This window comes from Streptomyces beijiangensis, from assembly GCF_017315755.1.
GTDB lineage: Bacteria > Actinomycetota > Actinomycetes > Streptomycetales > Streptomycetaceae > Streptomyces > Streptomyces beijiangensis.
In genome coordinates this window covers 1-53,502 of record NZ_JAFLRJ010000262.1, presented here as the reverse complement: position 1 = coordinate 53,502, position 53,502 = coordinate 1, and the positions used below count along the sequence as shown (strand labels likewise).

The window sequence follows — 53,502 nt, the reverse complement described above, 5'->3', positions numbered from 1 at the left end:
GGAGAGGAGGGGGCAGGCTCTGGGCACGACCGGCCGGGCACAGGCGAGCTGCGCATGGGGGGCGGGCCGCTGCGCTGCTGGGTGGTGACCGGTACGCCGGCGAGGGTGCTGCAGGGGTGGACGGCGCTCACGGGTGCGCCCGCGCTCCCGCCGTCCTGGGCGCTCGGGCCGCAGCACGCGCGGTGGGGATTCGGCAGCGAGCACGAGGTGCGGCGGATCGTCGCGGGCTACCGGGAGCGGGATCTGCCGCTGTCCGCGCTCCATCTGGACATCGACCACTACGAACGCCATCAGGTCTTCACCGTGGACCGCGAGCGCTTTCCCGATCTGCCGGGGCTCGCCAAGGATCTGCGTACGGACGGCGTGCGGCTCGTCTCGATCGTCGATCCGGCGGTGCGGGCCGATCCGGGGAACGCGGTGTACGCGAGTGGGGCGGCAGCCGACGCGTTCGTACGCGATGCGCGGGGGCGGCCGGTGCGCGGGGTCGTCTGGCCGGGCGAGTGCGTCTTCCCGGACTTCACGGCTCCTCGCGTACGGGAGTGGTGGGGCGCGCTGTACGAGGAGCGGCTTGCGCAGGGCTTCTCGGGGGTGTGGCACGACATGAACGAGCCCGCCTCCTTCGCGCCCTTCGGGGACCCGACGCTGCCCCGGTCCTCTCGGCACGATCTGGAGGGGCGGGGCGGAGACCACCGCGAGGCCCACAATGTGTACGCGCTGGCGATGGCCAGGGCCGGTTACGAGGGGCTGCGGAAGCTGCGTCCCGACGAGCGGCCCTTCCTTTTCTCCCGGTCCGGGTGGGCGGGGATGCAGAGGTACGGAGGGACCTGGTCGGGGGACGTCACCACGGGCTGGCCGGGGCTGCGTGCCTCGCTGTCGCTGGTGCTGGGTCTCGGTCTGTGCGGGGTGCCGTACTCGGGTCCCGATGTGGGCGGGTTCAACGGGCGGCCCTCACCTGAGCTGTATCTGCGCTGGTTCCAGCTGGGTGCGTATCTCCCTCTGTTCCGTACGCATTCGGCGATCTGGGCGGGGCGGCGGGAGCCCTGGGAGTTCGGGCCGCGGGTACTGGAGCATGCGCGCGCCGCGCTGGTGGAGAGGGAGCGGCTGCGGCCCTACTTCATGACGCTGGCGCAGCTGGCCCGGCTCACCGGGGCTCCCTATGTGCGGCCGCTGTGGTGGGGCTCGTCGGCGGACCGGGCACTGCGCGACTGCGAGGACGCCTTCCTGCTGGGGGACGCGCTGCTGGTGGCGCCGGTGTTCGAGCGCGGGGGCGACCGGCGGGCGGTGCGGCTGCCGCGCGGACGGTGGTACGACACGGCGACCGGGCAGACGCACGAGGGGCCCGGGCAGGTGCTGCTGGATGCGCCTCTCTCCCGTATCCCCGTACTGGCGAGGGCCGGTTCGGTGATACCGGTGCGGGGCGCGGACGGCGGGCTCGAACTGGAGGTGTGGGCTCCGGCGGCGGGACGCACCGGCGGTGGGGTGGTCGTGCGGGACGCGGGCGACGGGTGGGAGAAGGCGGAGGTCGAGCGGTTCACCACCAAGCTGGTGAAGGGACGGGTGGTGGTGGAGCAGGTAGTCGACGGGGACGCGGGACCGCCGCGGTATCCGGTACGGGTGCGGGGCATCGAGGGGGGCCGGCAGAGCTAGCCGTACGCGCCCGAGAACCAGGCCCGCAGCGCCGCCGCGTGGAGAGGGAAGGCAAGGTCCTGCGGGGTGTAGAGGACATGCCAGCCCGAGGTCTCGTCCGTGGGGACGGAGGCCGGCAGGTCCTGCAGCGGACGCTCGGGGAGCAGCCCGAAGACCAGCAGGAAGCCGTCCGGGGCGCTCATCACGTCGGCCAGGCGGACGTCCTCCTGGGCGGCCTCGATGCCGGTCTCCTCGCGCAGTTCCCGTACGACCGCATGGCGCCAGTCCTCCAGGTGGTCGATGTAGCCGCCGGGGAGCGCGACCGAGCCGATCCGGGGTTCGATGGTGCGCGTGATGACGGCGAGCCCCCTTCTGTCGTTGTCCCTGACGGGCTGGAGGGCGACGGCGACAGGCAGCGGATTGCGGTAGTTCATGGGCGCGGACTGTATCCGATCACCCTTTCCCCGAAGGCCGTTGACCTGATAGATGGAGTGCCCATGACACGAATCACCTTCACCGTACGCACCCTGGTGACCGCCGCGGCGACACTGCTGGCCGTCACCGCCCTCTCCCCCACCGCCCGGGCGGTGCCCGAGCCCAAGGCCCCGAAGGAGTTCGTCGCGCTGAGCACTGTGGACCCGACGATCATCCAGGAGATGCGTTACCCGTACGAGCACAACTTCGTGGCCGCGCCGGTGGACGGCTACCGGCAGCCGCTCTGCATCCTCACCAAGCCCGCGGCGCAGGCCCTGCACCGTGCGCAGACCAAGCTGCTGCGCACGGGCTACTCGCTGAAGGTGTACGACTGCTACCGGCCGCAGCGGGCCGTCGATCACTTCGTGCGGTGGGCCAAGGACCTGGCCGACGAGAAGACGAAGGCGGAATTTTATCCGCAGGTCGACAAGACCCGTCTGTTCGCGGACGGTTACATCGCTGAGAAGTCCGGGCACAGCCGCGGCTCCACCATGGACCTGACGCTGGTGAAGCTGCCGGCGCTGCCGACCCGCCCGTACCGGCCGGGGCAGAAGCTGGTGCCGTGCTACGCACCGAAGGCGCAGCGCTTCCCCGACAACTCGGTCGACATGGGTACCGGCTTTGACTGCTTCGACACCCTCGCGCACACGGACGATCCCCGGATCACGGGCATTCAGCGGACCAACCGGGACCTGTTGCGCAGTGCGCTCGGCGCCGAGGGCTTCGTGAACCTGCCGGAAGAGTGGTGGCACTTCACTTATTTTCCTTACCAGCCTGACCACTACTACAACTTCCCGGTCACCTGGCGATCGCTGGTCCACAACCAGTGAGCCCGGCCTGCAACAACGCACCGCGCACACGCCCGCCCCGGACGGAAGCCTGTTCACGTACGACAGTTGCGCATCGGGCGACGTGCTTGGCTACGCGCAGGGCGGCGGGCACGATACTGCCCTGATATCTTCCCATCGGGTGGGCAAACAGGGGAGCCAACGAGCGTGGACGCGTATGTGAATCCATATCGGGAGTTCATCGATGTGCTCGCTCATCGCCATGCTGGCGAACATCGCAAAGCGCTGACCGGAGAGTTGATCGCCGCCTATGCGGAAATGAACAACCTCCTGGCCTCCACCAAAGGGAAACTGACGGCCCCCGTGTGGTACGACTGCGCCGACGAACTTGAACGGTGCACGAGCATCTACACGACAGCGTGGCGGCGGTTCGCCTCGGAGATCAGCCAATTCCTTCTGGATGCCGATCTCGATGTCTCGCCGTCACTAGGGCCGGAGACGACACAGGCGTTTCAAGCATCTGTGGACGGGCTCCGGGCAGCGCTCGACGTCATGAGGAGAGCCTCTCGCCAAGTCGGGTGCGAGAGCTGGATTGCTTAACCTCGCCGTTCCCGCTGCTCGAGGCCACGGAACGGCGCCAGAGATCAGCTCAGGCCGCCAAAGTAGGTGGTGGCACTTCACCTTCAAGCCCGAGCTCTTCCCCGACACCTACTTCGACTTCCCCGTCGCACGGCGGTCGGTGGCCGGACACCACTGATCCGCACGCACCGAAGGAGCGGCCGAGACCACCCCCGTGGGTTCCGGCCACTCCTCCACTTCCTTTCGGACGCGGGTCGGGCACTTCCGGTTCTCCGCCGTGGCATGGCAGACTTCTGACGATCCGTCAGATTGCTGATGCCGGGAGGAATTTTGACGCGCACGCGCACACCCGTAGTGGCCGGATGGTTCACCGCCGACGAGGAGGGGACCGGCTTCCGTCTCCTCGGTACCCGCTGCTCGGCCTGCTCGGCGGTCTTCTTCCCGCGTGAGGACTCCTTCTGCCGCAACCCGGCCTGCACGGGCGGAGAGCTGGCCCCGGTGCCGCTCTCGCCGCGCGGCCGCGTCTGGTCGTACACCGACGGGCGGTACCGGCCGCCCGCCCCTTACGTCTCCGATCCCGGCGCCGAGTGGAAGCCGTACGTCCTGCTCGCGGTGGAGCTGGAGGCGGAGCGCATGGTGGTGCTCGGCCAGGCCGCCCCGGGCGTGGAGCTGGCGGATCTGACTGTGGGGATGGAGGTGGAGGTGGTCCCCGGCGTGCTCAACGAGGACGCCGGAACCACCTGGACCACCTGGCACTGGCAGCCGACGGGAGCGCGGTAATGACCGGCGACATAGCGGTACTCGGGGCCGGCATGCACCCCTGGGGCAAATGGGGCCGCAGTTTCGTCGAGTACGGAACGGTGGCCGCCCGCGCCGCCCTCTCCGACGCCGGAATCGGCTGGCAGGACGTGCAGTCGGTGGTCGGCGCGGACACCGTGCGCGGCGGATACCCGGGCTACGTCGCCGGGGCGACCTTCGCGCAGGCGCTCGGCTGGCAGGGCGCGCGGGTGACCAGTGTGTACGCCGCCTGCGCGTCCGGCGCCCAGGCCATCGGGACCGCCAGGGCCCAGATCCTCGCGGGTCTTGCGGACGTCGCGCTGGTGGTGGGCGCCGACTCCGCGCCCAAGGGATTCTTCGCCCCTGCCGGCGGCGAGCGCCCCGACGACCCTGACTGGCTGCGCTTCCGGCTGCTCGGGGCCACCAACCCCGCCTACTTCGCGCTCTACGCCCGGCGCAGGATGGCCCTGTACGGCGATACGGCCGAGGACTTCGCCCAAGTCAAGGTGAAGAACGCGGCGGCCGGAGCGCTCAACCCCAACGCCCGCTACCGCAAGGCCGTCACCCCCCAGGACGTCGCCGCGTCCGCGGTCGTCTGCGATCCGCTGCGGCTCCTCGACATCTGTGCGACCTCCGACGGAGCGGCCGCTCTGGTCCTGACCAGCATGGAGTTCGCGCGGAGGCACGGGGCTCCGGATCCCGTCCGTATCCGCGCCGTCGCGACCAACACCCCGGTCTACCCCAGGACCGTACTCGACCTGCCGGACATCGCGACCGACTCGGCCGCGGCCGTCGAGCCGTCCGGGGAATCCTTCCGCGCCTCGATCGCCCGGGCCGCGTACGAGGAGGCGGGCATCGGACCTGAGGAACTGTCGCTCGCCGAGGTCTACGACCTGTCCACCGCGCTGGAGCTCCAGTGGTACGAGGACATCGGGCTCTGCGGCGAGGGCGAAGGCGCGAAGCTTCTGCGCGAGGGGGCGACAGCGCTCGGCGGGCGCATCCCGGTCAATACCAGCGGCGGTCTGGCGTCGTTCGGGGAGGCCGTACCGGCCCAGGCGATCGCGCAGGTCTGCGAGTTGACCCTGCAGTTGCGCGGGCGGGCCGGAGAGCGGCAAGTGGCCGGAGCGCGTGCCGGGATCACTGCCAACCAGGGGCTCTTCGGGCACGGTTCGTCGGTGATCGCCGTTCGCTGAACAAGAGGATTTCCGGTCGCCGACCGCCCTTTCGTCCCACGACCTTGACGCTCCATCACCACCGGTGAACACTTCCCGTTGTCTGTCGGCGCCGCCGGACGCGGCGCGCCCCTCACGGAAACGGCACGCTCGTCACGGAGGCCAGGGCGGGGCGCGGGAACGCCCGCCACCGGCTCCGTAGCCATGGGAAACGCACCCTGCACGGAGGACCGGGGCCCACTTGTCCCGGGCTAGGGCCAAGGAGCCGCCATGAGCAATGGGGATATTTTCGTCGGCGAAATCATCGGTACAGCGGTCCTGATTCTGTTCGGCGCGGGTGTCTGCGCCGCCGTCACGCTCAACCACTCCAAGGCGAAGGCCGCCGGCTGGGTGGCCATCGCCTTCGGATGGGGTTTCGGCGTCCTTGCCGGGGCGTACACCGCTGCCCCGCTCTCGGGCGGGCACCTCAATCCGGCCGTGACCCTGGGGATCGCAGTCGACACCGGCAAGTGGGACAAGGTCTGGGTCTACGTGCTGGGGCAGATGGTGGGCGCGATGCTGGGCGCCGTCCTGTGCTGGCTCGCGTACTTCGCCCAGTTCCAGGCCAACCGCGACGAGGAGACCGCACTTCCGACGCTCGGCATCTTCTCCACCGCTCCCGAGATCCGGAACCCGGTGGCCAACCTGATGTCCGAGATCATCGCCACGATCGCTCTCGTCCTGCCCATCCTGGCCTTCGGCCTGACCAAGGGCCTCGGCGAGTCCGGTACGACGGCCCTGATCGTCGCCCTCCTCGTGGTCGGAATCGGCCTCTCTCTCGGCGGGCCCACGGGGTACGCCATCAACCCGGCCCGTGACCTGGGGCCGCGCATCGTCCACTCCCTGCTGCCGATCCCCAACAAGGGGACATCGGACTGGAGTTACGCCTGGGTGCCGGTCTCCGGGCCGCTCATCGGCGGGGCCCTCGCGGGGCTCATCTACAACGTCGCCTTCTGACCGCCTTCTGACCGCCTTCGGTCCGCCTTCAGACCGCCTCACGACCGCCTTCAGGCCGACAACCGACACGTCTTCCGACCAAGGGGAGAGCAATGACGGACAAGTTCGTCGCAGCGATCGATCAGGGCACCACCTCGAGCCGATGCATCATCTTCAACCACGACGGGGCGATCGTCGCCGTCGACCAGCGCGAGCACCGCCAGATCTTCCCCAAGCCCGGCTGGGTGGAGCACGACGCCACCGAGATCTGGTCGAAGGTCCAGGCGGTCGTCGCCGGTGCGCTCGCCAAGGCAGGCCTGCGCGCCGAGCAGCTCAGCGCACTGGGCATCACCAACCAGCGCGAGACGACGGTGCTCTGGGACCGGGCGACCGGAAAGCCCGTGCACAACGCCATCGTCTGGCAGGACACCCGTACCGCCTCGCTCTGCAACGAACTCGGCGCCACGGACGGCCAGGACCGGTTCCGCGACATCACCGGGCTGCCGCTCGCCAGCTACTTCTCCGGGCCCAAGGCGGCCTGGCTGCTGGACAACGTACCCGGGCTGCGCTCGCGCGCCGAGCGCGGCGAGATCGCCTTCGGCACCATCGACTCCTGGCTGATCTGGAACCTCACCGGTGGTACGGACGGCGGGGTGCACGTCACCGACGTCACCAACGCCTCGCGCACCATGCTGATGAACCTCGAGACGCTCCAGTGGGACACCTCCATCCTCTCCGCGATGAACGTCCCCGAGGCGGTCCTCCCGGAGATCAAGTCCTCGGCGGAGGTGTACGGGACGGCCGTCGGCCAGCTCGCCGGTGTCCCGGTGGCGTCCGCGCTGGGCGACCAGCAGGCCGCGATATTCGGGCAGGCCTGCTACGACACGGGCACGGCGAAGAACACGTACGGCACGGGAAGCTTCCTGCTGCTCAACACCGGCAACCGGCCCGTTCCCTCGAAGAGCGGGCTGATCACCACCATGGGGTACAAGATCGGCGGCGAGGCGCCGGTCTACTGCCTGGAGGGGTCGATCGCGATCACCGGGGCCCTGGTGCAGTGGTTCCGCGACCAGCTCGGCATCATCCGCAACGCCGACGAGATCGAGACCCTGGCGGCGAGCGTCGAGGACAACGGCGGTGCGTACATCGTGCCCGCCTTCTCCGGCCTCTTCGCGCCCTACTGGCGTTCGGACGCGCGCGGGGTCATCACCGGCCTCACCCGCTATGTGACCAAGGGGCATCTTGCGCGCGCGGTCCTGGAGGCCACGAGCTGGCAGACGCGCGAGGTCGTGGACGCGATGTACCAGGACTCGGGCGTGCAGATCACCTCGCTCAAGGTGGACGGCGGCATGACCGCGAACCATCTCCTGATGCAGCATCAGGCGGATGTCCTCGGCGTGCCGGTGATCCGTCCGAAGGTCGCGGAGACGACGTGCCTGGGCGCCGCGTACGCGGCCGGGCTCGCCACCGGTGTCTGGTCGGACCTCGATGAGCTCAAGGCGCACTGGCAGCGCGACGTCGAGTGGACGCCGCACATGGACGGCCAGGTCCGTGAGCGTGAGTACGCCAACTGGCGCAAGGCGGTGGAGCGTTCCTTCGGCTGGCTGGACGAGGACGCCCAGTAGGTACGCCCGAACGGCGCGCCCGGTCGGTACGTACGCGCAGTCGGTACGTACGCCCAGAGCTGCGGCCCGTACCCCGGTCGGCGGGGGTACGGGCCGCATTGGCGCGCGCTCAGGAGGTGTTCGGGTGGCACTCAGGTGATGGCGTGCTCGCGGGCCTTCCCCACCTGGGCCAGCGCATGCTCGACGACCGCGATCAGTACCGCCTTGGCGGACTCGCGGTCGCGCGCGTCGCACATCATCACCGGCACATCGGGGTCCAGGTCGAGCGCCGAGCGGATCGTGTCCCCCGGGTAACGCCCCGCCCCGTCGAAGCAGTTGACGGCGACGGTGAAGGGTATGGAGCGCCGCTCGAAGTAGTCGACCGCCGCGAAGCAGTCCTCCAGGCGGCGCGTGTCGGCGAGGACGACGGCGCCGAGCGAGCCCTGCGCCAGTTCGTCCCAGAGGAACCAGAAGCGGTCCTGCCCGGGCGTACCGAAGAGATAGAGCACCAGGTCCTCGCGGAGCGTGATGCGCCCGAAGTCCATGGCTACCGTGGTGGTGTTCTTCTGCTCCACCCCCTCGACCGAGTCGACCGGACGACCGGCCTCGCTCAGTGTCTCCTCGGTGCGCAGTGGCCTGATTTCGCTCACCGCGCCCACCAGGGTCGTCTTTCCGACCCCGAACCCACCCGCGACCAGGATCTTCAGGGTGACCGGCTCGACGAGCGGCTTCCTGCGGCTAGAGCGCCCGAAGGCCATTGATTACCTCACGGAGGATGCTGACGTCCGGCAGTTCGGCCGGCGGCACGGGCTGGGTGACATGGACCAATTTGTCGTCCACGAGATCGCCGACGAGGACTCGGACCACCCCGACGGGCAGATCGAGCCCCGCCGCGAGTTCGGCGATCGACTGCGGCACGTCGCTGCAGCGCTCGACGATGTCCACATGTTCGGGCGAGAGCCGCTGGTCCCGGCCCGGGTCGTCCGCCGCATACTCCGGGACGACCAGGGCGATCAGGTCGAGCCGGTGCCTGCTCGCGCTGCTGGTACGGCCGCGCGTCATCGCGTACGGACGGACTACAGGTCCCGCGTCGTCGTCGAACCAGTGGGCCGGCTCACTCATCGCATCCCACTCACCCTCCGGCGATCAGACCGGAACGGGGCGCGGTCGCGAGGTGGGCGCCGACGCGCTTGACCATCAGCGTCATCTCGTACGCGACCAGGCCCACGTCGGAGTCGGCGTCGGAGAGCACGGCGAGACAGCTGCCGTCGCCCGCCGCCGTGACGAAGAGGAAGGCCTCGTCGAGCTCCACGACGGTCTGGCGGACCCTGCCCGCCTCGAAGTGGCGGCCCACCCCCTTGGCGAGGCTGTGGAAGCCCGAGGCGACCGCGGCCAGGTGCTCCCCGTCCTCACGGGTCAGCTCCTTGGAGGTGCCTGTGGGCAGGCCGTCACCGGAGAGCACCAGCGCCTTGCGGATGGAGCCGACTCGCTGGACGAGTTCGTCGAGAAGCCAGTTGAGCTCACCGGAGCTCCCTGTGGCGTTCTGTGCTGCGGCGTTCGATGCGGTCATCGACCGCTCCCCTCAGATGTGGTTCCTGGTGCTGTTTCGGCCGGGCTTCCGGTGATGTGCTCACCGTTCTGCTCCCTGCCGCGCTGCCAGCCGCGCTGGAGCGAGGCCATCCGGCTTCGTACTTCGTCTGCGTCGCGCTCGATGTCGTCCGCGGCGGCAGCGGGCTGCTCGCTCGCGCTCGCGTCCCTCAGCTGCGGTGCCAGGTTCGCCTGGCGTACCCGGCGGGGCAGTCCGTCCGGCGCCGCCGCTGGCTTCGGTGCCGGTTTCACCAGCAGTTTCGACGCCGGTTCAGCGGCGCGTGGTGCGGGTACGTCCACCCGGCGGCCATGGTCGGAGACCAGCGTGGGCGGCTGCGGTTTGCGGCGCCGTGGCAGCAGCGGGACGGTGGCGTCGGGCCGTGCCGACTCGCTCGCCCGGGGCACCTGGTCGGGGGTCTGCTGATGCTGTTCGCGACCGCGGAAGATCCCGCCGGGCTCACTGTCCTCGTCCCCGAAGGCCATCTTCCCGTACGCCAACGTCTCGACGGGCGGCTCCAGTTCCACCGGGCCGTCGATGAGCGGCGGCAGATCCTCCAGGCCGGGCGGGACCGGGGTGAGCGCGGCGCGCACCCTCGGCTCGCCGGCCGGGCCCGAGGACTTGCGGTCGAGGCGGAAGCCCACACCGTTGGTGTCGATGTCCGAGGCGTCGGTGAGCAGTGCGACAGGGATGAACACCACGGCGGTCGTCCCGCCGTACGGCGACTGCTGCAGGGAGACCCGGACGTTCTGGCGCTGGGCGAGGCGGCTGACCACGAAGAGGCCGAGCCGGTCGGTGTCGGAGAGCTCGAACTCGGGGGTCTCGGCGAGGCGGAGGTTGGCGTCGAGGAGTGCCTCGGCCGTCATCCCGAGTCCGCGGTCGTGAATCTCGAGGGTGAAGCCGTTGGCGACACGCTCGCCGTGCACCTGGACGGCGGTGTGCGGGGGCGAGAACACCGTGGCGTTCTCGAGGAGTTCGGCGATCAGGTGGGTGAGGTCGGCGACGGCGGGGCCGCCGACGCCGATGCGCGGGAGTCTTCGTACCTCGATGCGCTCGTAGTCCTCGACCTCGGCGACCGCCGCACGTACGACGTCCATCAGCTGGACGGGCTTGCGCCACTGCCGGGAGGGGGACGCGCCGGAGAGGATCACCAGGCCTTCGGCGTGGCGGCGCATGCGGGTGGTGAGGTGGTCGAGGCGGAAGAGGTCCGCGAGCTCCTCGGTGTCCTCGGTGCGCCGCTCCATCGTGTCCAGGAGGGTCAGCTGGCGGTGCAGCAGGACCTGGTTGCGGCGGGCGAGGTTGACGAAGACCTCGGAGACGCCGCGGCGCATGTCGGCCTGGCGTACGGCTGCTTCCACCGCGGCGCGCTGGAGGGTGTTGAGGGCCTGGCCGACCTGGCCGACTTCATCCTTTTCGTACTTCCCGTACTCAAGGCGCGGGGCCTCGGTCTCCACGTCGACCAGTTCGCCGGAGGCGAGACGGCGCATCACGCTGGGCAGGCGCACACCGGAGACCTCGTGGGCCTCCTTGCGGAGCCTGCGCAGGTCGCGGACCAGTTCGCGGCCGATGCGTACGGAGACGATCAGGGAGACCAGCAGGCCGACGATGCCCAGGGCCGCGGCGACGGCCAGCTTGACGATGACGATGACGGCTGCGGGCTTCACCCGGTCCTTGAACGCTTCGCGCGCCTCGGTGCCCATCCGGTCGAGATCGCCGAGTGCGGTCGACGCGGCTTCTTTCCAGCGTTGCGCGGGAACGGAGTCCGCCGCGCCCGCCGGGCCCGCGGCGAGAGCATTGCTCTCAGCGCTGCGCAGGGAGACCGTCCGGGGGCCCTGCCAGTACGCGGTGAAGGCGTCGCGGTCGTGCCGGGGCAGCGCGGGCAGGCTGACGGTGTAGTACACCGTGCGCGAGGTGACCAGGTCGGCGATGTCGCGCAGATCCCTGGCGTCCATGCGCCGGGCCACCAGAGCCGAGCCGAAGAGGGCGTCCTCGCGGGAGAGCGTCTCGCGCGCCCGGCTGATGCCGATGAGTGCGCGCGCCTGCTTGTCGAGCTCGGAGTTGTTGAGCGTCGGCAGGGCGAGCAGGAAGTTGAGCACCGGGTCGACCAGCCGGTTGTACTGGTCGTAGGCCTCTCGGCGGGTGACCGAGTGGTCCCCGGCGTTCTGCCGGAGGGCTCCGAGTCCCGCGAACCCGTCCAGGATGGTGCGGAGTTGGTTCGAGGCGGAATTCGACAGGTCGGAACTGCCCTCGCTGTGCTCAGCGTTGTCGCGCACATGGGCGAGGACCGAGTCGGTGGAGAGGCGCTGCTGCCGCAGGGCGGCGAGGACGTCCGAGGCCCCCGGGTCCGCGAGGTAACGAAGCGTCAGTGCCCGTTCTTCCTGGATCTCCTGTACGGAGTCGACGAGCGGGTAGCCCACATCCTCAACGACACTTCCGGTGCGCATCAGTTGAAGGGCGTCACGCCCGGTGAGAAAAACGGCGAAGGCCCAGATTGCCGTCAAAGCGACAAGTGGGACCAGCAACAACGCCACGATCTTCCTGCGGATGGACTTCCCGCGAAAGCGCATGGCCTCCCCCAGCTCAGCCCCGCACTGCGGGGTGGTATTCCGGCAACAAACGGCGTGAGCCTACTACTGCCACAGACGTAACTCGAAGGCACGTCCGGACGATTTTCGGCCAATGGCAAGGGTGTTGACCATATGCCACCGGCTCGTCACCCCATTTGCCCGGATGGATGACCGGGATTGTCCCGACCGGGGAATCTTCGGGGCGGATCGTTCGTCTTTCTGTACGAGGCATGGGGACGGCGCGTAAAACGGCGCAAGCCGGGCAGCCACTGTGGTGTCGGACTGCGCCGGGGAGTGAGGGGTCCATGAGCATCCAAGAGAACGGTGAGAGTGACACGCTGCGCCCGCTGTGGGTCGAGGAGCCCGCTGTGCGGCCGCGGTTGCCCGATCCTGTGCGTACGGCCGCGGTGCGTGCCGTGCTCATCGTGTCGCTGACCACGATCCAGGCGATGGTGGCCTTCCTGTCCACCGTCACGGGATCCTGGCTGGCCTTCCCGATGGTGGTGAGCAGTGTGGCCAGCACGGTGGTCGCGACCTGGAGCGTGCTGGACGTCTGGGTGACGCGGCAGGTGTGGAACCAGCGCAACGGAGTGGTGTCCGTGCCGAGCAGCACGGCCCGGCGGCTGCGGCGCGAGCGCCGCCAGGCGCGGCGGACTGTCCGCCAGGAGGTACGGGACGCGGAGCGGATACGCCGGCGGGGCCGCCCCAACCGGCTGTCGCCTCAGCCCTGAACCGCCGGGGAGCGCTTGAACATCCGTGTCGCGGTGATCTCGCCGTGCACGACCTCACCCTCCGGATCCTGCTGCGGCAGCCCGGGCCGCAGGTGTTCCTCCACGCTGATGTACTTCAGTCCGGCCCTGAGGTCGGCGTCGTTGCGCAGCCGGATCACCAGGGGGAACTCCGCGAGCGCCGTGGTGTCGAAGAGCCCGGTCGTGTAGAGCAGCTGGACGCCGAGGGCGTCGGAGACGGCGCGCTGGAGCTCGAGGAGATAGGTGGCGTTGGCGCGGCCGATGGGGTTGTCGAGGAAGAGCGTTCCCGCGTGCCGGTGCTTGTCGCGGCCCCGGTCGTGGGAACGCAGGGCGGCCATCGTGCAGTAGAGCGCGATGGCGGCCGTGAGCAGCTGGCCGCCGGAGAAGACGTCGCCCATCTGCCCGACCGGGACCCGCTCGGCGCGCAGCACGGCGTCCGGCTTGAGGATCTCGACGGCGATGCCCTTGGGCTCCAGGGCAGCCTGGACGCCCCGCAGCAGCAAGGACATTCCGTCCCTGCGCCCCTCCGCGTGAGTCGCTGTCGCGTTCTTCTTGAGAGCGGCCCGGGTGGCTTCGTCGATCACCTCGCCCAGGCGTTCGGTGAGCGTCGCCTGGTCCGGCTCCTCGAAGCGGATCCGGAGGAACTCCTGACCTGACCATTCGCCGAGCCCCTCGGGCAGCTGGGAGAGCCGCTGGGCGGAGCGGAGCGTGGTCAGCGCGGACTCCACCAGACCGCGCAGCCGGTCGACGATGGAGCCGCGGTTGCGCTCCAGCTGCTCCAGTTCGTCGGTGAGGACGCGCAGCCGGGGTGCGAAGGCCGCGGCCCACTTCTCGGCGTGCTCGGGCAGTGCGGAGGCGGGGAGTTCACGGATCTGCTGGCGGGCCGGGGTGCGCACCTGCTCGTAGCGGGTGGAGTTGGCGTGCCGTACGAGAATGTCGCTCGCCTCGCGCACGGCGGTCTCGGCGGCGGAGAGGTCCGCTGAGCAGCCGCGCAGTGAGCGGCGGGCCTCGGTGGCGGACCCGCGCGCCTCCTCCAGGCTGCCGGGGTAAGCCTCGGGAGCCTCCGCCCCCGCCCCCTCGTCGTCCTGGTGGTCGCGGAGCAGATCGCGCAGCAGGGCCGCGGCCTCGTCGAAGCCGCCCGCCGCGTCCTCGGAAACCCGGTGCGCGTGGAGCAGCTCGGCGTGGGCGGCGCGGGCGGTCTCCAACGCGTCGCTGCAGGCGCCCAGTTCGGTGGTGGCGGTGCGCAGCAGGGCCTGGGCGGCGTCCGCATCGGCGGGCACCTGCGCGTCGGGCAGCTCGGTGTGCGTGCCCTCGCCGTCGGCGGGGGCGAGGCGCTCGGCCTCCCCGCGCAGCCGGCCGAGCTGCTCGCTCGCGGCCGACGCACGGGTCTCCAGCATCTGGACGAGCGACTCGGCACGGGCCGCTGCCGCCTGCCGTGAGGGACCGTCGGCGCCGTCGGTGGATTCGAGGAGCTGGGCGGCGCGGGTGCGGACCTTGTTGGACAGCCGGTCGAGCTCGGTGAGCGCGGAACTCTCGTCGCTCTCGGCCCTGGCCTGTTCGGCACGGAGGTCGGCGCCCACGCCGACCTTCTCGTACAGCTGGGACGCGGCGCGGTAGGCCTCGCGCAGTGTCGGCAGGGCCGTGCGCGGGGCGCCGGGCTCCAGGTCGGGGATGGTCTCGGGCGCACCGGCGATCTCGGCACGCTCCGCGCGCAGGGCGCGGGCCGTGCGGTGAGCGTCGTCGGCGGTGCGCTGGGCGGTCCTGCGGTCCTCGTCCGCGGCCCTGGCCCGGTCCAGGCAGGTGCTCGCGCGCGCCTCGGACTCGGCTGCCTCGTCGGCCAGTTCGCGGAGCTTCGCCTGCCAGCCGGCGCGCTCGCGCAGCCGGAAGGCGAGTCCTGCGAGGACATCGGCCACCCGCCGGGCGCGCTGTGCGGCGTCCTGGCGGTCGTCCCGTACACGCGCGGCGTCGGCGGCGGCCTCGTCGGCCTCTGCCCGTACCGTACGAGCCGCGGCGAGTGCCGCTTCGGCGGTCTCGGCCACCTCCCGTGCGGCCCTGGCCGCCCCCGCGAGCTCGGTGAGCATCCCGGGCGGGCAGTCCGCGCGCCAGGAACCGAGCCTGGCCGCGAGCGTGCGGTCCCCCGCGAGCCGGGCGGCGAGGCCGCGGATCTCCTCGTCGCGGCCGGCCGTACGGGTCCGGAGCGCCTGGCGCTCCTCGTCGGCGGCGTGTTCGTCGTGCATGGCCGGATTCGGCGGTACGAGGAAGACCTCGCCGTCGGAGCCGGTCCCCTGGCCGGGGACGGGTGCGAGCAGCGCGGCGGCCGTACCGACGGCGACGGCCGAACGGGGCAGCAGGGCAGCACCGGTGAGCGCTTCGCGTGCCCGGGCGTGGGCGGCGGGGTCGGTGATCACCACACCGTCGACCAGTTCGGGCCGGGCGGCGAGGACGGCGGCGTGGTCCGCCGGGTCGACGGCCTGGGCGAGGTAGCGCCACCCCGGCAGCGCGGGAATGCCGTGCTCGCCGAGGTACTCGACGGCGGCCAGCACATCGGGGCCTGCCGGCAGCAGCCCGCCGTCGCCGAGCGCGCCGAGGATCCGGGCGTCGTCGGCGGCGGCCGTCCGCAGTTCGAAGAGTTTCCGTTCGGCGGCGGCCACGCCCTGGTCGAGCAGTTCCCGCAGCTCGTCGGCGCTGCGGTCCAGCTCCTCCGCGGTGAACGGCCGGGAATCCTGGGCGGAGTCGACGGCCGCGCCCTGGCCGGGGGCGTGCCCGGCACCGGTCTCGCCGGAGTGGCGCGGCTGCGGCAGCCCGGCGGCGGCCTTCACGGCCGGAAGGCTGAGGAGTTCCGTCAGCCGGTCGTCCAGCGCGATGGACTCCGCCGTACGGCGCTCGGCCTCGTACGCGTGCTCCGCTGCCGACGCCGCGTCCGCGGCCCGGGCGGCCGCGAGCTCGGTGCGGCTCTCCTCGCCGGCCGCCTCCTTGGCCCGGTCGCCTGTCGTACGGGCTGCCTCGCGCGCCACGTCCCAAGCGGCGACCGCCGTCTTCTCGGCGTCGCTCGCCGCCAGTGCGGCCCGCGCGGGGTCGGCGTCGGGCGCGGTGTCGTCGAGCCATCCCGCCCGTACGGCCTCGGCGGTCTCCTGCTCGACCTCGGCGAGCCGCTCGCGCAGATGCCCGGCCTCGCTGCGGGCACGCTGCGCCTCGGTGGCCGCCGCGGTGGCGTCGCGGTGTGCGGCCTCGCCCGTCTCCTGGAGTACGGCGGAGCGCTCCTCCTGCTCGTTCGCGACACGTTCGCCGCCTTCGGCTGCCGTGTGCAGGGCCCGTACGAGCTCCGCGGCTGCCGTGGCACGTGCGGCCAGTGCCGGTGCCGCGTCACGCTCCGCCTCGCGGATCGCGACGGCGACCCTGGCCGAGCGGTCGGCTGCCGCGCGATGGCGCAATACGGCCTCGGCGGCCTGCCACGCGGAGTGCAGCGTGCGGGCGTCGGCCATCTCCTTGCGCTGTGCCGCCGCCGACTTCTCGGCGACGGTGAGCGCCAGCGAGGCATGCCGGTAGGCGAGTTCGGCGGCGATCAGTGAGCAGCGGCTGCGGACGGACTCGGCCTCGGTGACCGTGTGCGCGGCAGCGGTGACCTGCTGGGCGAGCTCGGCCGTACGCCCGCGCTCCTCGTCGGCGCGGGCCGAGAGCCTGCGTGCGAGGGTGCGCGTACGCCGCTCGGCGCCCGCGTGGATGTCGCGGTTCCGCGCGCGGGCCGCGGTGGCTTCGACGATCCGGCCGAGCAGGTCGGCCGAGCCCGCGGTGAAGTCGCGCTCCGCGGTGAGTTCGGCGCGGCGGCCGAGCTTGTTGCCGAAGCCTCCGACCAGGTCGGCGAGGCCGTCGGTGTCGCGGGTGTCGGTGACGGCGCGCAGCAGCAGGTCGGTGAAGTCGGAGTCCTTCTTGACCGCGAAGAGACCGGCGGCCTCGCCCTCGTCGGCGTTCATCTCCCGCTGGTAGCGGAAGAGTTCGGGGTCGAGGCCGAGATCGCCCAGGTGCTCGTTCCAGCGGTCGTGGATCTCTTCCCAGTGCACGTCGAGGTGCGGGTACGCCTTTCCGGACTCGGTGATCGCGTCGCGGAAGCCCTTCATGGTGCGGCGGCGACCGCGTGCGCCCGAGACGCCTTCCACCGGCGGCCGTACGGCGGTGGACTCCGCGACCGGCAGCGAGTCGAGGCTCAGCCCGGGGCCCGGCCGGAAGGAGTACCAGCCCTCGGCGAACTTCCGCGGGTCGTTGGAGACCTGACGCCCCCGCCACTCGCTCGCCTTGCCGACGACGACCGTCTCGCCGGTGAGCGTGTGCTGCCACTCCAGCGCGACGTGCCCGCAGTCGTCGGCGAGCAGGAACTTGCGCAGCACGCCGGAGCTGGCGCCGCCGAGCGTATTGCGGTGGCCGGGCAGCATCACCGAGAAGATCAGCTTCAGCAGTACGGACTTGCCGCCGCCGTTCTCCAGGAAGAGCACCCCGGCCGGGGCGGGCCGGCGCGGTGGCCCGACCGGTTCGTCGGCGAAGAACTCCGCCTGCGCCGGCGCCGGGTTGGGCACGGGCGCGCCGACTCCGCGCAGGTCGAGGACGGTGTCGGCGTAGCGCGCACCGGCAGGACCAATGGAGTAGAGACGGACCCGGGACAACTCGTACATGGCGGCGGACTCTCGTCGATCTCTGGAAGGGGAGGGGTCAGGAGTGGAAGGGGAGACCGGCGTCGGCGGCCAGTTCGAGGTCTTCTGGGTCGGACGGCATCACCAGCGTGGCGGTGCCGTCGGTCACCGGGACCACCCCCAGTTCGAGGAGTTCGGCCATGGCGGCGGTGCCTGCCATGTCGCGGACCTGGAGCTGGTAGCGGGCGGTGGTGCGGTACGCGCCTCCGGCGTCGTCGCCGGTGCGCTGCAGGAAGCCGGAGTCGGTGAGGAAGGCGACGGCCTTGCCGACGATGCCGGTGGTGGATCCGGCGAGGCGCCGCGCGTCCTTGGTGGCGCCGGTCGCGCTGCGCCGGGCGTAGATCCGCCAGGCGGCTTCGAGGCCGGGGGTCCCGGTGGCCGGGTCGGTGTTCTCGCCCAGTTCCTCGGCCCGCTCCTCAAGACGCCGGCAGGCCTCGCGCACGAAGGCGTCGACACCGTTGACGGTGATGCGGCCGATGTAGCCGTCGTCGGCGAGGTCCTCGGGGCGGGGGAAGGACATGGCAGCGACCGCCAGATGCGCGAGTCCGTGCAGGAAGCGGTCGGCGGAGTCCGCGGCCGTACGGCGGGCGTAGTCGCCCATCCGGACGGCGAACACCGAGTCCTCGCCCGCCGTCACGGCCATCCCGGCGCGGGTAGAGACCTCCAGGACGACCAGGCCCAGCCCGGTCGCGACCGCGTCGGCGAGGCGCGCGAAGGCGGTCTCCTCGCGGTATCTGCGCAGCAGCCCGGCGTACTCCGCGTCACGCGCGGGCAGCAGTTTGGGCTGCAGCCCGAAGGCGACGAGCCGTGCCGCGTCGGCGGCATCGGCCGGCGTCACGGCGGCGGGCGGCGCGGTGAACCGGTCGGCCTCGCCCGTGTCCGGGGTGGCCGACTCGCTCCACGCGGTGTGCTCGGCGTGGGTCTCGCTCACGGCTGCGGCTCCTCGGTCATGTCCGTACTGTCCGTACTGTCTGCACTATCTGCACTGTCCGTACCGGTGTCTGCGTGCTCAAGGCTCATACGGCCTCCGTCCGGCCCGCGGCCATGGAGACCGTGTCGAGGAGTGCCGTGCCCACGATCAGGTCGGCCCCGCCGAACTCGGGGTCGTCGAGCTCGGTCCCGTCGTCCACCGCGAACAACAGCCGCTGCTCGCCCTGCCGGTAGGCGGTGCCGACCGGCGGGCTGGCCGCATGGATCGACAGCAGGGCGACCAGATACGGCAGTTCGGGATCGCGTCGGCGCGCCTCGGCGAGCAGCCCGGAGAGTCTGCGCGGTGCGTCGTGCTCCAGGTCGAGCAGTTCCATGGCGCTCGCGAGCTGCTCCTCGCTGAACCGGCTGTCGTCGGGTGTGGCGATGAGATCGGGCTCGGGCATCTCGGCGCCCAGGTGCTCGCGCTCCGCAGGCGGGGTCAGCAAGATGTCCACCAGATCGCCCAGCCGTACGGATACGGGCGTGCGCAGTCCGGTGCCGTGCGCGAAGAACGCGTCCGTGACCCGGCGCGCCTTTTCCACGGGCAACGGCAGCACGGGCGCGACGAGCTGTCCGTAGAGGTCGAGACCGACGGTCGAGGTGGGTGCCGCGAAAGCCTGCCGGTCCTGCTCGGCGCGGAAGAGCGGTCCCGCTTCGAGGAGGCGGGACTGCAGCTGCGTATGCCTGCGGATGCAGTCCTTGACGATGTCGACGAGCTCGGCCGCCCGCCGTTTGTGCTCCGCCGTCTTCGGATCGAAGCCCGTCTCGGCCTCGTCCCTCGCCTTGCGGATGTTGGTCAGGATCGCGTTCTCGTGGCGGTAGCGGTCGGCGATGTGGTCGAGCGCCTCGTCGATCATGTCGGGCACGGCGTTGAGCCAGTCGACCGCGCGCACATTGCGCCGGGTCGCCTCCAGGGTCCTGCGGAGCGTCTCGGCGTACTGCACGGTGCGGTATCTGGCCTGCTCGGCGGCGAGCTGGGCATCGGCGAGACGCCCCCGGTTGATCAGCACTTCGAGCTTGACCTCGGCGGCGATCTGGGCGCTGGTCACATCGGTGTCGAGCGCGCCGACGAGCACATTGACAGCCTCGTCCGTGGTGCGCAGATAGACGGTGCCGCCGTGACCCGGTACCTCCTCGACGAGCTTGAAGTCGTAATCACGCCGGATGTACGCGCCGTCGGGCCCGAAGGTGCCGTAGACCGCGCGGAAGCCGCGGTCGACGCTCCCCACGTTGATCAGGTTCTCCAGCACCCAGCGGGCGACCCGCTCATGCTCGGCGGCCGGGCGCCGGGGGGCCTGGGCCGCGACGCGCGGCAGCAGCCTGGCGATTATCTGGTCGTGGTCGGCCCCGGTGTCGAAGTCCATGTTGAGCGTGACCAGGTCGATGGCGGCGAGCGCGACCTCCGCCATCGCGTAGACCGTGTACTCACCGGCCAGATTGGCCTTGCGTACGTCCAGGTCGTGCAGTGGCGCGGTGCACGCGAGCGCACGAAGGCGCCGCGCGAGCCCTTCGTCGGCGGCCGGGCCCAGTGCGGGCCGCGGCGCCGCGCTGAGCTGGGGCGGAACGAATTCCGTCGAGGCAGTCGAGGCAGGCGATGTCACGACGGACAGATTAGGTCCTCGCACTGACAACGGTCGAAACGGCGCGGATGGGGCAGCTCACTCGAAAGATTCAGCACGTGGCGGAGCGGGCCCGCCACGACCCGGCTAAGCTTTTGTTGAACAATCCCTCGGCGTCCCGGAGGCCTCATGGCGAGCACCGCGCAGCGCACTGCCGACCTCCTGCGCCGGCGCATCACGCAGGGCGCCCTGGCCCCGGGAACACGGCTCTCGGAAGAGGCACTGGGCGAGGCGATGGGCGTCTCGCGCAACACCCTGCGCGAGGCGTTCCGGCTGCTGGCCCACGACCGTCTCGTCGCCCATGAGCCGAATCGCGGCGTTTTCGTACGAAGGCTCGAAGTGGCCGACATCACCGACATCTACGCCGTACGGACCACCCTGGAGTCGGCGGGGGTACGGGCCTCGGCGACGGCCCCCGCCGGGCAGCTGCGCGCCGTGGCCGAGGCGGTGGAGGCCGGCGAGGCGGCCGCGGACGCCGCCGACTGGGGCCAAGTCGGCACCGCCGACCTCCGCTTCCACCAGGCGCTCGGCGCCCTGTCGTGCAGCTCGCGCATCGACACGTACCTGGCCGGGCTGCTCGCGGAACAGCGCCTCGCCTTCGCCACCATGCCGTCGCAACGCCTCTTTCACGAGCCGTTCCTGCGCCGCAACAGGACCATCGCCGACCTGCTGACCGCGGGCCGCACGACCGCTGCGGAGGACGCGCTGCACCGCTATCTCGAGGACGCCTGCCGGACGGTCCTCGACGCACTCCAGCTCCAGCTCCAACTCCAGGAGGGGCCCTGATGACCACAATTGACCTCAATGCCGACCTGGGCGAGGGATTCGGCCGCTGGACGCTCACCGACGACGAGGCGCTGCTCACGGTGGTGACCAGCGCCAACGTCGCCTGCGGCTTCCACGCGGGCGACCCGTCCACGATGCGCCGCGTCTGCGAGCTGGCCGCCGCGCGTGGCGTGCGGATCGGCGCGCAGGTGTCGTACCGGGACCTGGCGGGCTTCGGGCGGCGCGCCATGGACGTTCCGGCGGCCGAGCTGTCCGACGAAGTGGCTTACCAGATCGGCGCGTTGGAGGTCTTCGCGCGCGCCGCCGGATCGCGGGTCGCGTACGTCAAACCGCACGGCGCGCTCTACAACCGCACGGTCCACGACGCGGAGCAGGCGGGCGCCGTCGTCGAGGGCGTGCGGATCTCGGGCGGCGGGCTGCCGGTGCTCGGCCTGCCCGGATCGCACCTGCTGGACGCCGTCAGGAAGGCGGGACTTGAGCCCATCGAGGAAGCCTTCGCCGACCGGGCGTACACCGCCGTCGGAACCCTCGTACCGCGCGGCGAGCCGGGTGCGGTGGTCGACGACGGCGACGCGGTCGTCGCCCGCGCCCTGGCCATGGCATGCGACCGCTCGGTCGTCGCGATCACCGGCGAGCGGCTCCCCGTCCACGCGAAGTCCCTGTGCCTGCACGGCGACACTCCCGGAGCGGCCGCTCTCGCCCGGCGCGTACGCGATGAACTCATCGCCTCCGGCGTGAAGTTGGAACCCTTCGCATGAGCATCGGCATGAGGGCCCTGCCCATGGGCGAGCACGCCCTGCTGATCGAGCTCGGCTCCGCGCAGGACGTCGAGGCGCTCCACGCCGAGCTGCTGCGCCGCCGGGACGCCGGCACGCTCCCCGCCGTACGGGACATCGTCCCTGCGGCCAGGACCGTGCTCATCGACGGTCTCGACCGCCCACGCGACTTCGCCGAGCAGGTGATCCACTGGACCGTCCCGCCGCTCGCCGCCGAGGAGGGGCCCGAGATCACGGTCCCGGTCCGTTACGACGGCCCCGACCTGGCCGAGGTCGCCTCCCGCTGGCAGGTCGACCCCGCCGACGTCCCCCGTATCGTCGCCGACACCCCCTTCCGGGTCGCCTTCTGCGGATTCGCCCCGGGCTTCGGCTATCTGACGGGCCTCCCGGCCCGCTTCCAGCTGCCCCGCCGCGCCACCCCGCGCACCGCCGTCCCCGCCGGATCACTCGCCCTCGCAGGGGAGTTCGCGGGTGTCTACCCCCGGTCTTCGCCCGGCGGCTGGCAGTTGATCGGCTCCACGGACGCGGTGCTGTGGGACCCGGCCCGCGAGCCCGCGGCACTGTTCGAGCCCGGCACCCGCGTCCGCTTCACCCCTGTCGGGGCGGCGCGATGAGCCTCGATGTCGTACGCCCGGGGGCCCTGACCACCGTCCAGGACCTCGGCCGTCCCGGCCACGCCCACCTGGGCGTCCCGCGCTCCGGCGCCCTCGATCCGTACGCGCACCGCCTCGCCAATCTCCTCACCGGCAACCCTCCGGAGGCGGCGACGCTGGAGACCACTGTCGACGGCACCGCCCTGCGGGCCGTCACCGCTGTCACGGTCGCCGTCACCGGTGCTCCCTGCCCGGTGCGGATCGACGGCCGCCCGGCGGCCTGGGGCGCCGCCGTCCGTGTGCCCGCCGGTTCGGTGCTCGACGTGGGCCGTGCCGTCTCGGGGGTACGGAGTTATGTCGCCGTCCGCGGCGGCATCGACGCGGAGCCCGTCCTCGGCAGCCGCGCCACGGACCTGCTCTCCGGTCTCGGGCCCGCACCGCTCAGCGCCGGCCTGACGCTCCGCATCGGCGCACCGCGCGCGCACTCCACCGGAGCGGACGCGCTCCCGACCACCGCGCCCCCGGCCGAACTGGTGCTCCCGCTGCGTCTTGGCCCGCGCGACGGCTGGTTCTCCGCCGAGGCCGTGCAGGGCCTGGCCCGTGCCCGCTACCGGGTCTCCTCCGCGAGCAACCGCATCGGCCTGCGCACGGAAGGCCCACCCCTGCACCGCACAACGCATACCGAACTCCCCAGCGAGGGAATGGTGCTGGGCGCCGTCCAGGTCCCGCCCGACGGACTGCCCGTCGTCTTCCTCGCCGACCATCCGGTGACCGGGGGCTATCCCGTGCTCGGGGTGGTCCCCGAAGCGCACCTCGCAGCGGCGGCCCAGGCCGTGCCGGGCACCCCGGTGATCTTCCGCCCCCTGCACCAACGCACCTGATCAGACCGCCTTGGTCACCGGCAGCGCCGACAAGGCCGAGGCCACGGCATGCGCGGTGCCCAGGTCGAGCCCCAGGCTGGTGCCGCGCGCCCGGTGCCGTATCTCCTCCGCCGTCAGCCGCATCAGCTGCGGCAGCAGATCGGTGCAGCGGCGCGCCAGCCACCCCGTCCCCGCCGTGGCCAGCCACAGCAGGCTCGCGGACCTGGTGGGTTCCGGCCGCTCGGGTTCCGATGCCGGTACGTCCCCCAACTCCAGCCCCTTCTCGGCGAGTCGCGCATGGAACCGGACCGCCAGCATCCGGTGCCCGCGCTCCCCCGGGTGCAGCCGGTCCGCGCTCCACATCGTCCGGTCGCTCACCCACTCCCCGTCGGCGGCGTGCAGATGCACCGCGCCGTACCGCCGCGAGAGCTCGTGCACCACCGCGTTCACGGCGTGCTGCCGCCTGGCCAACGGCCGCCCCAGCACGCCCGGCAGGCCCAGCATGGTCCCCGGATCGGGCAGACAGGCGGTCATCACCAGGGCCCCGCGGGCGGCGAACTCCGCGCACACGAGGTCGATCCTGGCCGCCACCTCATGGATGTCGAAGGTGCACCGCAGGGTGTCGTTCACCCCCACCACCACGGCCACCAGATCGGGCCGGAACGCGAGTGCGGCAGGCAGCTGCTTCGTCACGACGTCGTCGCTCTGTGCCCCGCTCTTGGCGAAGTTACGGAATTCCACCGGGACTTCGCCCGGCGCGAGCCCGCCGGCGAGCAGCGCCGCCCAGCCGCGCCAGCCGCCCTCCACCGGGTCGCCGACCCCTTCGGTGAGCGAGTCGCCGAGCGCCGCGAACCGGAGCACCTTCATACCGCTTCCCCCGTACGGACCCGTACCGCCGCCTCGTGAGCCGCCAGGAAGGCGTCCACCGATCCCTGCCACCCGAAGAGCCCTGCCCGCGCCCGCGCCGCCCTGCGGCGCTCTCCCTCGTTCCTGCGCAGCAGTTCCTGTACCGCGTCGGCGAAGCCCCGTCCGGTGTCCGCGGCGGCCACGCCCGCGTCCCCCACCACCTCGGGAAGCGCCGACGACGCGCTGACGACGACAGGTGTCCCGCAGGCCAGCGCCTCCAGCGCGGAGAGCCCGAAGGTCTCGGCGGGCCCCGGCGCCAGGGCGATGTCCGCTGCGGCCTGCAGATCCGCCAGTTCCTCCCGGCCGGCCACATGCCCCAGGAACGACACGGGCAGCCGCTCTACGCGGGCCCTGCGCTCCAGGGACCGCCGCAGCGGGCCTTCCCCGGCCACCACGAGCGTGGCCCGCACACCGCGCCCGCGCAGCGCGGCCAGAGCGTCCAGTGCGGTGCCGGGACGCTTCTCGACCGAGAGCCGCGAGCAGAGGACGAGCAGCACCGCGCCGCCGCGCACATGCCGGGCCCGCAGCACCGTGCTGCGCCGCCCCGGCCGCCACTGCGCCAGGTCGACGCCAAGGGGCGCCCGCAGGACATTGCGCGCTCCGATCCGTACGAACTCGCGCTCCGCCCACTCCGTCGTACAGACGATGCGCGAATAGGCCCACGCACTGCGGCGGTTGAGCCGGTCGGCGGCTCCCGCCGCAAAGCCCGGCGGCACGCCCCAGGTCCGCAGCACTCCGTCGGCGGTCTCATGCGAGACCATCACCGAGGGCACGCGGTTGCGGCGCGCCCATTCGCCCGTCCAGCGCAGTGTCGTACGGTCCGAGACCTCGATCCGGTCGGGCGCGAGGCCTTCGAGCACTGCCCGCACCCGTTGCCGGTCGGCGAGCACCCGGTAGCCGCCGGTCCCTGGCAGTTCGGGCCCCGGCAGGGTGATCACCCGTCCCTGCGCGGTGAGCCGATCGCTTCCGTACGCACCCGGGATCACCAGCACCGGCTCGTGCCCCGCCGCCAGATACCCCTTGCCCAGCTCGGTCAGCGCGGTGCGCAGCCCTCCCGACGCGGGGGTGACGAAGTTCGCCAGCCGTACGATCCTCAGCGGCCCGCTCATGCCGCCACCGCCGAACGCGCGGCCAGCACTTCGGTGTAGTAGCCGAGCAGCGCGTCCCCGACGGCCGCCCAGCTCCGGCCCTCGACCGCCGCCCTGCCCGCCCTTCCGTACGCCTCCCGGAGCCCGGGGTCGCCGGAGAGCGCCCAGACAGCGGTCCGCAGGGCTTCGGCGTCCCGTGGCGGCACCAGCAGTCCGGTCCTGCCGTGCTCGACGAGGTCCATCGGCCCGCCTGCGGCCGGAGCGATGACGGGCACTCCGCTCGCCATCGCCTCCTGCACGGTCTGGCAGAAGGTCTCGTACGGTCCGGTGTGCGCGAAGACGTCCAGCGAGGCGAAGATCCGGGCGAGTTCGTCCCCCGTCCTGCGCCCGAGGAAGACGGCGCCCGGCAGCGCGGCCCGCAGCGACGGCTCGCTCGGTCCGTCGCCGACGACCACGAGCCGTACGTCCGCGAGTCCACAGACACCGCTCAGCAGTTCCACGTGCTTCTCGGGGGCCAGGCGCCCCACGTAGCCCACCAGGAGCTCCCCGCGCGGCGCGAGTTCCCGCCGCAGCGCCTCATCGCGCCGCCAGGGTCCGAAGCGCGTGGCGTCGACGCCACGGGGCCACAGCCGGACCCGTGGGATGCCGTGCGCCGCCAGGTCCCGCAGGGCTGCCGTCGAAGGGGCGAGGGTCAGGTCGGCGGCGCTGTGCACGGCACGCAGGCGCCGCCAGGCGGTGGTTTCCCCGGCGCCCATGTACGTACGGGCATAGCCGGCCAGGTCGGTCTGATAGACGGCGACGGCCGGGATCCGCAGCCGGGCCGCGGCGGCCATTCCGCGCACGCCCAGGACGAACGGACTCGCCAGGTGGACGACTTCGGCCCGGTGCGCGGCCAGTGCCGCGGTGAGCCGGCGGCTCGGCAGCGCGAGGCGCACCTGCGGGTATCCGGGGAGCGGCACGGACGGCACCCGTACGACAGGACAGGGGGCGTCGGCTTCAGCGTCTGCTTCAGCGGCGGCTTCCGCGGCCGGGGCCGCCGCCGGGGCTATGACGAGCGGTTCATGACCGCGCGCGGCGAGGTGTGCGGCGGTCTGCAGGGCGCAGTGGGCCACACCGTTGACATCGGGAGGGAAGGATTCGGTGACGATGACGACACGCATATGGGTGTTGTCGCCGCGCCCGGGGTGCCTGGGCCAACGTGGATCTTTCCACGCGCCGAACGTCCCATGAGCTTTTGCGCTCTCTCCCGGTCAACTTCGTTCAGAAAGCACTCACAGGGCACTGCCTTCGGGTGAGATCCGGCTGCGTACAGCGGTCTGCACCTCGGCTTCCTCGGCCGGATCGGCGGCGAGCCGCCGCAGCCGGTCCACCACGCGTACATCACCGGTCTCGGCATGGTGCGCGGCCACTTCCCTGGTCGTCTCCTCGCAGTCCCACAGGCACTCGACGGCGAAGCCGGCGCCGAAGGACGGGTCGGTGGAGGCGAGGGCACGGGCCGCATTGCCCCGCAGGTGCGAGGAGGCGGTCTCCCGGTACACATGGCGCAGTACGGGCGCGGCACAGGCGATCCCGAGCCGCCCGGCGCCGTCGACGAGCGTCCACAGCAGGGGTGCGTCCGGACCGTCGGCCCGTACGGTCTCCCGCAGCGCGCCGAGCACCAGCAGGGCGTCCTGCGCCCCGCCCCGGCAGGCCAGCACCCCTGCGGCGGAGCCGCCGAGTGCATCGGGCCTGTGGACCCAGCCGCGCGCCCGGTCCACGGCGTCCTCGCCGCACATCCGCTCGAAGGCGGCCACGGCGGCCTCGGCGACGGTACGGGACCCGGTGTTGACCGCGCCTTCGATCAGGTCCAGTACGACGGGGTCCCGTGACTCGGCGAGATAGTGCAGCGCCGCGCCGCGCGCCCCGTCCGTGCCACTGCGTGCGGCCTCGACGATGGCGGGCCTGTCCTCGGGCCCCGCGACGGCTGTCAGACAGCGCGCAGCGGGCAGATGCAGCTCGGCGCCGCGGTCGAGACCCTGCTGCGCCCACTCGAAGACGGCCTGCACGCTCCAGCCGGGCCGAGGCCCCGTCGGTCGCATCTGCCGCTGCCATCGGTCGAAGGAGCCCTGCTCCTGCGCGGCGCGCACACGTTCGCCGACCGACTGACGCGGGTCCTGTGCCCAGAGCCGCCAGGGGCGGGGCTCGAAGGCGTCCCGTACGGCCGCGGCGAGTTCCGCCTCGCCCTCGGGAGTACGGGGGAATCTGCCCAGCACCGGGGCGGCCAGTGACCGCAGCCCCGTGTCGTCGTCGCGCAGGGCGAGTTCATCGAGGGCCCAGGCCCAGTTGGCGCCGGTCGCCGCGTACCGCCGCAGCAGCCCCAGGGCGTCGCTCCTGCCGTACGAGGCGAGGTGCCCGAGCACAGCGAGCGCGAGCCCGGTCCTGGTCTCCTCGCCGTCGATGACGTCGTCGGCGCCGAAGAGGTGCTGCTGGATCTCTTCGAGTCCGCCGTCGAGGTCCAGGTACAGGCGGGCGTAGTAGAGAGAACGGTTCTCGACCTGCCAGTCGTGGCGGGGATCACTCACGACGCAGTGGTTCAGCGCTGCCAGCGCTTCGGGGCGTGGCGCCGCGAGCGCGTGCAGCGTGCCGTCACCACGGCCCCTCTGAAGGAGACCGAGCAGGGTGCCGCTCGGCGCTATGACTGGATCAAACATGGAAGAAGCCTCACATCAAGCTGTCGACGCAACCGGAAATCGTGGATTACCTGGCCGCGCGACAACATGCTCGGCTGCCCGCCGTCTCTTGCTTGGTGTAGACCATCTTCCTGCCTCTCGTCGGTGGCCCGAATCGGACCCGCGACGTCATGATGACCCAGCCGTATTGACCGCCGCGACCACATTTACGACGCCCGCTCTCATGAGGCGCCGAACAGCTCCACCAGCTCCGTCTTCCCGAACATCCGTGCGGTATCCACCGCGGACGGTGTTCCGGCCGCCGGATCGGCGCCACCGGCGAGCAGGGCGCGGATCACCGCGTCCTCGCCCTTGAAGACGGCTCCGGCCAGCGGGGTCTGTCCGCGGTCGTTGGCCCGGTCCGCGTCCGCGCCACGCGCGAGCAGAGCCTCCACCGCGGCCGCATGGCCGTGATAGGCGGCGAGCATCACGAGCGAGTCCCCCCGGTCGTTGCTGAGGTTCGCCGGGACGCCCGCGTCGACGTACGCGGCGAGCGGCCCGGTCTCACCGCGGCGCGCGAGGTCGAAGACCTTCGTCGCCAGCTCGATGACCTCGGGATCCGGAGCCTCGCTCATCGGACGGACCGCCTCTCTGCTGGGCACGGCACGACAGCCGTACGAGTGAATCGTCAGGGTACTGCCCGCCGGACGACATGACCCGGCCCGGCCGTGGCAAAGATCACCGCGACCGTGATCACCACGGTGACCAGGCGTGCGACACCCCGCCCGAGTGGCGGACCGGCGTACTCCAGTCCAGTGAATTTCTCGAAAAATCACCCATTTGCACCTTTTATCGCATAGATACTTTCTGTGAGCCTGGAAGAACTCATGGTGACTGTCCCCACAACCAGGAGAACCCCTCATGATCCTGTCGATCTCAGGCGTGGTGTTGCTCGGAATCATCGTCTTCCTGTTTTTCAGGAAGGACGGACTCAAAGCGTCACACGCGCTCGTCTGCGCCCTCTTCGGTTTCTATCTCGCGGGCACCGCCATCGCCCCGAGCATCAAGGCCGGGGGCGCCAGCCTCGCCAGCCTTCTCGGCGGGATCAAGTTCTGACCTCTCCCCCCACCCTCCCCATCACCCCTGGAGACAGACGTGGCCCGGCGACCACTCCCCCGCATTCTGAGCAGCAGCAGTGCCTCGATCACCCGCAGCCGCGAGATTGCGCGAACGGCCGCCGACAGCGCCACCGACGTCCTTCACCCGCTGATCACGATCAGTCGTGGTCTGCGGAAGCTCGCAGCAGGGGGGCGGCTCAAATGGGCGTCCCTGCCCAAGGAGCGGCGCGGTCCCGCGCTGTTCCTGGCCGCCGCCTGCGTCCTGGTGGTCGCGCTCATCCCGTACGGGCCGTTGCTGGCCCTGATCACGGTGATGGCCGCGGCCGCCTGGAAGGGCCGCGAGCGCGTCCCCGTACAGACCGGTCCCGGCGAGGCGGAGACCGGTCGCCTCCAGTCGCTCTACGAGGCCCTGGTGCCGTACTTCTCGGTGCCGGAGGACCCCGCTCCGCTCTTCGCCCACGGCGGCGAGTGGGACAAGGCGTTCAGTGACTACGAGTTCGACGCGGACGGGCGCATCAGCACACTGCGGATGAAGTACCCGGCGTACTTCACCGACGGCGAGGCCGCTTCCCGCGCCCGTATCGAACAGCTGCTGCACGCCAAGTCGGGCCGCGGCCGCGAGTACCACTTCGCCTGGGACGAGGAGGGCAACCAGCTCGTGATGAGCGTGCTGCCCGCCCTCTCCACCTCCATCGCCGCCCAGCCGTTCGTCACCACCCCCGGCGAGACGGTCATCGGATTCACCGACGCGGGTGCGGTGCAGCGCACCATGCCGGTGACGGACGGCGAGGAGACCTGTGACGCGCCGCCGGTCGTCTGGCGGACGGGAGCGCGCTCGACGGAGCCGCATCTGCTCGTCGTCGGCGAGCCCGGCAGCGGCACCACGACCCTGCTGCGCTCGATCGCTCTGCAGACGCTGCGGTACGGCGATGTGCTGATCATCGAGGGCAGCGGAACCGGCGAGTACGCCTGCCTCACGGGGCGCAGCGGCGTCCTGGCCGTCGAGTGCGGCCTCGCCGGGGCCCTGGCCACCCTGGAATGGGCGGCGCACGAGACCGAGCGCCGGCTCATCTCGGCCAACCGGGCCAGGCAGGCGGGCCACCCCGCACCCGAGGACACCAAGCGCCCGCTCTGGATCCTCCTCGACCGGCCCAGCATCTTCGGCCATCTCGCCGCGGCCGACGGACGCACCGATCCCCAGCAGCTGTTGCAGGTCCCACTGCGGCACGGCAGGGCGGCCAACGTGACGGTGGTGGTGGCCGACCAGTTCGACACCCTGGACACGCTCAGCGACACCGTCCGCCAGCACACCCGCGCGCGGGTGGTGCTCGGTCCCGCCTCGCCCGAGCAGGTGGAGTCGGTGCTCGGCGCCCCGCCGCACACCACACCCACGGCCGTGGTCCCGCCGGGCCGGGGCTACGCACGCCTGGGCACCGGTCCGGTGCTGCGCCTCCAGGTCCCGGCCACACCCGATCCGTACGACGACGCCACCAGTGAGGCGCACCGCCAGGCGGTCATCGACCTGCTTCCGGAGCGCCAGGTCCCCCTGGACTCGGCGCCCGTGGAGGCCGCCGTACCGGCTGAGGGCTGACCTGAGCGCCGGCGCTCAGGCCTCGGCCGTCAGTCCTCAGGCGACGAAGGTCCGCGGGGCGTCGGCACCGGTGCCCGCACCGGTCTCGACCAGCCTCGCGGCAGCCGCCAGCCGGGCCGCGGCCTCCACGGCCACGGGACCGCCGACCGTGAACGGCAGGCGTACATATCCCTCGAAGGCCCCGTCGACCCCGAAGCGGGGCCCCGAAGGGACCCGCACCCCCACCCGCTCGCCGACCTCGGCCAGCCGGGAGCCGGAGAGCCCCCCGGTCCGTACCCACAGGGTCAGCCCGCCGTGCGGGACGTCGAACTCCCAGCTCGGCAGCTCCTTGCGCACCGCGGCGACCAGGGCGTCGCGGTTCTCCCGTGCCTGGGCACGGCGAATGGCGACGGCCTCCTCCCATCCCCCGGTGCTCATCAGCCAGTTGATGGCGAGCTGCTCCAGCACGGGCGTGCCCAGGTCGGCGTAGGCCCGCGCCGCCACCAGGCTGCGGATCACGTCGGGCGACGCCCGCACCCAGCCGATCCGCATCCCGGCCCAGAACGCCTTGCTCGCCGATCCGACGGTCAGCACGGTGGACCCCGACGGGTCGAAGGCGCAGACGGGGCGCGGCATCTCGGTGTCCGCGTCGAGGCAGAGTTCGCTCATGGTCTCGTCGGCGATGAGCACCGTGCCCGCCGATCGTGCCGCCTCCACCAGCTGCCTGCGCTGGTCCTCGTCGGCGAGGGCGCCGGTCGGGTTGTGGAAGTCGGCGACCACATAGGCCAGCCGCGGCGCCGCGTCACGCAGCACCTGACGCCACCGCCCCAGGTCCCAGCCGCCGAGGCCCTCGGCCATGGCGACGGGCACCAGGCGCGCTCCGGCCTCCCGCATGAGCTGCAGGATGTTGGCGTACGACGGCGACTCGACGGCGATCCGCTCGCCGCGCCCCGCGAAGAGATGGCAGATGGCGTCGATGGCGCCCATCGCCCCGGTGGTGACCATGATCTGCTCGGGCATGGTCGGGATGCCCCGCGCGGTGTAGCGGTCGGCGAGCATCTGGCGCAGCGCGGGCAGCCCGGCCGGGTAGTCGCCGTGCGTGTGCGCGTACGGAGGCAGGTCCTCCAGCGCGCCCTGTACGGCCCGGGTGAGCCAGGGTTCCGGAGCGGGCAGCGAGGCGCAGCCGAGGTCGATCATCGAGCCGAGGGCCTCGGGCGCCAGCGGTTCCAGGCCGCGGGCGGGCAGCGGATTGCCCGCGGGCACCGCGGTCCAGCTGCCGGCACCGCGGCGGGACTCCAGGAAGCCCTCGGCGCGCAGCGCCTCGTAGGCGGCGGCCACGGTGGTACGGCTGACGGCGAGCGCCAGGGCCAGTTCGCGTTCGGCGGGGAGCCTGGCCGCGACGGGGACCCGGCCCTCCAGGACCAGGAGCCTGACGCCGTCGGCGAGGGCCCGGTAGGCAGGGGGCTTACGGGTCCCGGGTCCGGCGGGACGGGACTGCTGGGCGTTGAGCTGGCGGGCCAGCTGAGCCGGTCCGACCGCTGAAGTCCACTGAGCCATGGATTTCAGTCCACCTTCCCCGAATTGGCCATGGTTGGCATCTGACGACAAGCCACAGAGTGTCATGTATCAGTCCACCACCACTGCACGGGGGAACGCTTTGTCCAGGAATCTCACCCGCCGGCTGGTGCAGCTCTACGTCGGCCTCGCGTTGTACGGGGCGAGCTCGGCGCTCCTGGTGCGCGGTGGTCTCGGCCTTGAGCCCTGGGGCGTGCTCCACCAGGGGCTGGCCGAGCGCACCGGGCTGACCATGGGCGAGATAGCGATCATCGTCGGCGCCGCGGTCCTGCTCCTCTGGATCCCGCTCAGACAGCGCCCCGGACTCGGCACGGTCTCCAACGTCTTTGTCATCGGCATCGCGATCGACTCCACCCTCGCCCTGCTTCCCGAGGTCCACGGCCTGTTCGGCCGGATCGCGCTGACGGTCACGGGGATCGTGCTCAACGGGGTCGCCACCGGCCTCTACATCGCCGCCCGCTTCGGCCCCGGGCCGCGCGACGGGCTGATGACCGCACTCAACCGGATCACCGGACGGTCGGTCCGCCAGGTGCGGACCGCCCTCGAAGTGGCTGTCGTGGCGACGGGTTTCCTGCTCGGCGGCACCGTCGGCGTGGGCACGGTCGCGTACGCCCTGGCGATCGGTCCGCTTGCCCAGTTCTTCCTGCGCGTCCTCGCCGTTCCGGCGCCGGGCGAAGGCAGCACGGTCGTCGCCGGCGGTACACCGGAGCAGGCGACAATGCGCGGGTGACCCGCATACGCCACCCCTTTCTGGACTGTCTCGGCGATGGACTGCCGATCCCCTTCGCCCACCGCGGCGGGGCTGCGGACGGCCTGGAGAACACCGCGGCCGCCTTCAGACGCGCTTCCCGGGCGGGGTTCCGCTACTTCGAGACCGATGTGCACGCCACGGCGGACGGCCGACTCGTCGCCTTCCACGACGCGACCCTGGACCGGGCGACGGACGCGCACGGCCGGATCTCCGCTCTTCCGTGGAGCGAGGTCGGGCGCGCCAGGGTGGCGGGCCGTGAGCCGCTGCCGCTCTTCGCGGAACTCCTCGACGAGTTCCCCGGGGCCCGCTGGAACGTCGATGTCAAGGCGGAGCGCGCCCTCGCCCCGCTGATCGAACTGATCCGCAGGACGGATGCCTGGGACCGGGTCTGCGTCGGCTCCTTCTCCGAGAGCCGGGTGTCCAGGGCGCAGCGCCTCGGGGGCCCGCGCCTCGCCACGTCCTACGGCGCCGGCGGCGTACTCGCGCTGCGCCTGCGCTCCTTCGGTCTGCCCGCGCCCCTTCGGGGCAGCGCCGTCAGCGCCCAGGTGCCGGAGTCGCACAACGGGATCAAGGTGGTCGACCGGCGCTTCGTCCGGGCCGCACACGCCCGCCAACTGCAGGTCCACGTATGGACGGTCAACGATCCGGGCCGGATGCACGCGCTTCTCGACCTCGGCGTGGATGGCATCATGACCGATCATCTTGAGACTTTGCGCGCGGTCCTCACCGAGCGGGGAGCGTGGATCTGACGATCGGGGACGCCAGTTGAGCACGGAGTCGACGAAAACCGCGCGGGCGGCGGGGAGCACGGCGACCGGGGACGCCCGCAGACGCGAGCAACACGGCTGGTACTTCTACGACTTCGCCTGCTCGGTCTACTCCACGAGCGTGCTCACCGTGTTCCTCGGCCCCTACCTCACCTCGGTCGCCAGGGCCGCCGCCGACGCGGAAGGCTTCGTCCACCCGCTGGGGATCCCGGTGCGCGCCGGTTCGGTCTTCGCGTACGCGGTCTCGCTGTCGGTCGTCGTCGCCGTCCTGGTGATGCCCCTGGCGGGCGCCGCGGCGGACCGCAGCGGCCGGAAGAAGCCGCTGCTCGCCGCGGCCGCGTACACCGGTGCGACCGCCACCGTCGGCATGTTCTTCCTGGACGGCGACCGCTATCTCCTGGGCGCGCTGCTGCTGATCGTCGCCAATGCGTCACTCTCGGTCTCGATGGTGCTCTACAACGCCTATCTCCCCCAGATCGCCGGTCCCGAGGAACGCGACGCGGTCTCCTCGCGGGGCTGGGCGTTCGGCTACACCTCCGGTGCGCTCGTGCTGGTCCTCAACCTGGCGCTGTACTCCGGCCACGACAGCTTCGGGGTCTCCGAGGCGACGGCGGTGAGGATCTGCCTCGCCTCGGCCGGGGTCTGGTGGGGCGCCTTCACGCTCATACCGCTGCGGCGGCTGCGCGACCGGAGGACGAATCGTTCCGACAGCACGGGCACGGGTGCGGTCGGTGCCGGATGGCGTCAGCTCGTGGCGACGCTGCGGGACATGCGGCGCCATCCGCTGACGCTCTCCTTCCTGCTCGCCTATCTGGTCTACAACGACGGCGTCCAGACGGTGATTTCGCAGGCGTCGATCTTCGGCTCGGAGGAGCTCGGCCTCGACCAGACCACGCTGATCACTGCCGTCCTGCTGGTCCAGGTGCTCGCGGTGGCCGGGGCGCTGGGAATGGGCCGGATGGCCAGGACGTACGGCGCCAAGCACACGATCCTCGGCTCGCTCGCGGTCTGGGCGCTGATCCTGGTGGCGGGGTATTTCCTGCCCGCGGGGAGGCCCGTCTGGTTCTTTCTGCTCGCCGCGGCGATCGGGACGGTCCTGGGCGGCAGCCAGGCGCTCTCCCGGTCGCTCTTCTCCCACCTGGTGCCCGCGGGCAAGGAGGCCGAGTACTTCTCCGCGTACGAGATGAGCGACCGCGGGCTGAGCTGGCTCGGACCCCTGGTATTCGGTCTGGCGTACCAGCTGACGGGCAGCTACCGCGACGCGATCGTCTCGCTCGTGGTCTTCTTCCTGCTGGGTTTCTTCCTGCTGGCGCGGGTACCCCTGAGGCAGGCGGTGGCGGCTGCGGGAAACGCTGTGCCGGACCGAATTTAGACCTTCAAGTAAAAGGCCGCTAGTGTACGCCTTTGGTCTGCCAGGCGGACCGTTACTGCGTGGTGATTACGTCAAGACGCAGGGTGACATCTTAGATCAGATGTGACAAAGCGGGCACTGGTGGGTACAACAAGGGGCGGCGCGACGGGCGACGCATGACCGGCAACGGGAATCTTTGCCGCCGACCGGACGTTGACCGGATAACGACGACAGCGACAGCGATACCTGTCCTGTGGGCGACAAGCCCGGGAGGCACGATTCATGAGTGAGCGAGCTCTTCGCGGTACACGCCTCGTGGTGACCAGCTACGAGACCGACCGCGGCATCGACCTGGCCCCGCGCCAGGCGGTGGAGTACGCATGCGAGAACGGACATCGCTTTGAGATGCCGTTCTCTGTAGAGGCGGACATTCCGCCGGAGTGGGAGTGCAAGGCGTGCGGCGTCATGGCACTCCTGGTGGACGGGGACGGCCCTGAGGAGAAGAAGGGCAAGCCTGCGCGTACACACTGGGACATGCTCATGGAGCGGCGCACCCGCGAGGAGCTCGAGGAGGTGCTGGCCGAGAGGCTGGCCGTCCTTCGCTCCGGCGCCATGAACATCGCAGTGCACCCGCGGGACAGCCGCAAGTCCGCGTAACGCCGAGGCGTTCGCGTACAGCACGTACAAGAGCCGCCGGCCGCCACACGCTTCAGGGCGTGTGGCGGCCGGCGGCTTCTTGCTGTCCGGACTGCTGGTGGTCAGGAAGTGAGCGGCGGGCGGGGGCCGTCGTCCCGGCGCGGACCCTGGCCGTCCTCCCTGATGACCTCGCCCTGGACGACCTTGCCGTCGGGGCGGTGCATACGTGCCTGCTGGAAGGCGTCGCCGAGGGTGCCGGGCGTCGCCGCGCTCATACGGCGCTGCAGCGAACGCTCGGTGAACCGGCTGAGCAGGGATCGCACCGGCGGCAGGAGGCACAGCAACCCCACCGCGTCGGACACGAATCCGGGGATCATGAGCAGCAGTCCGGCCAGCATGAGGAAGCCATTGCCGCCGCTCTCCGCACCGCCGGGGCCCGCCGGGGGTACGACCCCCGACTGCTGTTGCTGAAGCGTCTCCGTGAGGCTCCTGAAGGCCCGGCGGCCCGCCCGCTTGATCACGGCGGCGCCGAGCACGAAGCCGCCCACCAGGAGAAACAGGACGGTCAGCCCGCTCGTGGCACTCGCCACGACGGTCAGCAGCCAGACCTCCAGCACCAGCCAGGCGGCGACGGCGAGAGGCACGATCGTGCGGGCGCGTGAGCGCTTGGGAACTGTCGGGGGCGGTGAGCCGGTCGTCATGCTCCCAGTGCGCCTGGACGCGCGCCGTGATGGCGTAAGGGGGAGATCAGGACGGCTTGCGTCCGAGGAGCTTGTTGGCCCGGGAGCCGACGCCCCAGACCGTGACCCGCCACAGCGCCTCGACGACGATGTCCTTGCTCATCTTGGAGTCGCCGATCTCGCGCTCCACGAAGGTGATCGGGACCTCGACGACATGGAAGCCCCCCTCGACCGCACGGCGGGCGAGGTCGACCTGGAAGCAGTACCCCTGGGAGGCGACCTCGTCCAGGCCGAGCCCTTCGAGGGTCTCCTTGCGGAAGGCCCGGAAGCCACCGGTGACATCACGGATCGAGACACCGAGAAGCAGCCGTGAGTACGTGCTGCCGCCCCGGGAGATGAGCTGGCGGTACTTGGGCCAGTTGACGGTACGGCCGCCCGGCACCCAGCGCGATCCGAGCACCAGGTCCGCGCCCTTGAGGGCGGTGAGCAGCCGGGGCAGCTCCTCGGGCTGGTGCGAGCCGTCGGCGTCCATCTCGACAAGGACCCCGAAGCCGTTCTCGATGCCCCAGCGGAAGCCCGCGAGGTAGGCCGCGCCGAGGCCTTCCTTGCCCTTGCGGTGCAGTACGTGGACCCGGGCGTCGCCCGCGGCGATCTCGTCCGCGATCTTGCCGGTGCCGTCGGGACTGTTGTCGTCGGCGACCAGCACCTCCGCCTCGGGCACCGCGGCACGGACCCGGGCAACGATCGGCTTGATGTTCTCGGCCTCGTTGTAGGTCGGAATGATGACCAAGGCCTTGCCGAGCGGACCGTATCGCCGCTCACCGCCGTCGTTCACTGCTGCCCCTTACTGTCCATGCGCTGATGCATCACCTTATCGAGCGCACATGCGGAGGCTGCCGCCGACGCTCACTTGCGCCGTACGGAACTGCGGATCGGGGCCCGGCGTCCTTCGGGCCGACCTCGGACCCGCCGGCTGCGAGTCGACCGAAAGCCGTTGTCTACTGAACCCCGGGCCCCACCCGGGTGCCACCATCCGGCCTGCCGAAACCTTCCCTCGCCCCCGAGGCGCGGGCGCTGAACCTGGCTCCCAGTGACGGTGTGCCTGACCGGCACACCACCCCATGACCCAGCGGCGTTCGACGACTGCGTGGAGGTTTGCCGACCGGACGTCCTGTGGTGGACTCGGCCGAACCTACCCGCCGGTGACTGCTTTCTGTCAACAGTCGCCCTACCTGCGGTGTTGACCCAAATCTCCAGGTCAGTACGGAAGATCCGCAGGTGGCCGGAGAGCGCGTCGGCCATCGATCGGCGGTACGAAATGTCCCTTTGTCACTCGTTCGGACGCACGAAGACCGTTTGTCCGAACACCACGGTCCGCAGGCAGACCGGGAGTTCGGCGCCCGGGGTGAGGTCGGGAAGACCGGGCGTACCGGAGCGGGGGTCGGTGGACCAGCGCGAGACCCGGTCGTCCGGGGCCTGGACGACGAGCTCGGAGGTGCGCCAGACCGCGTAGTCGGCCGGGGCGCCGGGTACCAGCACGCCCGCGTCGTCGCGGCCGATCGCCCGCCAGCCGCCGCGGGTGTGGGCGGTGAACGCGGCGCGCGCCGAGATGCGGTGCTCGGGAGTGCGGTGGAAGGCGGCGGCGCGCACGGTGCCCCACGGGTCGAGCGGCGTGACCGGGCTGTCGGAGCCGAAGGCCAGGGGGACCCCGGCACGCAGCAGGGCGGCGTACGGATTGAGCGTGCGGGCCCGGTCGGCGCCGAGCCGCTGGGCGTACATGCCGCTCTCGCCACCCCAGGCCGCGTCGAAGGCGGGCTGGACGGACGCGGTCAGACCGAGTTCGGCGAAGGCGGCGACGGTCTCCGGGGTGAGCATCTCGGCGTGCTCGACGCGGTGGCGGGCCGCGCGGATGCGGGTCAAACCGACCTTCTGGGACGCGGCACGGACCCCGTCGACGACGGCGGTGACCGCGGCGTCGCCGATGGCGTGGAAGCCCGCCTGGAGGCCGGCCTCGGTGCAGGCGGCGACATGCGCGGCGACTGCCGCCGCGTCGAGGTGGGCGGCGCCGGTGTGCGGGGCGTCGGCGTACGGCTCGTGGAGGCAGGCGGTGTGCGAACCGAGGGAGCCGTCGACGAAGAGGTCGCCGGCGGCGCCGATCGCACCGAGTTCGCGGATGCGTTCGGCGTCCTTGGCGTTCGCAATCTCCTGGGCCCAGTAGCCGAAGACCCGGGGTCCCGCCTCGTCGGCGGCGAGCTTCAGCAGCGAGGTGAAATCGTCCGCGTCGGAGATCTCGGGGCCGCCGCACTCGTGGAGCGCGCCGATGCCGAGCGAGGCCGCGTGCCTGAGGGCCGCGCGCTGCGCCTCGGTGCGCTGCCCGGGGGTGACGGCCGCGTGCGCGGCGGCGCGCACCGCGTGGTGGGCGGCGCCGGTGAGGGGGGCGTCCGGGTGGTAGCCGGCGAGCCCGGTGACGCCGGGCACCAGGTCGAGGAGTGCGGTGGAGACCACGGCCGAGTGGACGTCGACCCGGGGCAGATAGAGCGGCCGGCCGCCGGCGGCCTCGTCGAGCGCCCGGCGGGACAGCGACTGCTCGCCGGTCCAGCGCGCGGCGTCCCAGCCGTGGCCGAGCAGGATCTTGTCGCCGGGCCTGGCCTCGGCATGGGTCCGTACGAGAGCGAGCGCCTCGGCGGCGGTACGGGCCTTCGAGAGGTCGAGGCCGGTGAGGGCGAGCCCGGTGGAGGTCGTGTGCACATGTGCGTCCGTGAACGCGGGGGTGACCAGAGCCCCTTCGAGGTCGACTGTTTCGTCGACACCGCTCGCGAAGGCGTCCGCGGCCCCTTCGGAGCCGACCCAGGCGACATGACCGCGCTCGACGACCATGGCGGTGGCGAAGGGGTCGGCGGGGCTGTGGATGTCTCCACCGCGCAGCAGCACGGTGCGGTGGTCGGCCCGGGGGGTGGTGTGCTCGGTCATGGGGACCAGTCTCGCGCCTCCGGACGGGTGGTCCCCACCGGGGGTACCGCTCGGGCGCGGCCCTCAGATGTGCGGGGGGCGGGCCTCGTACGGGGTGGAGAGGACGACCGTCGTGCGGGTGGAGACGCCCGCCAGGGACCTGATCCGGGTGAGCAGGTGCTCCAGGGCGAGCGGGGTGGCGACACGGACCTTGAGGATGTAGTTCTCGTCACCGGCCACGCTGTGGCACGCCTCGAGCTCGGGGACCCCGGCGAGCCGTTCCGCGATGTCGTCGGGGGCGCTGGGGTCGAAGGGCTTCACGGAGATGAACGCGGTGAGCGGCAGCCCGACCGCCTCCGGGTCGACGACCGCCGCATAGCCGCGGATGACCCCGCGCTGCTCCAGCCTGCGGACGCGCTGATGCACCGCCGAAGTGGACAGGCCGGTGGCCTTGCCCAGGTCGGTGTAGCTCATCCGCCCGTCCTTGACGAGCAGCCCCACAATCTGACGATCCAGCTCCTCCATGCGGATCAACCTATGGCCAGGGACGGCATCCGGCACAGTCGCGGCAACCCGAAAGGGGCACCTGCGACAGGCATGTGACGAACACCACAGGTTTGTGACCGTGTCCACGGGGTCGGCGCGGTTACCGCAACGACCTGACGGGAAGTGCTTGCTGTGGTCGAGGCCACTGCGCCTGGTCGGCCCACCCTAGGGGGAGTCTCCATGCAGAACCTGAAGTCCGTTGATCCCATCGCATCCTTCGACTCCGTCGACAACGATGCCGACACCCAGCTGGACGCGTACGACACCTTCGAGATGTTCCGGGTCATCTGCCCGGACTGTGCGCAGCCGATCGCGCTCCTGGCGGACGAGGACGTACTGCCCGAGCACGCGCTCTGCGCCAGCCCGTGGAACCCCTTCGGGCTCACGGCATGCGCGGGGACCGGCCGGCCGGCCGCGGACGCCAAGCCCGCCGACGAGACGCTCGAGGTACAGGAGCAGGTCACCGCGCTGCTGCTGACGCTCCCTCAGGGACTCGACTGGCGCACGCAGCCCTTCTCGCATGTGGGCGGTCCGGGCTCGCAGCCGATCAGGGTTCCGCAGATGCGGAGCGAGGCCGCCTGATCACCAGTACGTTCCGCGCACCATGGCTTCGAGGCTGCCCTGGTGCAGGATCATCCGGTCCGGGTTCTCCGGGACCTGGACCTCACCGAAGTGGACCTGGCGGTAGGCGATTCTGAGCATCACGATCGCGTGCCGCAGGGCCGCGTAGAGCGTGTGGAACTCCATGTCGCGCGGGGTGTGCCCGGTGAGCGACGCGTACGCGCCCTCGATGTTCTCGCGGCGCAGGAAGTCCGGCAGTCCGCTCTGACCGAAGGACTCGGTGAGGTCCTGGAAGAAGCGGTGCAGATAGACCGCCCAGCCGAGGTCGAGTTCGCACGGCCCGTAGGCGGCCATCTCCCAGTCGAGTACGGCGGCGGGATCGAAGCCGTCGTAAATGATGTTGCCGATCCTGGCGTCGCCCCAGCCGAGGACGGACGGCCCCTCGTCGTTCGGCCAGTGGTCGTCGAGCCAGTCGAACGCGCTCTCGATGAGCGGTGAGGGCGCCACACCCTTCACCACCCAGGCGTAGTAGGCCCGTTGGGCCGCCACATGACGGCGCAGCGGACTGCCCGATCCCTCAGGGAGCAGGAACTCCGCTTCCTTCGGCGGGAACTGGGTGTGCAGCCTTGCGAGGACGGAGACCGTTCCGCGCTCCAGACGGGCGCGTTCGGCGTCCGTCGCGGCGTGCAGCCAGTTCCCCTCGTACGTGTAAGGCATGACGTCGGGCGGCACCCTGCCCTCGGCGCGGTCCATCACGAAGAACGGTGCGCCGAGCGGGGCCGGGTCCGTCTCCAGCCAGCGCACGCACGGCACCGGGATGTCCGTGTGCTCGGCGACCAGGCTCATCACGCGGTGCTGGCGCTCCATGTCGTACGAGGGGAAGACGGTGTACGCGGCCGGGTCTGCGGCCAGCCGCAGGGCGCAGGCCCGCACCGGTGCGTCGGGGTGGACGAGGTCGAACAGCAGCGTCTCGCTGGACATGCCGTTGGAGTCCGGGACGGTGATGCCCTCGACGCGTGCGCCGGGCAGCGGTCCGGAGAGCCAGGCCGTCAGCCGGTGGCCGAGCTCCTGCGGGTCGCGGGTGGTGGTGCGGGGGCGGGGTGCCGTGGTCATGGCGGTGCTCCTCGCTCGCGGGGCTTGAAGGGCGTTCAGAGGGCGTTCAAGGGGCCTTCAGGAGGCCTTCAGGGAGCGACCGAGTCGTAGCCGGTGAATCCGCTCGGGTCGTGGCGGCCGAAGCTGCCGTGCTCGAAGATGCCGTGGCCGGTCTGTCCGTCCAGGGTGAAGCGGGCCGCGTGGTCCGTGACGCCGAAGGCCGCCATGCGCTGGGTCGCCGGGTCCGAGAGGTCGTAACCGCGCCGGTCGGTCCAGCCGCGCCCCTGCCAGCTGCCGTGCTGCCAGTCGGTGGCGGGCGGGTAGCCCGCGCCGACCGCGAGGGGCGAGGAGCGGAGGATCTCGACGCCCAGCTCCAGGGGTTTGCCCGCAGGGTCGGCGAGATGGACGACGGCGCGCTCGGGGTGCCGGGTGCCGGGGCGGTAGGTGATGTCGGTCCTGGGCCAGCCGAGCTGGGCGTCGGGCGCTCCTTCCCGTACGAGAAGAGCCTCGTTCAGCGTGCGGTATCCGTCCGCGTCCTCCTGGGCGATGACCATGACGAATCGGTCCTCGAAGCGGACGGGGATCCAGAGCCAGTGGAACCCTTCGGGGCGGTGCTCCTCCGCGGCGCGGCCGCCCTCCTCGCCGGGGATGGGCCGCACGCCCCAACTGCGGTCCCTGGTACCGGTCCACTCCCCCGCAGTGAGGAGGATCTCCTCGCCTCCCGCGCGGATGGTCCCGGTGCAGTTGCCCGCCTGGACGTAGCGGCGGCCCTCCAGCATCAGACGGTCGCCCCGGCGCTGGGTGTGGTGGGGTTCCCAGACGGCGGGGAAGTCCGCGCTCCACTCGATGTCGAACGCGAGGGAGCCGGGGTCGTCCGGGTCGGGGTCGCAGTGCAGGGTCAGCCGGCGCAGCGGCTCGTCGACGGTGATGCGCAGCGGTCCCACGGAGAGGTTCATGCGGTCGTCGGAGAGGGCGTCCGAGGCCCGTACGGCGAGGAGTTGGTCCCCGCGGCTCAGCGTCGCGTAGGCGTCGATCACACCCGTGTTCGGGTAGACACCCAGTCCGACGATGAGCAGGGCCCTGCCTTCGTGGTCGAAGACATGGAATATGCAGCGGTCGTAGGCGTTCCGGTCACCGGTCGCGACATGTTTCATCGACAACGGCGCCTGGTGGATGGGGTATTCGTCGAGTGCAACGGGTCGGTCCACGGCCACGGCGTACCTCCAGGGCGGCAAGGGAGTTGACGGTACGTCAGAAACCCGGCCGGGAGCCAGAGCCCTGAAGGCGCGGAAGCCGTGACCTGAGAGCGGCGTCCGGCGTTTGCCCGGTATGACCCCTGTGCACATCACGGCCGGCACGGGGCGGCGCCGACTCGCCGCCCCGGCACCGGAAGAATCGGTTCCGCACTTCTCCGCCACGCCGATCTACCAGAGCATCCTCCACCGCTGGGAGAGCGCGGGCAGAACCCTGCCGGGACGCCGCGACCAGGAGTGGTCGCGGCTCACGGCGTTCCCCGCCTGGACCGCGCCCGTCAGTGGGACTCGGGACCGGCAAGGTGGCGTGCGATGACCATCCGCTGGATCTGATTGGTGCCTTCCACGATCTGCAGCACCTTGGCCTCGCGCATATAGCGCTCGACGGGGAAGTCCACGGTGTAGCCGTACCCCCCGAGCACCTGGACCGCGTCGACGGTGACCTGCATCGCCGTGTCCGTACAGAAAAGCTTGGCCATGGCGGCCTGCCGGGAGAAAGGCCGCCCGGCGTCGCGCAGCCGTGCGGCGGCCAGATAGAGCGCCCTGCCCGCCTCGATACGGGTGGCCATGTCGGCCAGCATGAAGCGCAGCCCCTGGAAGTCCGCGATGGGGCGGCCGAACTGCTCCCTGCCGGTGGCGTACGCGACCGCCTCGTCCAGCGCCGCCTGGGCGACGCCGACGGCGCAGGCGGCGATGCCCAGCCGGCCGGAGTCGAGGGCGGAGAGCGCGATGGCGAAGCCCTGGCCCTCCTCGCCGAGCCGGCGGGAACCCGGGACCCTGACGCCGTCGAAGTTCAGCTGGGCCGTGGGCGAGCCCTTCATGCCCATCTTCTTCTCCGGCGCGGCGGCGTTCAGCCCCTCGGCGTCACCGGGTACCAGGAAGGCCGTGATGCCCCGGGCGCCCTCGACGCCGGTCCGGGCGAGGACTGTGTAGAAGTCGGCGTATCCGCCGTGGGTGATCCAGGCCTTGGTGCCGGTGATCACCCAGTCGTCGCCGTCGCGCACGGCCTTCGTACGCAACGAGGCGGCGTCGGATCCCGAGGAGGGTTCGGAGAGGCAGTACGCGCCGAGCAGCCCGCCGCCGAGCATGGCGGGGAGATGGGCGGTCCGCTGCTCCTTGGTGCCGTAGCCGGCGAGGGCGTGGCAGGCCAGTGAGTGGACGCTGACACCGAGGCCGACCGTGAGGCGGGCGGCCGCGAGCTCTTCGAGCACCTGGAGATAGACCTCGTACGGCTGGTCCCCGCCGCCGAATTCACTGTCGTACGGGAGTCCCAGGAGGCCGGACTCGGACAGCAGAGTGAAGATCTCGCGCGGGAAGTGCCCGGCCTCCTCCTCGGCGGACGCTCCGGGTGCGATCTCGCGCTGGACGATCTCTCGTACGAGCGCGATGAGGTCCCGGGACTCCTCGGTGGGCAACTGACGGTCCACCAACTGCGGGGCGCGGTCGGGCATGGCGACGCTCTCCTCCCTGTCGGGCGCGGCGGCGAACGCGCGGCCAGGGTGTGGCGGCGCCGCCGGGTCTCGGCCTTGCAGCCGATGCTGCCCTCCCGGATCACGGAAGAGGCTGACCAGCGGCTGTGGCGGCTTGAGTATGCCCGATCGGCGGACTCCCGTCACGGGTCGGAATTGGTCCGAACCATTGACCACACTGGTCTAGTCCTTCTAACGTTCACCCCGGGCGCCTTGCGCGTTCATGTCAAACAAGGCTCCACGGCACGATCCCCCCACGCTCCCCTCCCCCACGAGGTGACACGATGCTCGGACCACACCGTTCCCGCGCCCGCTTCAGGGCGCTCATCGCCGCGGCCTGTACGGGCGTGCTCGGCGCGACTCTGCTCTTCGGGGCCGGCAGCGCCTCGGCCGGCGAAGAGACCGCACCGGCCGCACGGACAGCGCAGACGACACAGACGACACAGACAGCACAGACGGCACAGGCCGCAGCGGCAGGCAGCAAGGTCGTCGGATATTTCGCCGACTGGGATGTCTACCAGCGCAATTACCACGTCAAGAACATCGAGACGTCGGGTTCCGCGGCCAAGCTGACCCACATCAACTACGCCTTCGGGAACGTCACCGGCGGCAAGTGCGCGATCGGTGACGCCTACGCCGACTACCAGAAGACGTACGACGCAGCAGGCAGCGTCGACGGCGTCGCCGACACCTGGGACCAGCCGGTCGCGGGGAACTTCAACCAGCTCCGCGAGCTGAAGAAGCTGCATCCCGGGCTCAAGGTCATCTGGTCCTTCGGCGGCTGGACCTGGTCCGGCGGCTTCGGGCAGGCGGCCCAGGACCCCGCAGCCTTCGCGCAGTCCTGCTACGACCTGGTCGAGGACCCCCGGTGGGCCGATGTCTTCGACGGCATCGACATCGACTGGGAGTACCCAAACGCCTGCGGTCTCTCCTGCGACACCAGCGGCGCCGCGGCCTTCAAGAACGTCCTGTCCGCGCTGCGCGCCAAGTTCGGCACGTCGAACCTGGTCACCGCGGCCATCACCGCGGACGCCTCGGCCGGCGGCAAGATCGAAGCGGCCGACTACGCGGGCGCGGCCCAGTACGTCGACTGGTACAACCCGATGACGTACGACTTCTTCGGCGCCTGGGACGCCCAGGGCCCCACGGCCCCGCACTCCCCGCTCACCTCGTACACCGGCATACCCAAGGCGGGCTTCAACACCGACGCGGCGATCACCAAGCTCAAGTCGCTCGGCATCCCGTCGAACAAGCTCCTGCTCGGCATCGGCTTCTACGGCCGCGGCTGGACCGGAGTGACCCAGGACGCACCCGGAGGCACGGCGACGGGGCCGGCCCCCGGGACGTACGAGCAGGGCATCGAGGACTACAAGGTGCTCAAGTCCAGCTGCCCGGCCACGGGTACGGTCGCCGGCACCGCGTACGCCAAGTGCGGTACCAACTGGTGGAGTTACGACACCCCGGCCACCATCGCGGGGAAGATGAGCTACAAGAACCAGCAGGGCCTCGGAGGCACCTTCCTCTGGGAGCTCAGCGGTGACACGTCCAACGGCGAGCTGATCAAGTCCGTCAGCTGACCGTCTCCACAGCGCACCTGGGGTGGGGAGCCGAACGGCTCCCCACCCCTCGCGTCATGTCCCGGCCGGCGGCGGGGACGGACACTCCGGCACGAACTCCTCGATGGCGTCGAGGGTCTTGCGCAACATCCGCACCAGCAGCTCGCGCACGGTGTCCCGCTCCAGCTCCTGGTGGCTCAGCCAGTCGAGCGTCACGCTCTCGACCGTGTTCAGCCAGCCGCGCAGCGCGAGACGGGCGAGCAGCGGGATCTCCCTGCGCCCGTACGCACCCATGGCGATGGTGGCGATCAGTTCCTCGCGCACCACGTCGCGGATCGCGAGCACCTGGGTGTCGAAGCCGACGCCGCCGGTGACGATGGTGCGGTACGCCGCCTGGTGGTGCTGGGCGTAGAGCAGATACCCGTCGATGGTGCGGTGCACCCGCTCGGCGCGCGGCAGCTCTGTGTGGCCGGCCGCGCCTGCGACCAGTTCGGCGACCGAGTCCTCGACGATGGCCAGGTAGTAACCGCGTTTGCTCTTGAAGTAGTAGTAGATCAGTCCCTTCGCGACGCTCGCGTGCTTGGCGATGTCGTCCATGGACAGCGCGTCGTACGAGGTGTCGGCGAACAACTTCCGCCCGGTTGCGATGAGTTCGGCGCGTCGAACCTGGGATCGTTCGGTCGTTCCGCGCTGTTGACTATTATTCAAATTCAGCCCTAGTCTCCCACTGCCTCAGGATTCCCGCAGTATGGCAGACGTACGGGAGGACCAAGTGAGCGCAGCCAAGCGGCCGTTGACCGAGGGCCGTACCTCATGGAAGAAGACCGCCGTCGTCGCCGTCCCCGCGATTCTCGCGGTCGGCGTCATGGCGTCCGTCATGGCCCAGGGCGCCCTCGCCGCGTCCTTCGCCGTCTCCGGCACCAGCTTTCAGGTCGCTTCGGGGAAACTCACCAGCTCGGGCCTCTCGTCGTACGTCCAGACGGACCGGTCCGTCGACGGCAAGGGCCACCCCGTGGCGCTGCTCGGCCTCGGCGACGCTCGGCTCTCCGACATCTGTCAGGCGGCCGAGGTCAAGACCCCGGTGGGGAACGTGGTGTTCAAGCTGACCGCGGGCGGGGCCGCGGGCGAGGTCACCGCCAGCAGTCTCGTCATCGACGGCGAGGACCTGGTCGGCGACGCCCACTTCGGCACGGCGCAGATCGGCCGGGACGCGTCGACCCTGGACGCGGTGCCCGGGGTCAAGGGCGAGGTGGGCAAGTTCGGCCTGCAGGCCGGGGACATCGAGGTCGACGGGGTGAAGTCGCACGCCTGGTCGGCCACCGGCGGGAACTTCCATCTCAAGGGGCTCAGGGTCGATGTGAGCCTGAACGGCAAGAAGTGCTTCTGAAATGGGATGGCTGGACGATCGCCTTCCGTTGCCCGACGCACGGCACGAATCAAGGAAATGGCGGCGCACCCGGCCCTTCTGGGCCGGACTGCTGCTCATCCTCGGCGGCCTGGAACTGCTCCTGGTCCCGCTCTCGCCACTGACCATCCTGGTCAGCCTGGGCCTCGGCGGGATCGCGGCCATCGGCATCGGTCTCGCGCTGATGGCCGCGGGGGCCTTCCTGTGGTTCCTGCCGCACACCCGCCACTACGTCTCGATCAACGCCCTGATCCTGTCGGTGCTCTCGTTCGCCGCGACCAATCTCGGCGGCTTCCTGGTCGGGATGGGCCTGGGCATCGCGGGCAGCGCGATGGGCTTCTCCTGGAATCCCGTACGGGAGGAGGAACCGCTGCCGGACCGGGGCAGGAACCGTACGCTCGCGGCCGCGCTGCCCGTCGTCCTGCTGGCCGTGCTGGGCCGTCCGGTCCAGCAGGCGCCGGCGCCCGGCTCCGTCACGGTGCCACGCTCCACGCCGACCATCACGACCACGCTCTTCGCGCCGAAGGGCTTCCTGATCGCCGGTGTACGGGAAGTGCCGAGCGCCGGTGGCCCCGTGAAGGTCATGGTGCTGAAAATGAAGTCGGCCTCGCTCACCGACTACCGCCTCACCACCCACGACGGCGGGAACGACATGAGCCTGGGCGCCGACACCCTGGACCTGAGCGGTGATGTGACGCTCTACCTCACCAAGTTCAGCGGCTGTATCGAAGGCGTCATCTGTCTGACCTTCACGCCGGACGGGCTGCCCGTGCCGCCCGTGGTGCCGCCGTTCGTCTTTCTGACGGATGTCAGCGCCGACCAGGCCCTGGTCACCTCCGACTCGATCGACACGACCGGTCTGACGCTGGGGGCCACATGATCCAGATCCAGGCCGCCCTCTTCTGGGCGTACGGCATCGGCGCGACCTTCGCCCTCTCCGCAGGGCGCCAACTGCAGTGGTGGGAGCGGTCGGTGCACGGTGAGGGGGTACGGACGAGGAGCCGCGCGGCCAACCCCTATCTGGCCCTGACCCTGCTCTTCGCCGCGGTGCTGATGGTGCCGACCGGGCTCTTCCTGCTCTGGCAGAACCCGTCCTGGGCGACGATGCACGTGGCGACCGGGCACGACGGGGTGTGGGCGGGGTTCGTGCTGATCTACGCGGGCGGGATCGTGGTGGGCACGCTGCTCGGGTTCCTGGCGGCGCAGGCCCTCGTCCTGGTGGGCGCCGGGTACTGGGCGTATCTCCAGTGCGTGGGCGGTTACTTCCTGCTCTTCGGGACCCTGATCCACGGCTGGGACGGCACCGGCTACCGGCGGATGCTGACCACGAGTACGGCCGCGTACCGCGACTGGCCGAAGGACAGCGTGGTCAACCACGTACTGGACTTCCTGACGTCCGGGACCTTCCTCGCCCTGCTGGTCCTGGGCGCGGCGGTGATCGGGACCATGCTGCTGACCGAGATCGGCTGGCTGGTGGAGGGGTGGAAGCTGCCCGGCGCGGACGAGGACCGCAGGGTGCCGCAGCTCCTCGCGGTCGCGATCGCGGGAGCGGGCGTCCACGGTCTGCCGTTCCTCGGGGCACTGACCGCGAGCATCCTCATGCATCTGCTGGGCGGACCGCTCGGCCTGGCGCTCTTCGCCGTACTGGCCGGCTTCGCGCTGCTGGCGCGGCGCAGTCCCGTGCGCTGGCTCTACGGCCTGGTGGGGGTCCCCGCCCGGCACTGGAAGGCCGACCTGGAGGACCCCGTGCTCACATCAGACCGGTCTGGGTGACGAGCATCGCGAGGACCACGACGAAGGTCCAGCCCGCGATGTGCTCGACGATCTTGTTGGTGTTCCTGGGGCCGCCGGTACGGGCGCGGGAGGACTTGATGGCGGTGGCAGTCATGCTTTCCACAGTGCCAGTGGATCCGGCCCCCGAGGTAGAGACGTTGGTCACTGCCCCGGGGGCCGAACCGCCGGTCAGCGGATGCCGACCGCCGCGAGAGCCCGCTTCTGGGCGGGCGTCGGGTGGGCGGGCCAGTAGAGGTAACAGACACCGCCTGTGCCGGAGGACACACCGCCCGAGGCGTTGTACCGCTTGGTGCGGAGCCAGATGTTCTCCCACTCGGCACGCTTGTAGACGTGCCGCACCGCGGCGTCGTTCGGCGAGGCCGGATCGTTGGCGATCACATCGCCGTCGGCGGTGAAGCCGACGACGGTCATCAGGTGGCCGGAGGTCCCGTACCCGGCACCCGTCAGCTCCGTCTTGAGGAAGGACTGGGACGTTATGGCCGGGATGCCCGCCCGGATCAGCGTCTCCAGGTCGTTCAGCGAGGAGAGCCGGGTGACGACGGCGCTCATGTCCTTGTACGTCGCCGCGTAGGCGGCGTTGAAGGGCCAGTTGCCGCAGCCCTCGTACTGGTAGTCGTAGGTGAAGCGGGCCGCGTGGTCGACCTCGGGGTCGATGTACGACGGGTCCACCCAGGCCAGGTCGGCGGCGGTCGGGCCCCGCCCCCAGTACTTGATGATCATCGCGGAGGAGGTCGGGCTGCACCAGGCCTCGCCGCCGTTGTCGTACTCCGGGTACTGACCGGCGTGGACGTTCTGCGAGAAGCGCGGAACATCCAGTTCCTTCGCCAGGCCCGGCGTCGACGCGGGCACGGTGAAGCGGTCGGGCACCTCGGAGGCCATCGCGCCCAGGCGCCACACGGTGGGCGTGAGCTTGGTGCCCGGGGTGCGGTAGAGCGTCAGGCGCAGCCGGTACGAGAGGAGGCGCAGCCCGCTCGCCGCGTCGTCGATGGAGAAGGTGTCGGTCCAGATGGAGCTCTTGCCGTCGCTCTGGTCGTCCACCGAGGTCCGCTTGATGTCGCCGTCGCCCGCCGCCCAGCGGCCCATCACGTACCAGGGGGTCGCGGTGGAGTCGGAGTACGTGCCCTGCAGTTCGACCTGGATCCAGGTGCCGGCCGGGGCTGCCGCGTTCCAGGAGGCGATGACTTCGGTGGCCGGGACGTGCGAGCGGTGGACGGGCGAGATCCAGGTCGCGTACTCCCAGGTGGAGGTCTTCTGGGTGTGCGGGTCGGTGTAGTCGGTGCGGCCCTTGGGCGCGCCGATGACCAGGCCGGGGCGGCGGCCCGCGACGGCGTGCGTGCCGGAGCCCGCGCCGCAGCGCCAGTCGGTGTACGAGGTCCAGGCCTGGTTGTCCACGAGCGAGGGCTTCCCGGTTCCGGGCTTGCCCGGACGGGCGGCGGAAGTGGCGGGGGTGGCGGCCGAGGCGGGTGCGGCGGACCCGGCAGCGGTGGCCGCGGCTGCCGCGAGCGCGGCGGCGAGGACGGATCTGCGAGGAGTGGAGCTGGTCACAGTGATGGACCCCCAGTCGGATGCGGATGGGGCAGCAAGTGCTGAGCAGTGGGGCAACTATCGCGGGTTCCGGCCGACTTCTGCCAGTGATTCCAGCCGCGTCCTGTCACCAATATTGGTGTGGACCACTGGCGTGACCTGCGGTGGATCAGACGCCTCACTAGGGTGATCCCCATGGAAGACCTTGATCGTCTGGCAGCTGCGGCCGCCGCGCTGCCCGCCTCCTGCGGACCGGTGCGGATCGTCGGCGTCGACGGCCATGCGGGCTCGGGCAAGAGCACCTTCGCCGAGCGCCTCTCCGATGCGCTCGGCGGCGCGCCCGTGCTGCACCTCGACGACCTGGCCACCCACCAGGAGCTGTTCACCTGGACGGACCGGCTGCTCACCACGGTGATCGGCCCGCTCACCCGGGGCGCCGCCGCACGGTACGCACCGTACGACTGGACGCATCGCACCTTCGGCCCCGAACGCGTCCTGGAGCCCGCGCCCGTCGTGCTGATCGAGGGCGTGGGGGCGGGGCGCCGGGTGCTGCGGCCGTTTCTGGCGCGGCTGCTGTGGATGGATCTGGGCGCGGAGGAGTCCTGGGCCCGGGGCCGGCGCAGGGACGGGCCCGCGCAGCGGGAGTTCTGGGACGGATGGACCGCGGCGGAGGTACGACATTTCTCGGCGGACCCCTCGAAGCCCTTCGCGGACCTTCTGGTGCGGCAGGGCAGTACGGGATACGAGTGGCTTCAGCAGCCTTCCGTGACAGCCTGAACGCACCACTCCCTCACGGAGGGTGACAGTCCTACCGTCGGGTATCGAATCGCCCGAAGTCGGCCGCCCGCAGTGCCCCAACTCCGCTTGACCCAGGGCCCGTACAGGTCTTACGTTCTCAATGTGCGGTTTTTCGAAGCCGCCGCAGACGCGAAGCCCCCGGTTGTTCCCCCGTGATCGGGGGCTTCGTTCTGCCCCCACCCCCCGTTTTCCGGGCGCCACACCCCCCTTTCCGATCACCCTCGGTCACCGTCCGCCCACTGGGACGCGCGTCGACAACTCCCCCGCAGCTCTTCGGTACTTGCACCCTGCGCAGGTACGATGCCCTTCGGGGCGGCACCGGCCAGCGGGCCGGTCTGCACAGTACGGGGGCACGGTCTGTGGGGGACGTGATGGACTTCGGCATGCAGGGCACGGGGGCCCCGGCCGATCTCGCCTGGCTGCGTGGTGTGGATGCCTACACGATGGGCGCATATCCGCAGGCCGAGGAGGAGTTCAGGGCCGCTGTGCGGCTCGACCCGGGGATGGCGGACGGCTGGCTCGGACTCCACGCGCTGCGCGTGGACACCACCACCGCGCTGCTGAGGATGCACCGCCACCGGGACCGCTTCGGCGAACAGCGCACACGCCACCGGCGAACGCTCAACTCCTGGTACTGGCTGGGCTGGTGGGTCCAGCCGGTCCTGGAGAGCCCGCGCGACCTCTTACTCGCGCACGCCTCGCACTGGCTCGACGGACGCCACGTCCCGGAGCTGGACCGGGCGCTGGCGGGCCTGCCGCCCGTCGACACGGATCCGCAGGTGCGCTTCCTGCACGCCTGCCGCGCCTACCTCGCCAAGGACTGGGAGCGTCTCGTACGCCATACCGAGTCGCTGGTCGACGATCCGCTGCTCGGCATCGAGGCGGGCCTGTTCGGCGGTATGGCAAGAGTGCGCCTGGAGATGTACGGACAGGCCGAACCGCTCCTCGCCGCCTCCCTGATGCGCTGCCGCAGCGAGCAGCCGCAGCGCAAGGAGCTCCGCTACTGGCTCGCCCGCGCCCACGAGGGCACCGGCCGCAGCGCCGCCGCCCTCCCCCTCTACCGGGCCGTGCACCGGGTGGACCCGGCGTTCATGGACACCTCGGCACGGCTGGCCGCGATCACCGACTCGGACGGCGCCGACGGGTACGACGACTCCACCGACTTCGCCGCCGTGTCGCTCACCGGACTCGGCCAGGACGTGCGCGACGGCGACGCCCTCTACGAGAGCGACCAGCCGGAGGGCAGGGAGCTGCGGTTCGGCGCCGACCCGCTCGCCGCCACCGCGGGACCTCCGCACGATCCCGTACGCCACAAGACGTCCATCCCCGCGCAGCCGTCGGGTCCCGAGCTGCCGACCGGGCCGACGGATCCGGTGCTGCTCGCCGAGGCCATAGACGAACTGGAGCGCATGGTCGGCCTGGAGCCGGTGAAACGCCAGGTCAAGGCCCTCTCCGCACAGCTCAACATGGCTAGGCTGCGCGCGGGGCAGGGACTTCCCGTCCAGCCGCCGAAACGTCACTTTGTCTTCTCCGGTCCTTCGGGGACGGGCAAGACCACCGTGGCCCGGATCCTGGGGCGGGTCTTCTACGCCCTGGGGCTGCTCGGCGGCGACCATCTGATCGAGGCCCAACGGTCGGACCTGGTCGGCGAGTTCCTCGGGCAGACCGCCGTCAAGGCGAACGAGCTGATCGACTCGGCGCTGGGCGGGGTGCTCTTCGTCGACGAGGCGTACTCCCTCTCCAACTCCGGCTACAGCAAGGGCGACGCGTACGGCGACGAGGCACTGCAGGTGCTGCTGAAGCGCGCCGAGGACAACCGCGACCATCTGGTGGTCATCCTGGCCGGCTACCCCGAGGGCATGGACCGCCTGCTGGCGACCAACCCCGGGCTCTCCTCGCGCTTCACGACCCGGGTCGACTTCCCCTCGTACCGGCCGCTGGAGCTCACGTCGATCGGGGAGGTGCTGGCCGCCGACAACGGCGACGTCTGGGACGAGGAGGCGCTGGACGAGCTGCGGTCGATCAGCGGGCACGTGGTCGACCAGGGGTGGATCGACGAGCTGGGGAACGGCCGGTTCCTGCGGACGCTGTACGAGAAGAGCTGCGCGTACCGGGATCTGCGGCTGTCGGGGTATGCGGGGATGCCCACCCGGGACGATCTGTCGACGCTGCGGCTGCCGGATCTGATGCAGGCGTACGGAGAGGTTCTGTCAGGCCGCGGACCGGTGAACCGGGGTCAGCAGGAGCCCCCGCCGCTGTAGGACCCCTCCCCGGGGCTCCGCCC

General features: G+C 71.1%; 49 protein-coding genes and 1 pseudogene. 26 read left to right on the top strand and 24 right to left on the bottom strand.

The genetic code is table 11. The features are described 5' to 3' along the window. On the top strand, positions 1-1,647 hold a 1,647-nt coding region (locus J0695_RS25950; RefSeq protein WP_206965832.1), incomplete at its 5' end, for a TIM-barrel domain-containing protein. On the opposite strand, the gene J0695_RS25945 is transcribed toward J0695_RS25950, so the two are convergent. Next, positions 1,644-2,060 carry an NUDIX domain-containing protein gene (locus J0695_RS25945; RefSeq protein ID WP_206965831.1) on the bottom strand — a complete coding sequence of 139 codons (417 nt, stop codon included), beginning with the start codon at positions 2,058-2,060 and terminating at the stop codon, positions 1,644-1,646. The two genes, J0695_RS25950 and J0695_RS25945, sit on opposite strands and share 4 nt — an antisense overlap. Positions 2,061-2,123: 63 nt before the next feature. On the opposite strand from J0695_RS25945, the gene J0695_RS25940 reads away from it, so the two are divergent. The 7 genes and pseudogenes from J0695_RS25940 to glpK all read left to right on the top strand — a co-directional run bounded on the left by J0695_RS25940 (position 2,124) and on the right by glpK (position 8,016). Further along, positions 2,124-2,930 (top strand): M15 family metallopeptidase, encoded by an 807-nt coding sequence (locus J0695_RS25940; RefSeq protein ID WP_206965829.1) that lies wholly within the window; start codon positions 2,124-2,126, stop codon positions 2,928-2,930. A gap of 165 nt (positions 2,931-3,095) precedes the next feature. Beyond that, positions 3,096-3,488, top strand: coding sequence for a hypothetical protein (locus tag J0695_RS25935; RefSeq protein WP_206965827.1), 393 nt, complete (start codon positions 3,096-3,098; stop codon positions 3,486-3,488). Between the two features lie 67 nt (positions 3,489-3,555). Further along, positions 3,556-3,645 (top strand): annotated as a pseudogene (locus J0695_RS44160) (M15 family metallopeptidase); the annotation flags it as partial. Between the two features lie 152 nt (positions 3,646-3,797). Next, positions 3,798-4,247, top strand: coding sequence for a Zn-ribbon domain-containing OB-fold protein (locus tag J0695_RS25930; protein WP_242553181.1), 450 nt, complete (start codon positions 3,798-3,800; stop codon positions 4,245-4,247). Continuing rightward, a complete protein-coding gene (locus J0695_RS25925) occupies positions 4,247-5,437 on the top strand; it encodes a lipid-transfer protein (protein ID WP_206965823.1) in 1,191 nt (396 codons plus the stop codon). The genes J0695_RS25930 and J0695_RS25925 overlap by 1 nt, the downstream gene beginning before the upstream one ends. A gap of 249 nt (positions 5,438-5,686) precedes the next feature. After that, positions 5,687-6,412 carry an MIP/aquaporin family protein gene (locus J0695_RS25920; protein ID WP_206965821.1) on the top strand — a complete coding sequence of 242 codons (726 nt, stop codon included), beginning with the start codon at positions 5,687-5,689 and terminating at the stop codon, positions 6,410-6,412. Between the two features lie 92 nt (positions 6,413-6,504). Beyond that, positions 6,505-8,016, top strand: coding sequence for a glycerol kinase GlpK (glpK, locus tag J0695_RS25915; RefSeq protein WP_206965819.1), 1,512 nt, complete (start codon positions 6,505-6,507; stop codon positions 8,014-8,016). Positions 8,017-8,147: 131 nt separating this feature from the next. Here glpK and J0695_RS25910 read toward each other — a convergent pair whose 3' ends face one another. From J0695_RS25910 to J0695_RS25895, 4 genes are read right to left on the bottom strand one after another with little or no spacing between them, the layout of a single operon-like run. Then, on the bottom strand, positions 8,148-8,753 hold the full coding sequence (locus J0695_RS25910; protein WP_206965817.1) for a GTP-binding protein: 606 nt from the start codon (positions 8,751-8,753) through the stop codon (positions 8,148-8,150). Further along, positions 8,734-9,117, bottom strand: a complete 384-nt coding sequence (locus J0695_RS25905; RefSeq protein ID WP_206965814.1) for a DUF742 domain-containing protein — start codon at positions 9,115-9,117, stop codon at positions 8,734-8,736. Before J0695_RS25905 ends, J0695_RS25910 begins: the two co-directional genes overlap by 20 nt. 10 nt (positions 9,118-9,127) lie before the next feature. Next, positions 9,128-9,565 (bottom strand): roadblock/LC7 domain-containing protein, encoded by a 438-nt coding sequence (locus J0695_RS25900; protein ID WP_206965812.1) that lies wholly within the window; start codon positions 9,563-9,565, stop codon positions 9,128-9,130. After that, positions 9,562-12,147: a sensor histidine kinase gene (locus tag J0695_RS25895; protein ID WP_206965809.1), complete on the bottom strand. Its 2,586-nt coding sequence runs from the start codon at positions 12,145-12,147 to the stop codon at positions 9,562-9,564. Before J0695_RS25895 ends, J0695_RS25900 begins: the two co-directional genes overlap by 4 nt. A gap of 305 nt (positions 12,148-12,452) precedes the next feature. Here J0695_RS25895 and J0695_RS25890 point away from each other — a divergent pair, with 305 nt between their 5' ends. Beyond that, positions 12,453-12,878: a hypothetical protein gene (locus tag J0695_RS25890; RefSeq protein ID WP_206965807.1), complete on the top strand. Its 426-nt coding sequence runs from the start codon at positions 12,453-12,455 to the stop codon at positions 12,876-12,878. On the opposite strand, the gene J0695_RS25885 is transcribed toward J0695_RS25890, so the two are convergent. From J0695_RS25885 to J0695_RS25875, 3 genes are all read right to left on the bottom strand, one after another. Beyond that, on the bottom strand, positions 12,869-17,560 hold the full coding sequence (locus J0695_RS25885; RefSeq protein WP_206965806.1) for a coiled-coil domain-containing protein: 4,692 nt from the start codon (positions 17,558-17,560) through the stop codon (positions 12,869-12,871). The two genes, J0695_RS25890 and J0695_RS25885, sit on opposite strands and share 10 nt — an antisense overlap. A 37-nt stretch (positions 17,561-17,597) precedes the next feature. Continuing rightward, a complete protein-coding gene (locus tag J0695_RS25880) occupies positions 17,598-18,509 on the bottom strand; it encodes a hypothetical protein (RefSeq protein WP_206965803.1) in 912 nt (303 codons plus the stop codon). A gap of 85 nt (positions 18,510-18,594) precedes the next feature. Continuing rightward, on the bottom strand, positions 18,595-20,148 hold the full coding sequence (locus J0695_RS25875) for a hypothetical protein (RefSeq protein ID WP_206965801.1): 1,554 nt from the start codon (positions 20,146-20,148) through the stop codon (positions 18,595-18,597). Positions 20,149-20,295: 147 nt separating this feature from the next. On the opposite strand from J0695_RS25875, the gene J0695_RS25870 reads away from it, so the two are divergent. Genes J0695_RS25870 through J0695_RS25855 form a run of 4 tightly spaced genes read left to right on the top strand, consistent with a single transcriptional unit; the run spans position 20,296 to position 23,202 of the window. Next, positions 20,296-20,952, top strand: a complete 657-nt coding sequence (locus J0695_RS25870; protein ID WP_206965799.1) for a GntR family transcriptional regulator — start codon at positions 20,296-20,298, stop codon at positions 20,950-20,952. Continuing rightward, positions 20,952-21,710 carry a LamB/YcsF family protein gene (locus tag J0695_RS25865; RefSeq protein ID WP_206965797.1) on the top strand — a complete coding sequence of 253 codons (759 nt, stop codon included), beginning with the start codon at positions 20,952-20,954 and terminating at the stop codon, positions 21,708-21,710. The genes J0695_RS25870 and J0695_RS25865 overlap by 1 nt, the downstream gene beginning before the upstream one ends. Before the next feature lie 8 nt (positions 21,711-21,718). Further along, positions 21,719-22,342, top strand: coding sequence for a 5-oxoprolinase subunit B family protein (locus J0695_RS25860; RefSeq protein ID WP_206965835.1), 624 nt, complete (start codon positions 21,719-21,721; stop codon positions 22,340-22,342). Continuing rightward, entirely contained in the window at positions 22,339-23,202 is an 864-nt protein-coding gene (locus J0695_RS25855; protein ID WP_206965796.1) for a 5-oxoprolinase subunit C family protein, read from the top strand. Before J0695_RS25860 ends, J0695_RS25855 begins: the two co-directional genes overlap by 4 nt. Here J0695_RS25855 and J0695_RS25850 read toward each other — a convergent pair whose 3' ends face one another. The 5 genes from J0695_RS25850 to J0695_RS25830 form a co-directional block, all read right to left on the bottom strand. Continuing rightward, entirely contained in the window at positions 23,203-24,048 is an 846-nt protein-coding gene (locus J0695_RS25850) for an SGNH/GDSL hydrolase family protein (protein ID WP_206965793.1), read from the bottom strand. Then, positions 24,045-25,196 carry a glycosyltransferase gene (locus J0695_RS25845; RefSeq protein ID WP_206965792.1) on the bottom strand — a complete coding sequence of 384 codons (1,152 nt, stop codon included), beginning with the start codon at positions 25,194-25,196 and terminating at the stop codon, positions 24,045-24,047. The genes J0695_RS25850 and J0695_RS25845 overlap by 4 nt, the downstream gene beginning before the upstream one ends. Continuing rightward, entirely contained in the window at positions 25,193-26,335 is a 1,143-nt protein-coding gene (locus J0695_RS25840; protein ID WP_206965790.1) for a glycosyltransferase family 4 protein, read from the bottom strand. Before J0695_RS25840 ends, J0695_RS25845 begins: the two co-directional genes overlap by 4 nt. 111 nt (positions 26,336-26,446) lie before the next feature. Continuing rightward, on the bottom strand, positions 26,447-27,865 hold the full coding sequence (locus tag J0695_RS25835) for a HEAT repeat domain-containing protein (protein ID WP_206965788.1): 1,419 nt from the start codon (positions 27,863-27,865) through the stop codon (positions 26,447-26,449). Positions 27,866-28,065: 200 nt separating this feature from the next. Further along, on the bottom strand, positions 28,066-28,458 hold the full coding sequence (locus J0695_RS25830; protein ID WP_206965787.1) for an ankyrin repeat domain-containing protein: 393 nt from the start codon (positions 28,456-28,458) through the stop codon (positions 28,066-28,068). 286 nt (positions 28,459-28,744) lie between these two features. Between J0695_RS25830 and J0695_RS25825 the strand changes: the two genes are divergently transcribed. Beyond that, complete coding sequence (locus J0695_RS25825) at positions 28,745-28,939, top strand: hypothetical protein (protein WP_018534760.1); 195 nt, start codon at positions 28,745-28,747, stop codon at positions 28,937-28,939. A gap of 39 nt (positions 28,940-28,978) precedes the next feature. Further along, complete coding sequence (locus J0695_RS25820; protein WP_206965784.1) at positions 28,979-30,532, top strand: ATP-binding protein; 1,554 nt, start codon at positions 28,979-28,981, stop codon at positions 30,530-30,532. 36 nt (positions 30,533-30,568) lie between these two features. Here J0695_RS25820 and J0695_RS25815 read toward each other — a convergent pair whose 3' ends face one another. Further along, positions 30,569-32,068: an SCO1417 family PLP biosynthesis transcription factor gene (locus J0695_RS25815; protein ID WP_206965782.1), complete on the bottom strand. Its 1,500-nt coding sequence runs from the start codon at positions 32,066-32,068 to the stop codon at positions 30,569-30,571. Positions 32,069-32,132: 64 nt separating this feature from the next. On the opposite strand from J0695_RS25815, the gene yczE reads away from it, so the two are divergent. The 4 genes from yczE to J0695_RS25795 all read left to right on the top strand — a co-directional run bounded on the left by yczE (position 32,133) and on the right by J0695_RS25795 (position 35,612). Then, on the top strand, positions 32,133-32,816 hold the full coding sequence (yczE, locus tag J0695_RS25810) for a membrane protein YczE (protein ID WP_206965780.1): 684 nt from the start codon (positions 32,133-32,135) through the stop codon (positions 32,814-32,816). Next, positions 32,813-33,586: a glycerophosphodiester phosphodiesterase family protein gene (locus tag J0695_RS25805; RefSeq protein WP_206965779.1), complete on the top strand. Its 774-nt coding sequence runs from the start codon at positions 32,813-32,815 to the stop codon at positions 33,584-33,586. The genes yczE and J0695_RS25805 overlap by 4 nt, the downstream gene beginning before the upstream one ends. Before the next feature lie 16 nt (positions 33,587-33,602). Beyond that, the gene (locus J0695_RS25800; protein WP_206965777.1) at positions 33,603-34,976 is read left to right on the top strand and encodes an MFS transporter; all 1,374 of its coding nucleotides are present in this window, start codon (positions 33,603-33,605) and stop codon (positions 34,974-34,976) included. 261 nt (positions 34,977-35,237) lie between these two features. Further along, positions 35,238-35,612, top strand: a complete 375-nt coding sequence (locus J0695_RS25795) for an RNA polymerase-binding protein RbpA (RefSeq protein ID WP_206965775.1) — start codon at positions 35,238-35,240, stop codon at positions 35,610-35,612. 101 nt (positions 35,613-35,713) lie between these two features. Here the strand turns inward: J0695_RS25795 and fxsA are convergent, their stop codons facing one another. The 4 genes from fxsA to J0695_RS25775 form a co-directional block, all read right to left on the bottom strand. Then, positions 35,714-36,292 (bottom strand): FxsA family membrane protein, encoded by a 579-nt coding sequence (fxsA, locus tag J0695_RS25790; protein WP_206965773.1) that lies wholly within the window; start codon positions 36,290-36,292, stop codon positions 35,714-35,716. 46 nt (positions 36,293-36,338) lie between these two features. After that, positions 36,339-37,106, bottom strand: a complete 768-nt coding sequence (locus J0695_RS25785) for a polyprenol monophosphomannose synthase (protein ID WP_206965772.1) — start codon at positions 37,104-37,106, stop codon at positions 36,339-36,341. Positions 37,107-37,600: 494 nt separating this feature from the next. Beyond that, positions 37,601-39,241, bottom strand: a complete 1,641-nt coding sequence (locus J0695_RS25780; RefSeq protein ID WP_206965769.1) for an amidohydrolase — start codon at positions 39,239-39,241, stop codon at positions 37,601-37,603. Positions 39,242-39,304: 63 nt separating this feature from the next. Continuing rightward, positions 39,305-39,745, bottom strand: coding sequence for an Lrp/AsnC family transcriptional regulator (locus J0695_RS25775; RefSeq protein WP_206965767.1), 441 nt, complete (start codon positions 39,743-39,745; stop codon positions 39,305-39,307). 201 nt (positions 39,746-39,946) lie between these two features. Between J0695_RS25775 and J0695_RS25770 the strand changes: the two genes are divergently transcribed. Then, positions 39,947-40,348, top strand: a complete 402-nt coding sequence (locus J0695_RS25770) for a hypothetical protein (protein WP_206965765.1) — start codon at positions 39,947-39,949, stop codon at positions 40,346-40,348. On the opposite strand, the gene J0695_RS25765 is transcribed toward J0695_RS25770, so the two are convergent. The 3 genes from J0695_RS25765 to J0695_RS25755 all read right to left on the bottom strand — a co-directional run bounded on the left by J0695_RS25765 (position 40,349) and on the right by J0695_RS25755 (position 44,123). Beyond that, positions 40,349-41,440: a phosphotransferase family protein gene (locus tag J0695_RS25765; protein WP_206965763.1), complete on the bottom strand. Its 1,092-nt coding sequence runs from the start codon at positions 41,438-41,440 to the stop codon at positions 40,349-40,351. Positions 41,441-41,508: 68 nt separating this feature from the next. Further along, a complete protein-coding gene (locus J0695_RS25760; RefSeq protein WP_206965761.1) occupies positions 41,509-42,633 on the bottom strand; it encodes an Rv3169 family protein in 1,125 nt (374 codons plus the stop codon). Positions 42,634-42,950: 317 nt separating this feature from the next. Continuing rightward, the gene (locus tag J0695_RS25755; RefSeq protein ID WP_206965759.1) at positions 42,951-44,123 is read right to left on the bottom strand and encodes an acyl-CoA dehydrogenase family protein; all 1,173 of its coding nucleotides are present in this window, start codon (positions 44,121-44,123) and stop codon (positions 42,951-42,953) included. Between the two features lie 302 nt (positions 44,124-44,425). Between J0695_RS25755 and J0695_RS25750 the strand changes: the two genes are divergently transcribed. Then, positions 44,426-45,718, top strand: coding sequence for a glycoside hydrolase family 18 protein (locus tag J0695_RS25750; RefSeq protein ID WP_206965757.1), 1,293 nt, complete (start codon positions 44,426-44,428; stop codon positions 45,716-45,718). A 54-nt stretch (positions 45,719-45,772) separates the two neighbouring features. On the opposite strand, the gene J0695_RS25745 is transcribed toward J0695_RS25750, so the two are convergent. Further along, positions 45,773-46,405, bottom strand: a complete 633-nt coding sequence (locus J0695_RS25745; protein ID WP_206965755.1) for a TetR/AcrR family transcriptional regulator — start codon at positions 46,403-46,405, stop codon at positions 45,773-45,775. Between the two features lie 64 nt (positions 46,406-46,469). Between J0695_RS25745 and J0695_RS25740 the strand changes: the two genes are divergently transcribed. From J0695_RS25740 to J0695_RS25730, 3 genes are read left to right on the top strand one after another with little or no spacing between them, the layout of a single operon-like run. Then, positions 46,470-47,084 carry a DUF6230 family protein gene (locus J0695_RS25740; RefSeq protein WP_206965753.1) on the top strand — a complete coding sequence of 205 codons (615 nt, stop codon included), beginning with the start codon at positions 46,470-46,472 and terminating at the stop codon, positions 47,082-47,084. Between the two features lie 28 nt (positions 47,085-47,112). Continuing rightward, a complete protein-coding gene (locus tag J0695_RS25735) occupies positions 47,113-47,982 on the top strand; it encodes a DUF6114 domain-containing protein (RefSeq protein ID WP_307798757.1) in 870 nt (289 codons plus the stop codon). After that, entirely contained in the window at positions 47,979-48,875 is an 897-nt protein-coding gene (locus tag J0695_RS25730) for a hypothetical protein (RefSeq protein WP_206965749.1), read from the top strand. Before J0695_RS25735 ends, J0695_RS25730 begins: the two co-directional genes overlap by 4 nt. On the opposite strand, the gene J0695_RS25725 is transcribed toward J0695_RS25730, so the two are convergent. Next, the gene (locus J0695_RS25725) at positions 48,853-48,990 is read right to left on the bottom strand and encodes an SCO1431 family membrane protein (RefSeq protein WP_206965747.1); all 138 of its coding nucleotides are present in this window, start codon (positions 48,988-48,990) and stop codon (positions 48,853-48,855) included. The genes J0695_RS25730 and J0695_RS25725 overlap by 23 nt on opposite strands. Positions 48,991-49,064: 74 nt before the next feature. Beyond that, on the bottom strand, positions 49,065-50,441 hold the full coding sequence (locus tag J0695_RS25720) for a C39 family peptidase (protein WP_206965746.1): 1,377 nt from the start codon (positions 50,439-50,441) through the stop codon (positions 49,065-49,067). Positions 50,442-50,615: 174 nt separating this feature from the next. Here J0695_RS25720 and J0695_RS25715 point away from each other — a divergent pair, with 174 nt between their 5' ends. Together J0695_RS25715 and J0695_RS25710 are read left to right on the top strand one after the other, a co-directional pair. Beyond that, positions 50,616-51,197 carry a uridine kinase family protein gene (locus tag J0695_RS25715; protein ID WP_206965744.1) on the top strand — a complete coding sequence of 194 codons (582 nt, stop codon included), beginning with the start codon at positions 50,616-50,618 and terminating at the stop codon, positions 51,195-51,197. 392 nt (positions 51,198-51,589) lie between these two features. Beyond that, on the top strand, positions 51,590-53,479 hold the full coding sequence (locus J0695_RS25710) for an AAA family ATPase (protein ID WP_206965742.1): 1,890 nt from the start codon (positions 51,590-51,592) through the stop codon (positions 53,477-53,479). The last annotated feature ends 23 nt before the right edge of the window (positions 53,480-53,502 follow it).

Excerpts from the sequence above, each read along its gene's own strand:
- J0695_RS25710 (WP_206965742.1), top strand. The coding sequence starts at position 51,590 with ATGGACTTCGGCATGCAGGGCACGGGGGCCCCGGCCGATCTCGCCTGG.
- J0695_RS25940 (WP_206965829.1), top strand. The coding sequence starts at position 2,124 with ATGACACGAATCACCTTCACCGTACGCACCCTGGTGACCGCCGCGGCG.
- J0695_RS25895 (WP_206965809.1), bottom strand. The coding sequence starts at position 12,147 with ATGCGCTTTCGCGGGAAGTCCATCCGCAGGAAGATCGTGGCGTTGTTG.
- J0695_RS25730 (WP_206965749.1), top strand. The coding sequence starts at position 47,979 with ATGATCCAGATCCAGGCCGCCCTCTTCTGGGCGTACGGCATCGGCGCG.
- J0695_RS25925 (WP_206965823.1), top strand. The coding sequence starts at position 4,247 with ATGACCGGCGACATAGCGGTACTCGGGGCCGGCATGCACCCCTGGGGC.
- J0695_RS25910 (WP_206965817.1), bottom strand. The coding sequence starts at position 8,753 with ATGGCCTTCGGGCGCTCTAGCCGCAGGAAGCCGCTCGTCGAGCCGGTC.
- J0695_RS25920 (WP_206965821.1), top strand. The coding sequence starts at position 5,687 with ATGAGCAATGGGGATATTTTCGTCGGCGAAATCATCGGTACAGCGGTC.
- glpK (WP_206965819.1), top strand. The coding sequence starts at position 6,505 with ATGACGGACAAGTTCGTCGCAGCGATCGATCAGGGCACCACCTCGAGC.
- J0695_RS25845 (WP_206965792.1), bottom strand. The coding sequence starts at position 25,196 with ATGAGCGGGCCGCTGAGGATCGTACGGCTGGCGAACTTCGTCACCCCC.
- J0695_RS25725 (WP_206965747.1), bottom strand. The coding sequence starts at position 48,990 with ATGACTGCCACCGCCATCAAGTCCTCCCGCGCCCGTACCGGCGGCCCC.
- J0695_RS25850 (WP_206965793.1), bottom strand. The coding sequence starts at position 24,048 with ATGAAGGTGCTCCGGTTCGCGGCGCTCGGCGACTCGCTCACCGAAGGG.
- yczE (WP_206965780.1), top strand. The coding sequence starts at position 32,133 with ATGTATCAGTCCACCACCACTGCACGGGGGAACGCTTTGTCCAGGAAT.
- J0695_RS25765 (WP_206965763.1), bottom strand. The coding sequence starts at position 41,440 with ATGACCACGGCACCCCGCCCCCGCACCACCACCCGCGACCCGCAGGAG.
- J0695_RS25775 (WP_206965767.1), bottom strand. The coding sequence starts at position 39,745 with ATGGAGGAGCTGGATCGTCAGATTGTGGGGCTGCTCGTCAAGGACGGG.
- J0695_RS25715 (WP_206965744.1), top strand. The coding sequence starts at position 50,616 with ATGGAAGACCTTGATCGTCTGGCAGCTGCGGCCGCCGCGCTGCCCGCC.
- J0695_RS25885 (WP_206965806.1), bottom strand. The coding sequence starts at position 17,560 with ATGTACGAGTTGTCCCGGGTCCGTCTCTACTCCATTGGTCCTGCCGGT.
- J0695_RS25855 (WP_206965796.1), top strand. The coding sequence starts at position 22,339 with ATGAGCCTCGATGTCGTACGCCCGGGGGCCCTGACCACCGTCCAGGAC.
- J0695_RS25835 (WP_206965788.1), bottom strand. The coding sequence starts at position 27,865 with ATGTTTGATCCAGTCATAGCGCCGAGCGGCACCCTGCTCGGTCTCCTT.
- J0695_RS25840 (WP_206965790.1), bottom strand. The coding sequence starts at position 26,335 with ATGCGTGTCGTCATCGTCACCGAATCCTTCCCTCCCGATGTCAACGGT.
- J0695_RS25905 (WP_206965814.1), bottom strand. The coding sequence starts at position 9,117 with ATGAGTGAGCCGGCCCACTGGTTCGACGACGACGCGGGACCTGTAGTC.
- J0695_RS25860 (WP_206965835.1), top strand. The coding sequence starts at position 21,719 with ATGAGGGCCCTGCCCATGGGCGAGCACGCCCTGCTGATCGAGCTCGGC.
- fxsA (WP_206965773.1), bottom strand. The coding sequence starts at position 36,292 with ATGACGACCGGCTCACCGCCCCCGACAGTTCCCAAGCGCTCACGCGCC.
- J0695_RS25815 (WP_206965782.1), bottom strand. The coding sequence starts at position 32,068 with ATGGCTCAGTGGACTTCAGCGGTCGGACCGGCTCAGCTGGCCCGCCAG.
- J0695_RS25825 (WP_018534760.1), top strand. The coding sequence starts at position 28,745 with ATGATCCTGTCGATCTCAGGCGTGGTGTTGCTCGGAATCATCGTCTTC.
- J0695_RS25945 (WP_206965831.1), bottom strand. The coding sequence starts at position 2,060 with ATGAACTACCGCAATCCGCTGCCTGTCGCCGTCGCCCTCCAGCCCGTC.
- J0695_RS25750 (WP_206965757.1), top strand. The coding sequence starts at position 44,426 with ATGCTCGGACCACACCGTTCCCGCGCCCGCTTCAGGGCGCTCATCGCC.
- J0695_RS25890 (WP_206965807.1), top strand. The coding sequence starts at position 12,453 with ATGAGCATCCAAGAGAACGGTGAGAGTGACACGCTGCGCCCGCTGTGG.
- J0695_RS25830 (WP_206965787.1), bottom strand. The coding sequence starts at position 28,458 with ATGAGCGAGGCTCCGGATCCCGAGGTCATCGAGCTGGCGACGAAGGTC.
- J0695_RS25780 (WP_206965769.1), bottom strand. The coding sequence starts at position 39,241 with ATGACCGAGCACACCACCCCCCGGGCCGACCACCGCACCGTGCTGCTG.
- J0695_RS25755 (WP_206965759.1), bottom strand. The coding sequence starts at position 44,123 with ATGCCCGACCGCGCCCCGCAGTTGGTGGACCGTCAGTTGCCCACCGAG.
- J0695_RS25795 (WP_206965775.1), top strand. The coding sequence starts at position 35,238 with ATGAGTGAGCGAGCTCTTCGCGGTACACGCCTCGTGGTGACCAGCTAC.
- J0695_RS25870 (WP_206965799.1), top strand. The coding sequence starts at position 20,296 with ATGGCGAGCACCGCGCAGCGCACTGCCGACCTCCTGCGCCGGCGCATC.
- J0695_RS25900 (WP_206965812.1), bottom strand. The coding sequence starts at position 9,565 with ATGACCGCATCGAACGCCGCAGCACAGAACGCCACAGGGAGCTCCGGT.
- J0695_RS25770 (WP_206965765.1), top strand. The coding sequence starts at position 39,947 with ATGCAGAACCTGAAGTCCGTTGATCCCATCGCATCCTTCGACTCCGTC.
- J0695_RS25865 (WP_206965797.1), top strand. The coding sequence starts at position 20,952 with ATGACCACAATTGACCTCAATGCCGACCTGGGCGAGGGATTCGGCCGC.